General features: G+C 65.1%; 63 protein-coding genes and 1 pseudogene (1 of these 64 cut by a window edge). 26 read left to right on the forward strand and 38 right to left on the reverse strand.

Annotation, left to right across the window (positions count from 1 at the left end):
• Positions 1-875, forward strand: the 3' portion of a protein-coding gene (locus F562_RS0113105; protein WP_018157424.1) for an ArsA family ATPase. 91 nt of this gene lie to the left of the window's left edge; the window shows 875 of its 966 coding nt (coding positions 92-966); its start codon lies beyond the left edge, outside the window; its stop codon occupies positions 873-875.
• A gap of 74 nt (positions 876-949) precedes the next feature.
• On the opposite strand, the gene F562_RS0113110 is transcribed toward F562_RS0113105, so the two are convergent.
• The 3 genes from F562_RS0113110 to F562_RS0113120 form a co-directional block, all read right to left on the reverse strand.
• Positions 950-1,429, reverse strand: coding sequence for a hypothetical protein (locus F562_RS0113110; RefSeq protein WP_018157425.1), 480 nt, complete (start codon positions 1,427-1,429; stop codon positions 950-952).
• A gap of 143 nt (positions 1,430-1,572) precedes the next feature.
• Positions 1,573-2,088, reverse strand: coding sequence for an LURP-one-related/scramblase family protein (locus F562_RS0113115; protein ID WP_018157426.1), 516 nt, complete (start codon positions 2,086-2,088; stop codon positions 1,573-1,575).
• 40 nt (positions 2,089-2,128) lie between these two features.
• Complete coding sequence (locus F562_RS0113120) at positions 2,129-2,383, reverse strand: hypothetical protein (protein WP_018157427.1); 255 nt, start codon at positions 2,381-2,383, stop codon at positions 2,129-2,131.
• A 137-nt stretch (positions 2,384-2,520) separates the two neighbouring features.
• On the opposite strand from F562_RS0113120, the gene F562_RS0113125 reads away from it, so the two are divergent.
• Complete coding sequence (locus F562_RS0113125) at positions 2,521-3,075, forward strand: TetR/AcrR family transcriptional regulator (protein ID WP_018157428.1); 555 nt, start codon at positions 2,521-2,523, stop codon at positions 3,073-3,075.
• Positions 3,072-4,613 (forward strand): MFS transporter, encoded by a 1,542-nt coding sequence (locus F562_RS0113130; protein ID WP_018157429.1) that lies wholly within the window; start codon positions 3,072-3,074, stop codon positions 4,611-4,613. The genes F562_RS0113125 and F562_RS0113130 overlap by 4 nt, the downstream gene beginning before the upstream one ends.
• Positions 4,614-4,623: 10 nt before the next feature.
• Here F562_RS0113130 and F562_RS0113135 read toward each other — a convergent pair whose 3' ends face one another.
• From F562_RS0113135 to F562_RS0113190, 12 genes are all read right to left on the reverse strand, one after another.
• On the reverse strand, positions 4,624-6,285 hold the full coding sequence (locus F562_RS0113135) for a CDP-glycerol glycerophosphotransferase family protein (RefSeq protein WP_018157430.1): 1,662 nt from the start codon (positions 6,283-6,285) through the stop codon (positions 4,624-4,626).
• A 122-nt stretch (positions 6,286-6,407) separates the two neighbouring features.
• Positions 6,408-6,836 (reverse strand): phospholipase A2, encoded by a 429-nt coding sequence (locus tag F562_RS0113140; protein ID WP_156822654.1) that lies wholly within the window; start codon positions 6,834-6,836, stop codon positions 6,408-6,410.
• A gap of 104 nt (positions 6,837-6,940) precedes the next feature.
• The gene (locus tag F562_RS0113145; protein WP_018157432.1) at positions 6,941-7,861 is read right to left on the reverse strand and encodes a transketolase family protein; all 921 of its coding nucleotides are present in this window, start codon (positions 7,859-7,861) and stop codon (positions 6,941-6,943) included.
• A 3-nt stretch (positions 7,862-7,864) separates the two neighbouring features.
• Positions 7,865-8,557, reverse strand: coding sequence for a thiamine pyrophosphate-dependent enzyme (locus tag F562_RS0113150; protein ID WP_026181264.1), 693 nt, complete (start codon positions 8,555-8,557; stop codon positions 7,865-7,867).
• A 144-nt stretch (positions 8,558-8,701) separates the two neighbouring features.
• The gene (locus F562_RS0113155; RefSeq protein ID WP_018157434.1) at positions 8,702-8,896 is read right to left on the reverse strand and encodes a CsbD family protein; all 195 of its coding nucleotides are present in this window, start codon (positions 8,894-8,896) and stop codon (positions 8,702-8,704) included.
• Positions 8,897-8,918: 22 nt separating this feature from the next.
• Positions 8,919-9,500, reverse strand: coding sequence for a hypothetical protein (locus F562_RS20280; protein WP_018157435.1), 582 nt, complete (start codon positions 9,498-9,500; stop codon positions 8,919-8,921).
• The gene (locus F562_RS20285) at positions 9,497-10,054 is read right to left on the reverse strand and encodes a DUF6286 domain-containing protein (RefSeq protein ID WP_018157436.1); all 558 of its coding nucleotides are present in this window, start codon (positions 10,052-10,054) and stop codon (positions 9,497-9,499) included. Before F562_RS20285 ends, F562_RS20280 begins: the two co-directional genes overlap by 4 nt.
• Entirely contained in the window at positions 10,051-10,473 is a 423-nt protein-coding gene (locus tag F562_RS19165; RefSeq protein WP_018157437.1) for an Asp23/Gls24 family envelope stress response protein, read from the reverse strand. Before F562_RS19165 ends, F562_RS20285 begins: the two co-directional genes overlap by 4 nt.
• Complete coding sequence (locus tag F562_RS19170; protein ID WP_083915624.1) at positions 10,457-10,633, reverse strand: DUF2273 domain-containing protein; 177 nt, start codon at positions 10,631-10,633, stop codon at positions 10,457-10,459. The genes F562_RS19165 and F562_RS19170 overlap by 17 nt, the downstream gene beginning before the upstream one ends.
• Before the next feature lie 47 nt (positions 10,634-10,680).
• Positions 10,681-10,971 carry a hypothetical protein gene (locus F562_RS0113180; RefSeq protein WP_018157439.1) on the reverse strand — a complete coding sequence of 97 codons (291 nt, stop codon included), beginning with the start codon at positions 10,969-10,971 and terminating at the stop codon, positions 10,681-10,683.
• Positions 10,955-11,263 carry a hypothetical protein gene (locus tag F562_RS0113185; RefSeq protein ID WP_018157440.1) on the reverse strand — a complete coding sequence of 103 codons (309 nt, stop codon included), beginning with the start codon at positions 11,261-11,263 and terminating at the stop codon, positions 10,955-10,957. The genes F562_RS0113180 and F562_RS0113185 overlap by 17 nt, the downstream gene beginning before the upstream one ends.
• Positions 11,253-11,732: an Asp23/Gls24 family envelope stress response protein gene (locus F562_RS0113190; protein ID WP_018157441.1), complete on the reverse strand. Its 480-nt coding sequence runs from the start codon at positions 11,730-11,732 to the stop codon at positions 11,253-11,255. Before F562_RS0113190 ends, F562_RS0113185 begins: the two co-directional genes overlap by 11 nt.
• A gap of 151 nt (positions 11,733-11,883) precedes the next feature.
• Between F562_RS0113190 and F562_RS0113195 the strand changes: the two genes are divergently transcribed.
• The 12 genes from F562_RS0113195 to F562_RS19185 all read left to right on the forward strand — a co-directional run bounded on the left by F562_RS0113195 (position 11,884) and on the right by F562_RS19185 (position 23,959).
• Positions 11,884-12,447, forward strand: a complete 564-nt coding sequence (locus F562_RS0113195; protein WP_018157442.1) for an RNA polymerase sigma factor — start codon at positions 11,884-11,886, stop codon at positions 12,445-12,447.
• Positions 12,444-12,902 carry an Asp23/Gls24 family envelope stress response protein gene (locus F562_RS0113200; RefSeq protein WP_018157443.1) on the forward strand — a complete coding sequence of 153 codons (459 nt, stop codon included), beginning with the start codon at positions 12,444-12,446 and terminating at the stop codon, positions 12,900-12,902. The genes F562_RS0113195 and F562_RS0113200 overlap by 4 nt, the downstream gene beginning before the upstream one ends.
• A complete protein-coding gene (locus tag F562_RS0113205) occupies positions 12,899-13,336 on the forward strand; it encodes an SDR family NAD(P)-dependent oxidoreductase (RefSeq protein WP_018157444.1) in 438 nt (145 codons plus the stop codon). The genes F562_RS0113200 and F562_RS0113205 overlap by 4 nt, the downstream gene beginning before the upstream one ends.
• Before the next feature lie 60 nt (positions 13,337-13,396).
• The gene (locus F562_RS0113210) at positions 13,397-13,678 is read left to right on the forward strand and encodes an SDR family NAD(P)-dependent oxidoreductase (RefSeq protein WP_018157445.1); all 282 of its coding nucleotides are present in this window, start codon (positions 13,397-13,399) and stop codon (positions 13,676-13,678) included.
• Between the two features lie 155 nt (positions 13,679-13,833).
• On the forward strand, positions 13,834-15,669 hold the full coding sequence (locus F562_RS0113215; RefSeq protein ID WP_026181265.1) for a calcineurin-like phosphoesterase C-terminal domain-containing protein: 1,836 nt from the start codon (positions 13,834-13,836) through the stop codon (positions 15,667-15,669).
• A gap of 146 nt (positions 15,670-15,815) precedes the next feature.
• Positions 15,816-17,705, forward strand: a complete 1,890-nt coding sequence (locus F562_RS0113220) for an alkyl/aryl-sulfatase (protein ID WP_026181266.1) — start codon at positions 15,816-15,818, stop codon at positions 17,703-17,705.
• Between the two features lie 145 nt (positions 17,706-17,850).
• Positions 17,851-18,438 (forward strand): putative immunity protein, encoded by a 588-nt coding sequence (locus tag F562_RS19175; RefSeq protein ID WP_156822656.1) that lies wholly within the window; start codon positions 17,851-17,853, stop codon positions 18,436-18,438.
• Between the two features lie 89 nt (positions 18,439-18,527).
• Complete coding sequence (locus F562_RS0113230; protein ID WP_018157449.1) at positions 18,528-18,737, forward strand: TOBE domain-containing protein; 210 nt, start codon at positions 18,528-18,530, stop codon at positions 18,735-18,737.
• 100 nt (positions 18,738-18,837) lie between these two features.
• Positions 18,838-19,386, forward strand: coding sequence for an AAA family ATPase (locus F562_RS19180; RefSeq protein ID WP_051080244.1), 549 nt, complete (start codon positions 18,838-18,840; stop codon positions 19,384-19,386).
• Between the two features lie 486 nt (positions 19,387-19,872).
• A complete protein-coding gene (locus tag F562_RS0113250) occupies positions 19,873-21,981 on the forward strand; it encodes a DUF6624 domain-containing protein (RefSeq protein ID WP_018157453.1) in 2,109 nt (702 codons plus the stop codon).
• The gene (locus tag F562_RS0113255; protein ID WP_018157454.1) at positions 21,978-22,994 is read left to right on the forward strand and encodes a hypothetical protein; all 1,017 of its coding nucleotides are present in this window, start codon (positions 21,978-21,980) and stop codon (positions 22,992-22,994) included. The genes F562_RS0113250 and F562_RS0113255 overlap by 4 nt, the downstream gene beginning before the upstream one ends.
• The gene (locus F562_RS19185; protein WP_018157455.1) at positions 22,991-23,959 is read left to right on the forward strand and encodes a JmjC domain-containing protein; all 969 of its coding nucleotides are present in this window, start codon (positions 22,991-22,993) and stop codon (positions 23,957-23,959) included. Before F562_RS0113255 ends, F562_RS19185 begins: the two co-directional genes overlap by 4 nt.
• Before the next feature lie 101 nt (positions 23,960-24,060).
• On the opposite strand, the gene F562_RS0113265 is transcribed toward F562_RS19185, so the two are convergent.
• From F562_RS0113265 to F562_RS0113275, 3 genes are read right to left on the reverse strand one after another with little or no spacing between them, the layout of a single operon-like run.
• On the reverse strand, positions 24,061-24,999 hold the full coding sequence (locus F562_RS0113265; RefSeq protein ID WP_211206459.1) for a glycoside hydrolase family protein: 939 nt from the start codon (positions 24,997-24,999) through the stop codon (positions 24,061-24,063).
• Entirely contained in the window at positions 24,996-25,835 is an 840-nt protein-coding gene (locus F562_RS20290; protein ID WP_018157457.1) for an LGFP repeat-containing protein, read from the reverse strand. The genes F562_RS0113265 and F562_RS20290 overlap by 4 nt, the downstream gene beginning before the upstream one ends.
• Before the next feature lie 46 nt (positions 25,836-25,881).
• A complete protein-coding gene (locus F562_RS0113275) occupies positions 25,882-26,940 on the reverse strand; it encodes an LGFP repeat-containing protein (RefSeq protein WP_018157458.1) in 1,059 nt (352 codons plus the stop codon).
• A gap of 156 nt (positions 26,941-27,096) precedes the next feature.
• Here F562_RS0113275 and F562_RS19195 point away from each other — a divergent pair, with 156 nt between their 5' ends.
• Positions 27,097-28,365 carry a helix-turn-helix domain-containing protein gene (locus F562_RS19195; RefSeq protein WP_156822657.1) on the forward strand — a complete coding sequence of 423 codons (1,269 nt, stop codon included), beginning with the start codon at positions 27,097-27,099 and terminating at the stop codon, positions 28,363-28,365.
• 21 nt (positions 28,366-28,386) lie between these two features.
• Here the strand turns inward: F562_RS19195 and F562_RS20635 are convergent.
• From F562_RS20635 to F562_RS0113300, 3 genes and pseudogenes are all read right to left on the reverse strand, one after another.
• A pseudogene (locus tag F562_RS20635) lies at positions 28,387-28,789 on the reverse strand (transposase); the annotation flags it as partial.
• A 33-nt stretch (positions 28,790-28,822) separates the two neighbouring features.
• Entirely contained in the window at positions 28,823-29,086 is a 264-nt protein-coding gene (locus F562_RS0113290) for a hypothetical protein (protein ID WP_018157461.1), read from the reverse strand.
• 618 nt (positions 29,087-29,704) lie between these two features.
• On the reverse strand, positions 29,705-30,919 hold the full coding sequence (locus tag F562_RS0113300; protein WP_018157463.1) for an ATP-binding protein: 1,215 nt from the start codon (positions 30,917-30,919) through the stop codon (positions 29,705-29,707).
• Between the two features lie 73 nt (positions 30,920-30,992).
• Here F562_RS0113300 and F562_RS19200 point away from each other — a divergent pair, with 73 nt between their 5' ends.
• A complete protein-coding gene (locus F562_RS19200; RefSeq protein WP_018157464.1) occupies positions 30,993-31,496 on the forward strand; it encodes an MOSC domain-containing protein in 504 nt (167 codons plus the stop codon).
• 14 nt (positions 31,497-31,510) lie between these two features.
• On the opposite strand, the gene F562_RS0113310 is transcribed toward F562_RS19200, so the two are convergent.
• On the reverse strand, positions 31,511-32,464 hold the full coding sequence (locus F562_RS0113310; RefSeq protein WP_156822660.1) for a helix-turn-helix domain-containing protein: 954 nt from the start codon (positions 32,462-32,464) through the stop codon (positions 31,511-31,513).
• 311 nt (positions 32,465-32,775) lie between these two features.
• Between F562_RS0113310 and F562_RS0113320 the strand changes: the two genes are divergently transcribed.
• The 5 genes from F562_RS0113320 to F562_RS0113340 all read left to right on the forward strand — a co-directional run bounded on the left by F562_RS0113320 (position 32,776) and on the right by F562_RS0113340 (position 37,631).
• Positions 32,776-33,666 carry a peptidoglycan DD-metalloendopeptidase family protein gene (locus F562_RS0113320; RefSeq protein ID WP_018157466.1) on the forward strand — a complete coding sequence of 297 codons (891 nt, stop codon included), beginning with the start codon at positions 32,776-32,778 and terminating at the stop codon, positions 33,664-33,666.
• Positions 33,667-33,733: 67 nt separating this feature from the next.
• A complete protein-coding gene (locus F562_RS0113325; protein ID WP_018157467.1) occupies positions 33,734-34,642 on the forward strand; it encodes a peptidoglycan-binding protein in 909 nt (302 codons plus the stop codon).
• Positions 34,643-34,739: 97 nt separating this feature from the next.
• Positions 34,740-35,534 carry a hypothetical protein gene (locus tag F562_RS0113330; RefSeq protein ID WP_018157468.1) on the forward strand — a complete coding sequence of 265 codons (795 nt, stop codon included), beginning with the start codon at positions 34,740-34,742 and terminating at the stop codon, positions 35,532-35,534.
• Positions 35,535-35,748: 214 nt separating this feature from the next.
• Entirely contained in the window at positions 35,749-36,672 is a 924-nt protein-coding gene (locus tag F562_RS20295) for a peptidase inhibitor family I36 protein (protein ID WP_018157469.1), read from the forward strand.
• On the forward strand, positions 36,672-37,631 hold the full coding sequence (locus F562_RS0113340) for a peptidoglycan-binding protein (protein ID WP_018157470.1): 960 nt from the start codon (positions 36,672-36,674) through the stop codon (positions 37,629-37,631). The genes F562_RS20295 and F562_RS0113340 overlap by 1 nt, the downstream gene beginning before the upstream one ends.
• 51 nt (positions 37,632-37,682) lie before the next feature.
• Here F562_RS0113340 and pdxY read toward each other — a convergent pair whose 3' ends face one another.
• Positions 37,683-38,531 (reverse strand): pyridoxal kinase PdxY, encoded by an 849-nt coding sequence (gene pdxY, locus F562_RS0113345; RefSeq protein ID WP_018157471.1) that lies wholly within the window; start codon positions 38,529-38,531, stop codon positions 37,683-37,685.
• 33 nt (positions 38,532-38,564) lie between these two features.
• Here pdxY and F562_RS0113350 point away from each other — a divergent pair, with 33 nt between their 5' ends.
• Positions 38,565-38,894, forward strand: a complete 330-nt coding sequence (locus tag F562_RS0113350) for a rhodanese-like domain-containing protein (protein ID WP_018157472.1) — start codon at positions 38,565-38,567, stop codon at positions 38,892-38,894.
• Positions 38,895-38,975: 81 nt separating this feature from the next.
• On the opposite strand, the gene F562_RS0113355 is transcribed toward F562_RS0113350, so the two are convergent.
• The 7 genes from F562_RS0113355 to F562_RS0113385 all read right to left on the reverse strand — a co-directional run bounded on the left by F562_RS0113355 (position 38,976) and on the right by F562_RS0113385 (position 44,636).
• Entirely contained in the window at positions 38,976-39,803 is an 828-nt protein-coding gene (locus F562_RS0113355; RefSeq protein ID WP_018157473.1) for a thioesterase family protein, read from the reverse strand.
• A gap of 182 nt (positions 39,804-39,985) precedes the next feature.
• Complete coding sequence (locus F562_RS0113360; RefSeq protein WP_018157474.1) at positions 39,986-40,846, reverse strand: Fpg/Nei family DNA glycosylase; 861 nt, start codon at positions 40,844-40,846, stop codon at positions 39,986-39,988.
• Positions 40,839-41,867, reverse strand: coding sequence for an App1 family protein phosphatidate phosphatase (locus F562_RS0113365; RefSeq protein ID WP_018157475.1), 1,029 nt, complete (start codon positions 41,865-41,867; stop codon positions 40,839-40,841). Before F562_RS0113365 ends, F562_RS0113360 begins: the two co-directional genes overlap by 8 nt.
• Before the next feature lie 74 nt (positions 41,868-41,941).
• The gene (locus F562_RS0113370; protein ID WP_018157476.1) at positions 41,942-42,361 is read right to left on the reverse strand and encodes a MarR family winged helix-turn-helix transcriptional regulator; all 420 of its coding nucleotides are present in this window, start codon (positions 42,359-42,361) and stop codon (positions 41,942-41,944) included.
• Positions 42,358-42,690 (reverse strand): YrdB family protein, encoded by a 333-nt coding sequence (locus F562_RS19210; protein ID WP_018157477.1) that lies wholly within the window; start codon positions 42,688-42,690, stop codon positions 42,358-42,360. The genes F562_RS0113370 and F562_RS19210 overlap by 4 nt, the downstream gene beginning before the upstream one ends.
• A gap of 130 nt (positions 42,691-42,820) precedes the next feature.
• Complete coding sequence (murQ, locus tag F562_RS0113380; RefSeq protein WP_018157478.1) at positions 42,821-43,741, reverse strand: N-acetylmuramic acid 6-phosphate etherase; 921 nt, start codon at positions 43,739-43,741, stop codon at positions 42,821-42,823.
• Positions 43,731-44,636, reverse strand: a complete 906-nt coding sequence (locus tag F562_RS0113385) for a MurR/RpiR family transcriptional regulator (RefSeq protein WP_018157479.1) — start codon at positions 44,634-44,636, stop codon at positions 43,731-43,733. Before F562_RS0113385 ends, murQ begins: the two co-directional genes overlap by 11 nt.
• A gap of 94 nt (positions 44,637-44,730) precedes the next feature.
• On the opposite strand from F562_RS0113385, the gene F562_RS19215 reads away from it, so the two are divergent.
• Positions 44,731-45,639 carry an N-acetylglucosamine kinase gene (locus tag F562_RS19215; RefSeq protein WP_169333389.1) on the forward strand — a complete coding sequence of 303 codons (909 nt, stop codon included), beginning with the start codon at positions 44,731-44,733 and terminating at the stop codon, positions 45,637-45,639.
• Positions 45,636-46,805 (forward strand): anhydro-N-acetylmuramic acid kinase, encoded by a 1,170-nt coding sequence (locus tag F562_RS19220; protein ID WP_245553650.1) that lies wholly within the window; start codon positions 45,636-45,638, stop codon positions 46,803-46,805. Before F562_RS19215 ends, F562_RS19220 begins: the two co-directional genes overlap by 4 nt.
• On the opposite strand, the gene F562_RS0113400 is transcribed toward F562_RS19220, so the two are convergent.
• The 5 genes from F562_RS0113400 to soxR all read right to left on the reverse strand — a co-directional run bounded on the left by F562_RS0113400 (position 46,802) and on the right by soxR (position 52,053).
• The gene (locus tag F562_RS0113400; protein WP_018157482.1) at positions 46,802-48,388 is read right to left on the reverse strand and encodes a glycoside hydrolase family 10-like protein; all 1,587 of its coding nucleotides are present in this window, start codon (positions 48,386-48,388) and stop codon (positions 46,802-46,804) included. The two genes, F562_RS19220 and F562_RS0113400, sit on opposite strands and share 4 nt — an antisense overlap.
• Positions 48,389-48,453: 65 nt before the next feature.
• Complete coding sequence (locus F562_RS0113405; protein ID WP_018157483.1) at positions 48,454-49,233, reverse strand: CPBP family intramembrane glutamic endopeptidase; 780 nt, start codon at positions 49,231-49,233, stop codon at positions 48,454-48,456.
• Positions 49,234-49,256: 23 nt separating this feature from the next.
• Positions 49,257-50,720, reverse strand: coding sequence for an amidase (locus F562_RS0113410; protein ID WP_018157484.1), 1,464 nt, complete (start codon positions 50,718-50,720; stop codon positions 49,257-49,259).
• Positions 50,721-50,769: 49 nt separating this feature from the next.
• Positions 50,770-51,552, reverse strand: a complete 783-nt coding sequence (locus F562_RS0113415) for a tyrosine-protein phosphatase (RefSeq protein WP_156822661.1) — start codon at positions 51,550-51,552, stop codon at positions 50,770-50,772.
• Positions 51,553-51,576: 24 nt separating this feature from the next.
• Positions 51,577-52,053 (reverse strand): redox-sensitive transcriptional activator SoxR, encoded by a 477-nt coding sequence (soxR, locus tag F562_RS0113420; protein WP_018157486.1) that lies wholly within the window; start codon positions 52,051-52,053, stop codon positions 51,577-51,579.
• Positions 52,054-52,104: 51 nt separating this feature from the next.
• Between soxR and F562_RS0113425 the strand changes: the two genes are divergently transcribed.
• Complete coding sequence (locus F562_RS0113425) at positions 52,105-52,284, forward strand: SDR family NAD(P)-dependent oxidoreductase (RefSeq protein ID WP_026181269.1); 180 nt, start codon at positions 52,105-52,107, stop codon at positions 52,282-52,284.
• 103 nt (positions 52,285-52,387) lie between these two features.
• Here F562_RS0113425 and F562_RS0113430 read toward each other — a convergent pair whose 3' ends face one another.
• The 3 genes from F562_RS0113430 to F562_RS21305 form a co-directional block, all read right to left on the reverse strand.
• Positions 52,388-53,092 (reverse strand): trimeric intracellular cation channel family protein, encoded by a 705-nt coding sequence (locus tag F562_RS0113430; protein ID WP_018157488.1) that lies wholly within the window; start codon positions 53,090-53,092, stop codon positions 52,388-52,390.
• A 37-nt stretch (positions 53,093-53,129) separates the two neighbouring features.
• A complete protein-coding gene (locus F562_RS0113435; RefSeq protein ID WP_018157489.1) occupies positions 53,130-54,044 on the reverse strand; it encodes an exodeoxyribonuclease III in 915 nt (304 codons plus the stop codon).
• Between the two features lie 186 nt (positions 54,045-54,230).
• The gene (locus tag F562_RS21305) at positions 54,231-54,971 is read right to left on the reverse strand and encodes a LysM peptidoglycan-binding domain-containing protein (RefSeq protein ID WP_281164109.1); all 741 of its coding nucleotides are present in this window, start codon (positions 54,969-54,971) and stop codon (positions 54,231-54,233) included.
• Positions 54,972-55,405 lie beyond the last annotated feature (434 nt).

Raw genomic sequence — 55,405 nt, forward strand, 5'->3', positions numbered from 1 at the left:
TGGCCCGAGCCCGGGAAGGCGCGCGGGTCTTGGTGGTCTCGACCGACCCGGCGCACAACCTGGGTCATCTATGGGATCGCACGATTGGCGACACCATCGCCCAGTTGGCCGCGCCGGACGGCGTCGTTGATGGACTCGAGGTCGATCCGGAGCGCACGGTCGAGCGCCACCTCGCCGCCGTCCGCCGAACTATGGACCGATTGCTGCCTGAGCGGCTGCACCGCCAGGCCGCGCGACATCTTGAGTTGGCACGCTCTGCACCTGGCACGCACGAGTCTGCGGTGTTGGACCGCATCGCTGAGGTCGTCGAGGACTTGGCCGGTGCGTACGACCTCATCGTTTTTGATACGGCGCCGACTGGAAGCACAGTGCGCCTGCTCGCGCTCCCCGACCAACTGGGCGCATGGACCGACGCGCTGTTGTCCAACCGGGACCGTGCCGACCGATTCGGCGCGGCGCTGCGTGGCCTGGGCGGCGAGGACGACCGCCCGCCCGCCAAGGATGAACTCCGTGCGGTGCTCGAGGCCCGGAGACGACGATTCGTCGGGTTGCGCGAGCAGATCACCGATCCGACGCGTACGTCATTCGTCATCGTCTTGCTCGCCGAAAGAATGCCCATCGCGGAATCGGTCGAACTGCACCGATCACTGGCCGCGCTCGGCGTCGATATCGGCGCCCTTGTCGCTAATCGTCGCTCGCCGCTCGACGCGGGCTCCTTGCTGGCAGGTCAGAGCCTCCTGGAGGCCGAACATCTGGTGAGCCTACGACGCCAACTCCCTGACGTGCCGCTCTTCGAACTGCCCCTCGTGCCAGGGCTTTCCAGCGGCGAAGCCGGGGTGTCGGCGATCGCGGACACGCTCGCCTCAGCGATCTGATCAACTCCCGGACTTCGGTCAGACCATCCGTGCGCTCCTACTCACGGATGGTCTGACCGAATCCTCGCGAGTGGTCAGGTGGACGGTGAATCAGTCGACCCCGAGTCGCCCTTCGCCGGACCGCAGTCCCCACCGCCGCCTCCGGGGCCGCCACCGTGGCCTCCGCCGGGACGGTGCATACCGGCTGGACGATCACGTACCTCAACCGTTGTGAGGTCCTTGCTCACCTGCACCATGACGCGCTCGTCACCCTTCGTCGCCCTGACGTGATAGCGCCCCTCGGAGTCCTGTCGGACATCCTTAACGGTCACGGCGGAGTCCTTCTTCTTGACCGCGGCAACGACCTTTGCCTTCTCGGCCCCGGTCACCGCAGAACCCAGTTCAGGACGCGCGGGCCGCTCTTTGTCAGCTCCGGCCTGAGCGCTGCTCGCACTGGGAACCGAGACGGACGGGGCCGGGTGTGAGGTCTCTGCATAGGCAGTCGCCGTCCCAGCCAGGGTTCCTACCGACAGCAGCAGACCCGCCGTAGCGAGGCCAATCTTCTTGGTCTTCATCGTGATTCGCTCCTTGGGTGTCACCACAACGGGAGTTCCGGGGTGGTGACTACACCGTCGTGGGCGAAGTCATGAAGGTCCTGTCGTGGGCTTATGTGCCGACTAAGGATCGGGGCCGCTTGGCTCGTTCCCCTCCGACGGCGCTAGTCCTCGTCGCTGACCAGACCGATAGCGACGACGATGGCCAACATGAGGGCCTCGTCCTCGCCGGCACGCACCTGGACGCCGTAGGTGTTGCGGATGCGGAACCACTTTTGGGACACCTCGGCCACGACGTCGCCATCGCGCTCGATCTCATACTCCCGATCGATGAAGTCACCGCGCGCCTTGAGTTCGGCGCCACCCTTGACGTCGATGCTGAATCTGTCCCGGAAGCCGATCAGCGCCTTGCGCACGGTGGCGACCGATTCACCGTCCCGTTCGATCGCAATCTTGTCGCGCACACTCAGTTTGCGTTCTTGGATCTTCGCGACTTCGCGGCCACCAGAGTCTTCCAGGATGAAGGTTTCCCGGATTCTCATGGCCTTGCCGTCCACCTTGTATGCGCGCTCGCCGTCCTGGTCCTCAATCCAGAAGTCGTCGCCGATCGAGGCCAGCTTGGTCCGCATCCGAAAGCGACGGACACCGTCGTGGTCGTTGTTCCTGCCAAAGATGCCCATGGCGCCTACTTCCTGATGGGGTGACCGGTCGTGGTCCAACCTATGCGCTGGCTCCCCGGTCCAGCCCCACTGCGGTGAATTCGCGGTTCACGTAGGCCAACACCGGCTCAGCCGACTTGCTCCCCAAGGCGTGGTACGTGCCGTCGTCATCACGGCGTACCGCCCGAATCACGATCTCGGCATCGGCTCGTTGGACGGCTTCCACGACGTGTGCGCGTTCGTCCGGTGTCACTGAGGCCGGACCACCCAGAACCAACAGGCCGGCGACCGCGGCTCCAATTGCCTTGACTGCCATGGGGTCTCGCTCCTTTGCGTCGACTAACCCAGGACCACCACTCTTGACCCCGAACCTGTCCTGAGCCTGTGAACTGGCTCTGGGTTCGCCTCGCAGCGGGTGAGACACGCATGTCTCAAATGTGTTATCTTTGCCTTATGGCCCGCGATGATCTCATCGACTCAGCGTTGGCGACTCTCAACCAGTCGCCGTCCTCCTCCATGGCCGACATCGCCGAGGCCGCTGGGATCAGTCGCGCGACCCTGAATCGACACTTCGCCAGCCGGGATGCGCTGATTGGCGAGCTTGGCCGCCGCGCCCTGGACCGCTGGGAGGGATCACTCGATGACTCCGGAGACCGCGCTGCCATCAAGAGCGGCGATCCGAGCGTGCTCCGCGAAGCGATCACCACACTCCTTCGGCACTACGTCGCCGACGCTGAGATCTTTGGCTTCACGCTGACCGAGACTCGCCTGGATCACATCCCTGATCTCGCCGACCGGGCCCGGGCCTTGGAGCGCCGCGAGCAGGCCCTCATCTCCGCAGCACAGCGTGCCGGCGTCTTGCGCTCCGATGTCACCCCGCAATGGATCTCGTGGTCGGTATTCGGGGCTCTTGTGGGCACGCGCGACGGACTCCGCTTCGGCGACCTTGCCCGACGCGGACTCGAAGACACCCTCGTCACCACCTTTCTCGAAGGCTTCTCCGCATGATTCCCACCACCTCCCCGAACACTGCGCCCACGCAGAGTCCACCGCGCCGTTGGGCGGGACTCGCCGTCCTCGCCAGCAGCCTGCTCGTCGTCGTCATGGACATGACGATCCTCAACGTCGCGATTCCGGCGCTGTCGGCAGACCTGCGGCCGTCCTCCCTTGAGTTGCTGTGGATCGTGGACATCTACTCGCTCATCATTGCCGGGCTGCTGGTCACCGTGGCCTCACTCGGTGACCGTTGGGGCCGTCACCGCATGTTGATCGCGGGGTACTCCGTCTTCGGACTCGCCTCGACGCTCGTCCTTTTCGTCGACTCCGCCACCGGACTCATCGCCGTACGCGCGTTGCTCGGCCTTGGCGGTGCGGCCATCATGCCCTCCACGCTGTCGATGATCCGCGGCCTGTTTCCCAACCCCCGCGAGCGCGCAACCGCACTCGGCATCTGGGGCGGTACGGCAGCAGTCGGATCGGCGCTCGGGCCCATCGTGGGCGGCGTCCTGCTCGAGCACTTCAGTTGGCATTCCGCGTTCCTGGTCAACGTGCCGATCATGATGGCCGCCGTGGTGGGCGCCGTGATCCTGTTGCCACCAAGTCGCTCGTCACGCCCCGCGCCACTCGACCCCGTTGCCACCGTGCTCTCGATGGTCGGGATGGTCGCGCTCGTCTACGCCATCAAAGAACTCGGCAAGGACGGGCTGGCGACCGCTCCCGCACTGCTTCTGAGCGTGGGTCTCGTGGCGCTCGCCGCGTTCGTCCGCCGCTGCCTCACCCGACCCGAGCCGATGTTGGAGATCCGGTTGTTCAAGGGTCGCGGTTTTACCGCAGGCGTCACGGCAGCCTTTGTCACCTCGCTCGCCATGGCAGCGGTGCTGTTGCTCGGCGCCCAATGGCTGCTACTGGTCCGCGGTTTCTCACCCGTCGAAGCGGGCCTGGCCATGCTTCCTGCGGCGATCGGCGGGGCCATCGGGTCCCCGATCGCCCCGACCGTCGCGTCCCGCATCGGTGCGCGGGCCGTCCTCAGTGGCGGACTCGCGCTGGGCGGAATCGGCTTCCTGATGCTCTTCATCGCGCCCGAGCCGCTGACCTACAGCTGGGTCGCCGCAGCCTTCGTATTCGTCGGAGTCGCCATGTCCTCCTTGGCCGTAGGTTCCGCCGTCATCATGGCTGGCGCCCCAGCGGACAAGGCCGGCAGTGCTGCGGCGATCGAGGAGACGTCCTATGAGGTCGGTGCGGCACTCGGTGTCGCTATCCTGGGCAGCCTTGGCGCCGCGCTCTACCGTGGCCATCTCGATCCGGCGGCACTCGCCGGACTGCCTGCAGGCACGGTGTCCGATATCCGTGAGTCACTTGGCGGAGCGCTGGAAGTTGCCGGCGGTCTCGGCAACGCTGGGGACGCCGTGACGGTGACAGCCCAGTCGGCGTTTACCTCGTCGCTGACAGGTGTCGGCCTCGCGGGCGGCGTGGTGATGCTCGTTGCAGCCGTGGGGGTCTGGATCCTTACACCGCGCGATCTCGATCTATCGGGTGCGCACGACTGACATCGGCGGACTAGCCGTTCACGACCCTCCGAGCAGCGTGGACGAAGGCGTCGGCGTAGCCCTCGTCTGGGAAAGAACCCAGATAGTGCTCGCGCGCCCGAAGCCGGGTTTCGCGCATCGGGTCGTTGCCGAGGAGGTCGCTCAGCGGGCCCTCCCAGGTGGCCGGGTCGGGATCCATGATGTATCCGACCGCGGCGAGGGGGAACTCCGCCAAGAACTCCTCTCGACCGCGTCCGCCATTGGTGATGGCAAACGGCTTGCGGGAGTAGAGGAAGTCGGCCACCACACCCGAGATGTCCGCGATCATGGCGTCACTGGCGTTGAAGCAGTCGACCACGTTCATCTCACGCTCGGCCGTGAGCCCGTAGATGTGCCCGATATTGCGCGCTTGATCATCGGCCGCGAGCAGCGCATGCGCCTGCTGAATGATCGCGGTGTACTCCGGATCCTTGTAACTCAGCGGGTGCGGACGGAAGACGACCCGGCAGCCACGGGCAATCAATGACTCAAAGAGTGCGACCACGCCAGGGATCGAGCTGTACGAGGCCACCTCGGAATGCCCCCGCCACGTGGGGGCATAGAGCACCGTGGTCGGTCCGGTGCGTACGCCGTGGTCGACCTCAATGTCTTCGACTTGGGGGCGGCCCACGATCTCGAACTTGTCCGCGGGAATGGAGACACCGTTGTTGGCGTACCGGTCGACGCCGGCCTGTCCCGCAACGAAAATCTTGTCGAACATGGCGGTCACCGGGTTGAAGCTCGCTGGCTTATCGCTCTCGCCGTGCAGTAGTTGCACATGAGTTAGCGGTATGTAGCGCACCAGGTGGCTGTTCTTGGCCCCATTGTTGACATAGAACGCGGCCCGCAGACTCGGGATGACCAGCCGCTCTACGTCCTTCAGCGTCCGGGCCATCACGACCGGCACGTCCTCCGCCAGGCGCCGCGCCTCGGCGAATCCCGATGGACTTCGCACCATGATGAAGAACGGCTCGTCAACCCGCCGGAGATAGGGCATCCACATCGCTAATTCGTAGCCAGAGTTGCGGGGCGCATCCCAGTAGATAACGAACTTCGGGTCGAGCTCGGCCAAGACCTCGGGGAGCGCCTCATAGCGCGCGTTCGAGGCGACCCGACGGTTGAGGCGGTCACGCACAATCCAGCCCACCATGCCGACGACGCCCGCGGCCGGAATCAACCACAAAATCGTCGGGGCACCCGTCAACGCGGCCACCATGAACAGGGGTGGAATCACCAGGTTGAGCCCGACATATCCCACGATCGGGCGGGTGCGCGCCAGCCGCGTCTCCAGACCGGGGACGCCATGCACCCGCGTACCGACATATCGCGCAGCGCGTCCGATCGTCGGCTCGGTGCGGATCATGAGCACGACGAGCAACACCGCGATCACAGCGACCCAGACATGGTGACGGCCGTCAGCGCGCAGGAGCGGCGCGAGCGTTCCAATCATCAGGATGAGTCGGACCGACAGGTACCGGCCGATCTGCCGTGTCCACCGCCGTTTCAGCGCCGAACGCAGGGTCTGCCAGGCGACATACAGCCAGGTCAGCCCCCAGAGCACGCGCCCGGCCGTCGATACATCGACAAGCATCAGGAGGGTTCCGAGTGTTCCTACCCCGGCGATGACAAGGGCCTTCAGTTCAGCGTTTCGCACGAGCGAGAGTTGTCCTGGTTCTGGGTGGGGGATGGTCCCCCAACGTTGGGGTCAGCGTGACGGACATCGTACGTGAGGCCCGAGCAGGGAGCATTCCCACTCAGGCCCCACGCGATGATCGGTCAGTTGTTGGCGCCGCTGCCCTCATAGAAGGTCCATCCGACACCGCGCACGGCACCGTAGTAGACGTTCGCAACGCCCTTGCAGAGGGAGCCTTTGCCCGCGCACGCGGAATACATGGCGTCGCGGAACCTCTGGTCACAGACCTTGCGGTCGACGCTGCTTCCCTGGTCATAGCACCGGTCGTGCGCGACGCACGCGTTGTGGAAGTTCGCGCCGCCCGGCGGGTTTTCGGGTACGAGTTTGCCGACCCAGTTATTCGGCCCGCACTCAAATTCACCAGCGGCAAAGAAGGCCGCGTTCTGGATCTGTCCAGTCGAGACCTCAGTCGTTGTCGGCGCGGCCTCGGCGCCTCCAGCGGTGCCAAGGGCGACCCCACTGAGCATGGCGGCGCCGAAGAAGCCTGTCATTGCACGGTGTGCGAGTTTCATCGTGTCCTCCGTGTCTACTGGTGCGATTGCCACCTTCAACACAAGCAGAATCCGCTCGGACCATGTGACCTACGTCATACTTAAATTTCAACCAGGGCGACGGGCTACCTCATGAAGTCGCTGACGCTGGTACGAATCCCGTGGGCATCGAGGCCGTGCAGCCGGTCGTGATCCTCCGGTTCGCCGTACCGGTGCGGGTCGGGGTCGCCGACCCCGAGTCCCAACTGTCGATGGTCGAGATCACCCAGCGCCTCGGCCACGAACCTGCTGGACGTGCCCGACAGATATGGCTCGACGAAGACCACGCGTGGACCATCGAGCGTGGCCCGCAGGGTGGCGGCATCGAACGGTCGCACCGTGCTGGCATACAGCAGCGTGACGTCCAGGTCGCGGACGGCCTCCTCCGTGGCGCGCAACATCGGGCCGACGGCCACCACGGTGCCCCGCGCTCCCCGACGAAGAACGCTCCACCGGCCGTCCGCGGACACGTGTGGCTCGGGGTTGGCCTCGCCGCCGACCCGAATGTAAGTCCGGTCGTCGCGGGCTGCCGCTGCGCGGAGTTGGGCGTCGAGTTCGGCGGGATGGCCCGGTGTGTGAATCGTCCAGTCCCGCAACGTGTCCAGCAGGGCGACGTCGCCGGGCGATTGGTGCGTACGCCCCCCGGCCGGCCAGTCATACGAGCCGTAGGACCCGACGAGGATCGCGCCGACGTCTTGATGGCTGAGGTCGAGTTTGACCTGCTCCCAGGCGCGCTCGATCAGAAAGGCGCCGAAGGTGTGAGCGATCGGGCGCAATCCGGCCAGCGCGAGCCCGGCGGTGGCGCTGACCAGGAGCTGCTCTCGAATACCGACGTTGACCACGCGGCCCGGGTGTTGATCGATGGCTCGCTCGAACTGCGACACGGAGATGTCGGCCATCACCAGCGCAAGGCGCGAATCCTCTTGCAGGAGAGCCTGAGTCGTCAGGACGAACTGGCCCCGCAAGTCGAGTGCTGCCGTGGGGTCGGGGTGTGCGATGACGGTCATGGGTTAGCCCTTCTTCGGCTCGACGTGAGCGATGACGGCGGTGGGACGGCCGGGATGGGTGGTGGTGAATGCGTCGAGCAGCGCGGAGTGGTCACGCCCGTTCACGTCGTGGGTCAGCCAGCCTTCGGTGTCGAAGCGAGCACCTATCCCACCCCGCCAGCCGTGCGACGCGGACTGGTTATCGATGACCACAGCGGTGAGGTTGTCCAAGCCGACAGCACCGGCATAGGCAACGGCTTCGCTGTTGGAGCCCTCGTCGTATTCGGCGTCCCCGAGGAGGACAACGACCCGGGCAGGCGACTCCTGGATTTGTAAACCGTGCGCTAGCCCGACGGCCGCGCCCAGGCCATGGCCAAGTGATCCGCTGGAGAACTCGACGCCCGGCACCAGCAACCGATCGGGGTGGTGGCCCAGGGGCGAATCGCGCGTCCCGAAGGGCGCAAGCCACTCTTGAGGGATGAAGCCGTTGGCGGCCAGGACGGCGTAGAACGCCATCGGCCCATGCCCCTTGGACAGCACGAAACGGTCTCGGTCGGGGTGGTCGATCGTCTCCGGCGTGACATTCAGGACCTGGTCATAGAGGACCCACAACACATCAAGGGTGGACGTGGCGCTGGGCTCGTGCTTCTCAGCGCCAGTCATCAGCGCCATCAGGCGCGGGACATCATCGAGGGCGCTCGCAGTATCAACAGTCATGGCATGAGCATCCGACTTCATGTGGACTTGAAGTCAAGCCCCGGCACGGTGGAATGCCAAAAGGGGGCGAGCGTGACCGCTCGCCCCCTCATCGTGCATGGGGAATCTTGCTACCCGGACGGACCAGGACTCCCCGTTCTGAAGTCAGCTAGTCAAGCCGTCCTTCAGGTTCTTAGCGGAGTCCTTGACGTTCTCCCCGGCCTTCTTGGCCGATGCTTCGGTCTGGTCGGCCTTGCCCTCGGCCTCCAGGCCCGGGTCGTTCTTGGCGTCGCCCACGGCTTCCTTGGCCTTGCCGACCAGGTCTTCCGCAGCGTTGCTGATCTTGTCGCCGATACCCATGGTTGAACTCCCTTTGTTCGATTCACTGCACCCGAGCGGGTGCAGCAGCGCGACCGCGGCGCGGCCGTGGCTTGTCCATCAGCAGTCGAGCGCCCAACTGGCCGTCGAAGCCTTCGCGGACGCTGTGCTGGTAGGCGCGGGCACTCTCGAGGAGCCGTGCACCGTCGGTGCGCGCATCGATGGTCGCCCGAGCCAACACCATCTGTCCTCGTGAACGTCCATCAACGACGCTGGCCCGGCAGGACTCGATGCCTTCGGAATCCTCCAGTCCGCTCGCGACCATCGTGCCCAGTGACCGAGCGTCGACCGCCAGCCTTCCGTGGGCATCGCTGTTGCTCAGTCGAATCCGGCTGAGGGTCGCGCGGCGCAAGTGCGCGAGCAGGAGCCAGAGCCCCAGGACCACCAAGATCAGACCGACAAGGCCCACCACCCAGGGCATCCAGGATTCTTTGAGGGTGTCGCGCACGGCGGTGAGGTCGGCGCGCTGACTCCAGTTGCGCACCCAGTTCAGTTGGTGGTCGGCTAAGACCAGCCCACCGGCGAGGAGACCTAGGCCGACAATCAGGGACAGGGCACGGTCGGCCACTGCGGGGATTCGATTCATCGGCTCGCCTTCGTCGGTCGTACGTCCACGGTCCGCGTCGTCAATTCCGCCACTCGAGAGGAAACCTCCGCGCGCACCTGTTCGATCACGGACTCCGGTTGCACATCAGGCTCGGTCGCCACACGGACGGTCAGGGCGGTCTTGCGCCGCAGCGAGCCAGTGGCCTGCAGGACTCCGGGAACATCTTCGGCCGCGGTCTCGGCGAGCGCACACAGAGCACCCGGGGTCAGCCAGGCATCCAGGTCGTCGCTGATGCGCTCATGGGTACGTCGCCGCGGCTTCAGCGCAACGAACAGCAACCACAGACCGATCAGCGCCATCGGGATTCCAGCCAGCAGACCCCAATCGGCCACTCGGCTTCCATCGATCGCGTCGACCAGGCGATCGAGCACCGCTGGTCCGGATGCCCAGTCCTGCCGCACCACCATCCACTGAATGGCTGCGGCACCCAGGGCCAACAACATCAACCCGACCAACACTGCGCCGAACACCGCAGCGGGTGCCGCTTGAGGGTGCTTCGGTGCTTTGCCGTGCGCTGGTGCTTTGCCGTTCACTCGACCCTCCTCACGTTGCTGACGCCCGTCGCGTCGACGAGGTGGACAGTCACATCGACGCTGTTGACGCGCGTACCCGACAGCCGAGACGTCTCGGACCGCACGCGATCACGCACCGTGCGCGACAGCGCGTTGACATTGCACGGCCAGACCGCAGCGATGTCGAGTTCGATTCGGCTGGTCTGTCCTGCCACGGTCGCGGTCGCCGACGGATAACCGCGGCCGGCCAGCCGACCCAGACCAGATGAATGCTGCACGGCACCGGGAACGAGCGTCGCGGTGTGCTCGGCAATCCTGGTCAACACTCGCTGGCGTACTTCGAGGCCGCCGCGTGCGCCCGGCTCGTCGTGGGCCGCATCCGGGCCAGATTCGCCCGGTGAGTCGGCCCCGACCTGCTGGTCATCAACCACGGTTGCCACGCCGCAACTGGTCCAGGTCCACGTCACCGTCGAGATACATCCCGGCGGCCAATCCGGCGCCGCCCAGGACCAGGGCGAGCAAGAAGCCCAAGAATCCACCGGTGGTGATGGCGATCGTCAACAGCAAGCCGACGATCAGTCCGGCCAATGCCTTGCTCATGGTGCTCTCCTCGTCTGCGGCAACCGGCCGCCGTGCATCGGTCTTGGTCACAACTGTCCGTACTTTCGTGCTCCTGGCCATCCGGATGGGACGGCGGCGCGCGCGCCTCGTGCCGTACGCCGCGCGGCGCGGCGAATCCGGGCCACGTGACGTGACCGCACGAAACCCTCAGCCGTCACTACGGGCTCGCCGCCTGCCGAGTCGCCGAACTGCTGCGCGATGCGCTTCATCTCCGCGACGTACTGGTCGGCGTCGCCACCCACATCGGGGTGTAGGCGACGGGCCGCGGCGCGTTCGGCGGCGCGGCGCTGAGCGGCCAGGTCACTCTCGGTCGTCATCGCTTCCCAGGTCCTCGATGACCACATCGATCGGCACTCCGGGAACGTGCGCCGACGCTGCGTCTCGCACCTGTCGGCTCACCTCGGCCAGCGGGTAGCCCAAGCGCGCGGTGACGTGAATCTCCCAGCGGTCGTCGTACTCCCGAATCCCGCTGATCCGCCGACCGGGCAGATAGGTGCCGACCTCGCCCATGACCCCGCCGTGCAGGTCAAGGACCGACGGGACGTCGCGGACCGACTCAGCGAGCCGATCTGCGAGCGTCACGTCGGGGTCGAAAGACTCATTCGACACGCGAGGGGCCCTCGTCCTCCGAGCCGTCGTCCAGGAAAACGTCGTGCACGGTGATGTTGACCTCGGTGACCTCAAGCCCGGTCATCCGCTCCACGGAAGAAATCACGTTGCGGCGCACGCCGGTCGCCAAGTCCGCGATGGCCACGCCGTAGTCAGCCACCAGGTCAATGTCGACCGCGGCCTGGCGCTCGCCAACCTCGACGGCGACACCCTGGCTGTGGTTGGTGCGTGAGCCCGGGATGCGCTCACGGATGGCGCCGACCGCACGCGCCGCTCCGCCACCGAGACTGTGCACACCCTGGACCTCGCCCGCCGCGATACCGGCGATCTTCGACACCACCGTGTCGGCGATGGAGGTACGCCCCTGGGAGGTCACCAGCGCACCGTCGTTGCGGGCAGCCACAGACTTCTCGCCCTGCTTGTCCTGCGAGTTGCTTTCCTGCTGGCTGGCGGTTTTGGAATCAGTCATGTGTACCTCCGGTGGCTCATGGCCGCTGAATGCGTGCCGTCACTAGTGAGTCGCGACGTAGTGCCAGATCGTCACGCAAAAATTGTGTGACCTGCATCACGTTCAGGCGCCCGCGCCCGGCCTGGCTTCGACCGTGGGTGAGGATGGGGCGGTGACCCGACGTCCCGACTCAGGCGTGGCTCCTGAGTCTGCGGCGGTTCGCGCTGCCCGCCTCGGAGACCCGGCCGCCTTCGCCCAACTCGTCCAGGAACACGGTCCCGCCATGCACCGCTTCGCGGTGCGCTTGCTCGGAAACCACACCGATGCCTCCGATGCCGTGCAGGAAGCATTCATCTCAGCCTGGAAATCGCTGCCGGAACTGCGCGAAGACACCTCCGTGCGTACCTGGTTGTTCACCATCACCGCACGGCGTGCGGCCGACATCGCACGGCGCAACCGGGACCAGCCGATCGACACCGAGACCATGACCGAGCACCCCCTTGATCCGGCACCACCACCAGACGCACAGGGCCAGAACACGGTCCTGGTCAACGACCTGCGACGAGCACTGGCCACGTTGCCATGGCAGCAACGGGCAGCCTGGCTACTCCGAGAGGTCGACGGGTTGTCCTATGCCGAGATCGCGGGAATCCTCGCGGTCACTCAATCCACCGCGCGCGGGTTACTCGCGCGAAGCCGACGTACCGTGGCAGATGCAATGGAGTCTTGGCGATGAATGAGCCCACCCGCGCCGAACAGGCGACGGCGGCTCTGCGCCGCACCGATGAGCCCGGCTGGGACCAGTTATCCGAGCGCCTGAGCGACACCCTGCGCTCGACGGTGCTGCCCGCCGCCACCGTGCGCGCCGATCACGGGCACCACAGCGAGCACGCCGAGCGACCTGCTCAAGACCTGGTCTCGACGCGGGTGCTGAAAGCTCTTCTGCGAACGGGGCTGGTCACCGATTTCTACTGTCCGCAAGCGATTTCGCTGGAAAACGACGGTGACCAACTCACCGCAGTCGATATCGAGCTCGCCGTGGTTTACGGCGTGATCCTTCCCGAGGTTCTCAGTGCGGCACTGACCAGGACAACCGAGATCCTGGTCGACGCCGTCGGCGCCGCGAGCGCGGCAGTTGAGGTGCACGTTCGCGGTGTCGAAGTGCTCCGGGAGCCGGACTGGCTTTCATGAAATCCACCGCGGCACCCCCGGTATCCCTGCCATCTCAGGCGAATCGGCATTGGGTCATCACCGGAGGCACCAACGGGATCGGCCTCGAAGCCGCCCGCGCTGCGGCTGATGCTGGCGCTGACATCACGCTGACCGCGCGCACCATGGCACGCGGTGCGCAGGTGGCAACGGAGTTGGGTGAACGGGGCGCGACGGTGTCAGTCATCCAACTCGACCTGACCGATCTGGACGCGGTCCGCCGGGGCGCCGAACAGATCGTGGCGGCAGACCGCCCGGTCGACGTGCTAGTCAACAACGCGGGCGCGGTGTCTGCGCGACGCACCGAAACTCCCTCAGGCGCTGAACTGATCCTGGCCACGAACGTCCTCGGTCCCTTCGCCTTCACCAACCACATCGCCCCGTTGCTGACAGGGCGGATCGTCATCACGGGCTAACGCAGGCTCCGCGACACCGGCGCAGCACGTCAGGTGTACCTCGCCCATCCTGGCTGGGCGATGACAAACATTCAGAACGTCACCGGCAATACGGTGCTGGATCGCCTGATCACCACCACAACTTCTCCCTTTGCGCAGTCCGCCGCCGACGGCGCCCAGCCGCTCCTTGCCGCGGCCATCTGGGAAATGCCCCCGCTGTCGTTCCTTGGACCGGACGGCTTCCGCGCCTGGCGCGGAGCACCGGTACTGGAGCAACCCGGTGTCCGCGCTCTCGACGATCACAGCGCCGAACTCGTCTGGGACATGTGCGTCCGAGAAACCGGCACCGATCTTCTGGTCTGACCCACCTGCTTGACCCGCGCCATACCGCCAGGTCTTCAGGTCTTCAATCGACGGAATGCCGACCTTAGGCCAATGGTCGAGACGCGTTCATCGGCTGCCACTGCGATGGGGTCGTTGGCGTGGTGCCAACGTCCCGTACTCACGAAGGAACACCCATGTCTTGGCATTCCTTATCCCGGCCGGCTGCGCGTATGAGCGTGGCAACCGTGGCGCTCGCTCTCACCGCTGGCGGGCTCACCGTCCCGGCGTACTCGTCCTCACTCCCCTCCTCACCCGCGCAGAACGGAGATTCCTCGTGGGCGGACACCGCCTATCGCGGCGCCCCCGAAGTCGTCGGATCAGCCGCTGGCGCGAAGACCATCGACGGCCGGGTCTTTATTGACCGCGACCGCGATTCCCAGGCCGACTCGGATGAGCTCGGTCGACCCGGCGTCGTGGTTTCTAACGGCCGCGACACCACGCGTACGGACGCCGACGGCCGCTATGAGCTGCCGGTCTATAAGAACATGACTGTGACCGTCACTCAGCCGAGCGGATACACCGTTCCGGTGGATGCGGACAACATCCCCCAGTTCCACTACCACCACCTTCCTCAGGGTTCACCGACGTTGAAGTACGGCGGCATCGAACCGACCGGCCCGCTGCCCGACCAGATCAACTTCGGCTTGGTCAAAGCTCCGGCCCAGGGCAAAAACAAGCAGTCCTGTGTCATCGGTGGAGACATTCAGCCCTACGACAAGCAGGAGATGGAGTACGCCCTGAAGGGCGCCTTCGCCGACCTCGCGAAGCGCACGGACTACTCCAGCTGCGGCTCGCTGTTCATTGGCGACATCGTGGGTGACGACCTGTCGCTGTATCCCGACGTACGCAAGGCGGCTCGTACGCTCAACGGCCCCGCGCGCTTCCTCCCGGGCAACCACGACATGGACCTGGATGCGAAGGACAGCGCCCACTCCATGGACACCTTCCGGGCCAGCCTCAGCCCGGAGTACTACTCCTACGACGTGGGCAAGGCGCACGTCGTAGCGCTCAACTCTGTGGAATACCCGGCCGGCAAGTCGTACACCGGATCGATCGACGAGCGGCAAATGCAATGGCTGCGCAACGACCTCGCCACCGTGCCGAAGAACAAGGTGGTCGTGCTCGCCATGCACATTCCGCTGCTTGACTTCGCCGACCACGACCTCCCCCAGCACCAGGTAGCGCAGGTCAAGGAGATCTACCGCTTGATCGGCAACCGAGAGGCGATCGCTCTCGGCGGGCACACGCACTCACTGGAAAACCTGCGCAAGGGCGACTCGGTCGCGGGTTGGAAGTCGGTGATGGGCGTGGACAAGCTCCCGTTCAACCACATCACCGCTGGCGCGATCTCCGGCGACTGGTTCTCCGGACAGATGGACCCCAAGGGCTATCCCAAGGCCGTCCAGCGCGATGGCGCCCGTCCCGGCGTACTCACGCTCGACCTCCAGGGCACCAAAGTCAAAGAACGATTCACGATCCGCGGTGAGAAAGACTCCGAGCAGATGAGCCTCGGGATGAACTCTCCGCGCTACCGAGAGTGGTTCGCCAAGCACTACACGGGAACCAAGTCCAAGGGCGGCGCGGAGCCGTTTGCTGACTCCACCACGGTGAGCAAGGCAGATCTGGATGCGGGCACCTGGCTGACCACCAACTTCCACCTCGGATCGACCGGCTCAACGGTCAAGGTATCGATCGACGGCGGGAAGCCGGTCACCGCGAAACGCACGCAGAGCATGACCGGAGAAGCGTCTCGTGTGGGCGCCAAGTGGTCAGACCCGGCCGCCACTCAGGAGCAACTGGTCCACGGCGGCAGTGTCGCCGACCGATCGATGCACTTGTGGCGGACGAACCTCCCCAAGGGCCTCAAGGCTGGCAAGCACACAGCCGAGGTGGAGGCCACTGACGTCCATGGCCGGACGTTTAACAAGACGATTGACTTCACCATTGGCAAGGCGAAAGCCGTTCAGTAACAACTGAATTCAGGAAGCGGGCGCCACGCCGTGGCGCCCGCTTTCCGGTCGTCTGCTCGATGCAGCAGACGTCAGGATGTATGTGCCGTAGGTTGAGAGACCTGCACAACCCGAGTCCGCCTGACCTCGTCGAAGGGACCCCAACCGTGTCTACTCCCCGTGAAGCAAGCCCCACAATCCGCGCCCACCAGCAGCGCATGCGCGAGGCGCTTCCCTTTTCAGACGAACAGGATTTCGAGGACGCCAACCGCGGCTTCATTGCCAAGCGGTCCCCAAACGCGATCACCGACGATGCGGGCAAGGTCGTGTGGGACAACGACACTTACGACTTTCTGCAGGGTGAAGCACCCGACACGGTTAACCCGAGCCTGTGGCGCCAGTCGCGCCTCAACGCGATTCAGGGGCTGTTCGAGGTCGTACCCGGCATCTATCAGGTACGCGGCTTCGACCTGGCAAACGTGACCTTCATCGAGGGCGACGAAGGCGTCCTCGTTCTCGACCCCTTGGTCACCGAGGAGACGGCCGCCGCAGCCTTGGCGCTGTATCGCGAGAACCGTGGCGATAAGGCGGTCACGGGCGTGCTCTTTACGCACCCGCACGTCGACCACTTCGGTGGTGTGCGCGGGGTTGTGTCTCAAGAGGACGTCGACTCAGGCAAGGTGCCGGTCATCGCGCCCGCAGAGTTCAGCGAGCACGCCGCCTCGGAGAATGTCTACGCCGGGACCGCCATGGCCCGCAGGTCGGCCTACCAGTTCGGTGCCGCGCTCGCCCGTGGACCGCAGGGAGCCGTCGGCGCCGGTCTCGCACAGACCGTCTCGACGGGCAACATCACCTTGATCTCCCCCACGCTCGACATCACCAAGACCGGGCAAGAGGAAACGGTCGATGGGGTGCATATGGTCTTCCAGATGGCGCCAGGTTCGGAGGCGCCAGCCGAGTTCCTCGTCTACTTCCCCGACCACAAAGCGCTGTGCACCGCGGAGGATGCGACGCATACGTTGCACAACATCCTGACCTTGCGCGGGGCATTGGTACGCGACCCACACGCCTGGGCTGGCTATCTCACCGAGACGATCGACCTGTGGGGCGGCGAAGCAGAGATTGTCTTTGCCTCGCACCACTGGCCGATGTGGGGCAAGGACCGGGTCGTGACGTTCTTGACCGAGCAGCGCGACCTCTACGCCTACCTCCACGATCAGACCCTGCGGTTGATCAACAAGGGATGGACCGGCTCAGAGATCGCCGAACACCTCCCGCTGCCACCGGCGCTGGACCAGGCCTGGCACGCGCGCGGCTACTACGGTTCAGTCAGTCACAACCTCAAAGCGATCTATCAGCGCTACATGGGGTGGTACGACGGAAACCCGGCCCACCTGTGGCTGCACCCGCCGGTCGAGCAGGGCAAGCGCTACATCATGCTCGCCGGGGGCGCTGACGCGATCGTCACCAATGCCCAGGAAGCCTTCGATGCGGGCGACTACCGTTGGGCCGCAGAGATTCTCAGCCATGTCGTCTTCGCCGAGCCCAAGTACCAAGCGGCGCGCGACCTGCTCGCGGACACCTTCGAGCAACTCGGATACGGCGCCGAGAACGGCATCTGGCGCAACGCGTATCTCTCCGGCGCGACCGAGTTGCGGGACGGCGGCTTCGGCACCCCGACCGTGGCGGCGTCAGCCGATGTCATCTCAGCGCTCACGCCGGAGATGCTCTTCGACGCGATCGCAATTCAGGTCGATGGCCCGAAGGCGTGGGACCTCGTACTCACGATCGGAGTCGTGCTCACTGACACGGACACCCGCTATCGGCTCACGCTACGCAATGGGGTTCTCACCTATACCTCAGCGGCGCAGCCGGACGAGGCGGACGTGACGTTGACGACGACCGCGCGGGCGTTGCCTGCCATCGCCATGGGCGGGCTATCGGCCGAGGGTATGAAGCAGGCCGGGATCGAGGTCACCGGCGATGCCTCGGTACTGGCCCAGCTCGCTGGCGTACTCGACCCCGGCGACCCAGACTTCGCGATCGTGACGCCCTAAACCGGTCTTTCGGGGCGCTCAGCGGCGTCGCGGTGGCCACCGACTAGCGGCAGATGCTGGGTTCGTGCGAGCGAACACCCATCATTTGCCGCTAGTCGATGGGTATTTCTGCTTCTACCGTCGAAGCGTCGCTAGCGTGTTCCGTATGCCATGCGAGAGCCACACTCCTCGCGTCACCCTGACTCTGGATGAACTCCGGGCTGTGAGCGCGTTCAATCTTGCGTGCGCACTTCAGGTCATCGATCTCTTCGAGACTGCCGTGCCGCTCGACACTCGTCCGCGTGAGGCGCTGGCCGCAGCCGAGGCATTCGTACGCGGCGGGCAACGATCACAAGCACAACGAACCTGCGCGACGGCGGCTCATCGTGCGGCCAAGGAGGCGTCTTCGCCGGCTGCCCGGCACGCGGCCATGGCGGCCGGGGATGCTGCCGCGTCGGCGTACCTTCATCCGCTGGCCGACGCCGCTCAGGTCGGCCACATTCTGCGTGGACCTGCCCACACCGTGCTCGCTTTGCAGTGCCGACCTCACGATCCGTTGGCGCGCGCGGACGCTGAGAGTGCCGCGCTGCTGGGCGTGCCCACGACCGTCGCGGACGTTCTCGGCCGTTATCCGCGGGTCGATGCGGCGAAGGGAGAGGTCACGGAGGTCATGCGAAGTTTGGACGAGCGCCTCCGTGAGCCTGCGCGACAAGCGCCTCTTTCACCCGAGTCTGACATAGCAAACCAACGGTGAAAACCTCTCAGATGCAACGGCATTCGACCCTCAGGAACGCATTCGCGGGGACACTCGCGTTGCCTGCTATTTCGTGCCAGGATCCGGCCATGAGACTCAGCGCACGCAACCAAATTCAGGGCACCGTCACCGAGGTCAACACCGGCGCCGTGACCACCACCGTCAAGGTCGAACTTGCCGGCGGAGATGTCGTGACCTCCTCCATCACCAAGGAAGCAGCCGACGAACTCGGTGTCGCCCTTGGCGGCAAGGTCACCATCGTGGTGAAGGCGAGCGACGTACTGCTCGCGACCGACTGACCGACCGCCTGCACCTCAGACCGCTCCGCGACCATCGCGGAGCGGTCTTTTGCTAGCCCGCAACCTGCAACTCGCCGATGCCCTGGCTAGCCTGACGGCCATGGCAGAGCCTCAGCATCTTGTCGTGATTCGAGGGAACTCAGCGTCGGGGAAGTCCAGCCTGGCGCGAGAGTTGCAGTTGGCGATGGGCCGAGGTACGGCGAACGTCGGTCAGGACCACCTCCGCCGGATCGTGCTGCGGGAACACGACGTACCCAATGGGGACAACATCACGCTGATTTCAGAGACGGTTCGCTTCTGTCTGCGGATCGGCTACCACGTCATCGTGGAAGGGATTCTGTTCTCCGAGCACTACGGCGACATGCTTCGAAACCTGATCGCCGAGCACGACGGCCAGCGCCACGTTTTCTATCTGGATGTCTCCCTGAGCGAAACGTTGCGTCGGCACGCCAGTCGACCGCTCGCGTCCGAGGTCACGGCGGACACGCTTTGCCAGTGGTATGTCCCGGACGACGTTCTCGGTATTCCTGGCGAGGTCGTGCTGGACGGCGACCAGACCCCTCATCTGCAGGGACTGGTGGACATGGTCTCCGAACACATCGGTCCAGTCCTGCCTCGCGACCCTGGGATGGGCGCACGATTCGGTTAACCGATCAGCTGACAGTCGAGCACTACGAGCGAGCGTTCTGCAGGTGACAGGGGGTCGAGGGTAACCGTGCGTTATGTCTTCAAAGACTCGGTCAAGTTCGCTGTGCGGGGGCCAAAGCGACATTACATTCGAAGGACGAGCGTCAGACCGACCTCGGACGGGCACATCAGCCCGGGGAGATGAGGAGATTTCATGGATAACACCACCGAAGAACTCGACCTAGTCATCGGCGACCTGGAGGTCGAGGCCTCCACCAGCGTCAACGGCCCCTGGCCGACCTGCAGCGGCGTGTATTGCGTACTCGCACCCTGACCTGTCCGCTTCGAACTGAACCATCACCTCGAAAGGAGCCACGATGGACAACACCACCGAAGAGCTCGACCTGATCATCGGCGAGTTGGAGATCGACACCCAGAGCGACCCAGGCGGCGGGCCCTGGAAGACCTGCGTCAACATCTACTGTTCGCCTTACTGAGTAGCCTCGAGATGGGCGGACCAAGTGGTCCGCCCATCTCGTTGCGTGATGACGCGATGCAGCGAATTCCATTGCCGTTCCTCAGAGTCGGAGATGACAGTCTTGCCACCGAGGCGGTGGTGAGTGGCCCTTCCGATTCGATCTGGGCTACATACGAGCAGGCCTTCGGCGCCGACCTGAACCTCCTCGCGCACGACCTCGGCGAAACGTTGTGCCCCGGTGCGCTGCGGCTTGCCGACGTCGCATACGCCGAGAGCGCGATGGCGCTGGGGCTCATCCAGCGCGGCAGGCACGATCTCGCGGACTGGCGCCGGACGCAGGTTCTGCGCTCGGTGCGCGCCGCCCTGGAGTGCTACGCCCGCGATCGAATGACCGCTGGTGGACGCGTCACCGGGCTGACGGTGCTCCCGACCGAGTCCCACCACGGCGCTCGTCGACCGATCCTGATCCGAACTGAGCGAGACGGCGCGTGGATGCTCAAAGAGCGACCCGCCGCGGGTGAGCAGGAAATTCTTGGGCCAGACGGCGCATTCGCCCTTCTGAATGTGCTCAGCCAGGGCACGATTCGCTTGCCCTTACTGGAAATCGAACGCTCCAGCGAACTGCCTGACCTGAGTTGGCAGCGCTATGTCGCTGCCCCCGAGTCGACGACCACGATCGACGGCGTCGTGGCAGCACAGATAGGGCCGGACGCCGCCCGCGCGACGTGGCTGGCGGCTGGGTGGCTGGCCGGGGCGTGCGCGGCGCTCGGTGTCACTGACCTCGGCGAAGACAATGTGCTCACCCGTGAGCATGCCGGCATGCTCGAACTCCTCCCCATCGACACAGAATTGCTCTTGCACCCTGGCATGGGGCTGCACCGCACGATGTTGACCCGCGACGGCCGCGCCTCCTCAAACCATCACACCGGTATCGAGACCTCGCCCCGGGCGTGCACCGGCGGTGGGCCCATCGTGCACGTCAACCAATCCGGAGCCGTGGTGCGCAGAGACCGGTCGTGCCGGCGCACCTCCAGTCGGTCGCTCATCGCGAACTCCGACGGCAGTGTCGGATATGCACGCTCGCTGACGGACTTCGTGCGCGGCATCGTCGATGCGTGGGTAGTGACCGCTCAGCATCGCGACGCAGTCGCATCGACCCTGCACGAAAAATTGCCTCGAACCCGCTACCTCACACGGCCGACAGCGATCTACACCGACGCCCTCGCCGCCTGGCTCGCGGGCGAAGTCGAGGACCCCTGCCATGCCCTGATGGGTGACCCTCCCAACCCGCAGGAGGCCGCGCAGCTGCGCGACGGTGACGTGCCGTACCTGGTGCGGGATGTCGACTCGGCTGAGATCGACCGCTGGCGCGATGGCCTGACCCTCAGTTCTCTCGGGCCGGTGGTGCGGGACGCCGTGGAGTACGTCCGCGATGCTCTCCCAGCGCTGAGCGTCGACGTCGGCACCGGTGTGCACATACTGCTGACGCCGCACTCGCGACAGGGCCGGGCGAGCGTGACCCTCCCCGGCAGCGATCGCATCATCGTCTTCACGTGGGACGACAGCCGTGTCCGCCTCGAGCTGCCCGAGCCCAGGGCCGCGTTGCCAGATGAGTTCACGGACCGACTGCTGCGCATACAACGCACCGACGGTCATCTTCGAAACCTCTGGACCGCAACAGAATTCACTGACGACGACCTGCGAGTAAAGCTCGACCGACTCACCGCGTCAGCTCTTACCTGGCTGGAAGACGTGATCCGCCACTACGGTTGGCCCGGGGCCGATCTGGTCGGTGAAGACGCCGCGCGCGCCGCCGCCCAGCTCGTGCAGCACGCCACCGACGCCGACCGCCAAGGCCATCTCGTCGACTCGATGCTCGATGCCGCATTGCTGGGCCGAGTCGCATGGGCAGATATGGCGGGCGCGCTGGACAGCCTGGCCGTCCTACGCAAGCAACCCCAGTTCTTCGGGACCAAGTTCGAGAAGGGACCGGACGGGTCGTTGCGGCCGTACCAGTTGGCCGATCCCGCCCGGATCGAGGACATCCGCTCCGCGGCCGGACTCGAACCGCTCGATGACTACCGCGCACGCCTCAATCACTATCTGACGCAGCAATCGACAGAAGGGGTAAACAGATGATCGCGTTGCCCGGAGACCTTTTCGCACGGATCGCTGACATCTGCCAGCCGTTCAAGGCTGGCGACAGGTTCCGAGCGCTGCCCGGCATGCAGTTGTGGGTGCCCGGCGGAAAGGTCAACGCGCCCGCTCAACTCCTGCCCGATGTCGGCGAGCCAGAAACTGACCATGCCGCGCGTCTGGCTGCAAGCGGCGTCGAATCCTTCGCCCTGCGCATCGTCGAGCCTTGGGCCGATGATCCGATGTGGTGGCAGTGGATGCGCGACCTGGTCCAGCCGATCTGGCATGAGCGTGGAACTCCCGTCTTGCCCGTCGATGTCGAACTGGTCTACTCCCACGGATTGGCCCCCCAAGTCATCCACGCGCCTGACCAAGAGTCCTACGTGTGGCTCCTGTCCGGCACGACCACGCCGCCGTCGGCCACAGAGACCACTCATCTGGCCCCCGGTGAGGACCCGATGTGGACCGGGACGCCCTCGGCCACCTGGCTGCGGATGCTCGTCGGAACCGACAGCCGACGCGTCGTCGCCGAAGCAGCCGAGACGGTGGCCGCCGAGTTGGACGGCGTCTTCGGGACGTCGGCGACGCCGTACGTGCCGTGGAGCGAAAACGGTCGGGAGGTCGCGGCATATCGGGAGGTCGCCACTCACGTCGCGGAGTCGGTCGGCGACCCCGATCACCCACGACGTCTTATGGCGCACTGGCTCAAACGATGCAGCGCCAGCGGTCTGGAACCCGTGCCCGCTCCCCGCCGCAGCCGCGCCTCGTGGGGTGCAGATGATCGCCTGCACCGCACGACCACGATCCTGCACGCCACCGTCGGGGCCGAGTTGCTGTGCGCCGCCAACGGACACCTCTTCGCGGTGAAAGATCCATCACTGAGCGAGCTCATCCGGCGCATCAATGACGCCCCGGACATCACCGTCGCTGCGCTCGCGCAGCACACACCCGAGCGGGTCGTGCACGCCATACTCGACCGGCTCTACCGCATTCACGCCATGGAGGTTAAGTCATGACCGTGCCCATCGCTGTGGAGAACGGCTTGGACTGGGACCTCTTCGTCGAGCGCTACTGGGACCGTGAGCCCGTGCTGATCAAGCAGCCACACCCCGCGCCGTTTGATCTCGACACCGCCTTTGCCGCGGCTCAGGCCGCCAGTGCCACCCTCAACTCCAGCATCTTGCTTACGGTCGACGGCGTCAGTCGCACCTTGACCAAAGATCTCCTGCCCCGCGCTGACGACGCAGGCTTCGCCGAGTACGCGGCTCGCATGCGTCGCGAGCGTCCCGAGTTGACCTACTCGCTGCTCGTGGCTGCGTTCCATTCCTACAGTTCAGCCTTGTGGTCGCAGGAGAGAGATTTTCTGATGCCGTTGTGGGATCGCGTCGGGCTACCACTCACCGGCGCGATCACCACCCTCTTCCACGGGCCGTATGCCGCGACACCCGTCGGCGTCCACCTAGACCGCTTCGCGACCTTCATGTTCCTGGTCCAGGGCCGCAAACGGATGCGCTTCTGGCGGGAGCAACCGTGGACCGAGCAGGTGAGTTCGATGCAGGACTATGCCCACCTGCTCGAGAGTTCTTTCGTCGTGGAGCCTGACATCGGAGACTTGCTCTATTGGCCTGCAAACTTTTATCACGTCGGCGAGGGCGCGGACGCTGACGCAGCCACGAGCGTCAATATCGGGCTGCCCCGGACCGAGCACCGGTTGCGCTATGACATCGAGCGTCTCGTCGCGGACCTGACGACTGACTCACTGATGAATCGCGGTCCCACGTCCCAAGTCGGCATGCCGGCGGTGGCGGAGCCTTTACACGTTGCGCTCCCCCAGGCCGATGGAGCAATCTCCGGGGTGCCGACGGCGATCACCGCTGCGTACGAGCAATTCGCCGAGAGCCTGCGGGAGAGCCGCGTCCGGGAAGCCTCCGACCTGTACTGGACGTCCGCCGGACTTCAGCCCATGCCCGACGCCGACTAACGCTGATCGGCCTGGCATTGAGCAATCTGGACGACATGACACCGCCCCGCCACCGCCTCCCACTCGGAGGCGATGACGGGGCGTTGGTGCCGGACTGAGCACTAACTCCAGGACAGCGGTGCGAGGCTGACCCCGCCCTGTCCCCATCCGGAATGCGAAGCCCACCAACTATTTCCGTCGTTGATGATCTCCGCGGCGTGGCTCGCTAGATGCCCACACAACCCTGCGGTGGTGAAGGCAAACGGGTCATCGCTCACGAAGACGTCCGTCCCGACGTAGCCACCGCGTGGACCGATGAACAGATACCACCTGCCGTCGCGCTGGACGACGTACGGCGACTCGGTTTCACCACCCCACGTGCCCGACTTCGCGTCGGTGAAGACCGCCTGAGACTCGCTCCAATTGATCAGGTCCGAACTGGTCCTGGCCATGACGGTGTGGTTACCACCTCCCGAATAGGACGTCGCGGTGTAGTACATGACCCATTGATCGGCGTGCCGCATGACGAAGGGGTCCCGGGCGTCGTAGCCATCGCGGAAGAGCGTTCCACCCGCGTGGCGTTGCCAGGTCCACAGGTCAGTCGAGGTCGCGAGGTTGATCGCGAACCGCGAGTGGTCGTACCCACCGCCGCAGTAGAACATGTAGTACGTGTCGGCGTGCTTGATCACGTGCGGTGCCCACAGGACGGTTTCGCCGTAGCCCGGGTCATAGGTCAACGCTGGGTCTTGACGGGTCCACGGTCCCTCAAGGGTTGGAGCCGTCGCGTGCGCGAACTGGCGCTCGTCCTCCGCGTTTGCCGGCTCGGGGTGGGTGATCCCGAACAGGTGCCATCCGTCGTCACCCCGAACGAAGGTGTGATCGTTGATGTACCACTGCTGGGTGCCGACGCTGGGATCGTAGATCCGCTTGAACGTCCCGGCGCTCACCGTCGGCCCGTCCGCACGGGCTGACGATGACGTACCGATCCCGGCGGCAGCCAGGCCCGCTCCAGCGGTCAAACCCGCTCCGGCGGTCAACACCTGCCGTCGAGAGAGACTCACGTCCGCCACACTCCCCGCTCGGGGGCCCAGTGCAAGACACCGTGCTCAAAGCGCTGCATACGACCGGCGCCCTCGACCTGCTCGTCGCCAAGCGGGAAACCAAAGTTGGTCTCTGAGCCATTCTCGCGGTAGTGCGCGAAGATCGCACCGTGCACCATGACGGCACTCGGCGCACCTTGCTTCCAAATGATCATGCCGCGCTCGAAGTCGCGGAACCGGCCGGAGCCCTGCGGGTTGGTGCTGAACTCATCGTTCGTCGGTTCGCCCACGATCCTGCGGTTATCACCCTCGCCCCATTTAACGGCGATGAGCCCGTACGGCTTCCTGATGTCAACGTTGCCGTGACGTACGGCGAAATAGGTGCCCTGCAAGGCGCCGCGGGAGTGGTTCTTCACTCGCGGCGCACCGCCGCCAGCGTGCTCCAGCCCGACGAATCCGTCGCGTCGACCGTCGAGCCAACGCTCGAACATGATGACGTGACCGAGGTCGCCGGGGTTGGGGTTGTTGACTGCATCGCCCGGCTGCAGGTCGTCCCAGTTGATGCGGAAACCGCCATCGGACGATCCGATCGCGGGAGTGGCAGCTCCAGGGGCGGCTGATGCCCAGGCATAGGCCACGAATCCTGAGCAGTCGGTGCGGTATCCCTCGGACAAGCTGCTGTTGCTGGAGACATACGGCGGGGCCATCGCGATGCGATGCCGCGCACGGTTGAGGACATCCTCACGTCCCAGAGACTCTGCGGCGTTGGCGGTCGAGGACGTTGCGACGGCCGCGGCCCCGAGCGGGATCGCCGTCGCCCCGATGATCAATGACCGTCGTGAGAGGTGGATTGCCATGACGTTTCCTTTCAGAGATTTGAGCGGGCCGGTGAGATCCGGACCGTTACTTCTTGGTGACGATGGCGCCGCCGCCGGGGGTCCATCGGATCGTGGCGTTCTGGAAGTTCTGCACCCGCGCGTTGCCTTCGGCGACTTCGCCGCCGGTCGGATAGCCGAGCGCCTTCTCGCGCCCGTTGTTTTCGAACGCCTTCAAGATTTCGCCGTGGATGATCTGCGGACCGGTCCTCTCGCTCCACATAAACAGGGCGTTCTGGAAGTACTGGTAGCGCCCTGTGGTTCCGTCCGGCGCAGCGTGTGCGGCCATCTCATCCATGGTCGGGAAGCCCCAGGCCGCTTCGGAATCGGTCTTCCAGTAGGTCTCCAGGATCTGGCCGTGAATCCAGTACGCGCCGGTGGCAGGCGACCACGAGATGATGCCGTTGGCGAACAACTGGAAGCGCCCACCGTTCCGGGCAGCCTCTTCGCCGCGGACCAATGGCCCAACCTCGCCGGATGCTCCGCCCATGCTGGCGTACTTCTCGCCGATCTTGCCGTGGGGCTGGCGGGCCTGATCCATCAGTTGAAGGGCCTTGCCCTCGGATTCCTGATAGCGGTAGCGCAGGTCTTCACGCGGGCGCTCGACGTTGGCCGCGAGGACACCAGCAGTGGGCGACGACGCCTCCAAGGGGAGCGCAGTGTTGATGAACCAGTTGGTCGCCCACACCACGTCGCGCACCTGCGCGGGGCTGCCGTGCATGGGTGTCTGGATTTGGAAGACCCCCTGCGACGTCTCCTGGCCGCAGTCGAGGTTGTTCATGTGCGACTCCACCCAGCCCGCCTCGAACATCGCCAGCATGACCTTCTGCGAGACATTGCGTTGCTGGCCGATCGAATGCACCGTGCGGATGACAGCCGGGTCGGCCTCGGCCGGGATCGCGCACGGTACACGCATGGCGGCGGGGCTCAGCGCAGTGAGCGGAACGCGCGTTGAGCGCTTAGTGTCCTCGGTGCTTCCGGGGCCAGGGGCCGCGAGCGCTGGCGCAGCAACAGCTGTGCTGAGCAACGCGGCCGCCAGGGCGGTGACGATTCGGGTACGGCTGCGGTGCGGACTATTCGTACTCACAAATTCTCCTCGATACGGGTGGGCTCTGATCCTCACCCGACCGATCTGGCCGTACGCGCAATCCTGGAAATCCTGGAAGACGACGTCTTCGTGAACTCAACAAGTCCACCCGCAGAGTTATCCCCACGCCGCGCCAGGGCACGGCATCCTAACCCGGTGAACGTTTCGCTGAACGCAACATCCGACAGGCTCCCCGAGCTGAACTCGGTGGCGCCTCAGACACCCGCTGAGTTGGGTCGGGCACTCAAACGCAGGCTGCGGGCCGGCACAGGACGCCGGTTCAGCGTCGCGGGATTGGCTCGCCAGATCGGCGTCGCACAGAGCTCGATGTACGCCTACCTCTCGGGTACGACGCTGCCACCGAGCGACGTCCTGGACGATTTGCTGATCGCCATGCGCGTGCCCCCGGCAGAGCATCGCTGGTTTGCCACGGCACGAGACCACATTGCCGCCACTCGGCGGCATCAGCACACCCCGGCTCCCGACAAGCTCATCCCGCGTGAATTGCCTCCTGATCTGGCAGGATTCGTCGGCCGGCAGGACGACCTTCGCCGATTGGATGACATCTATCTCGACGCACGGGCCGGTTCGCCTGGCGTCGCGGTTATCACTGGCCCGGTCGGCGTCGGGAAGACGTCGGTGGCGGTGAAGTGGGCACATGACCATCGCGACGCATTCCCGGATGGGCAGCTCTTCCTCGATCTGCACGGCTTCTCGGCGATGCCGCCGGTCTCCCCCGAGCACGCCCTCGCGTCACTACTGCGCAGTCTTGGCGTAGAGGAGCAGGCCATACCGCCTGGGGTCGATGAGCGGACTCGACGGCTGCGTACTGCTCTCGCAGACAGACGAGTCTTGCTCGTGCTGGACAACGCCGTCGACGCCACGCAGGTGCGCCCCCTGCTGCCGAGTGGCCCCGGAGTCTTCGTCATCGTGACCAGTCGTCATGAGCTTGCCGCCTTGCAGGTCACGCCCGGCGCCCACCAGATCGAGGTCGCCCCACTCTCTCCAGATGACTGTCGTCGCTTGCTGCACAGTCATGTGCCGACGTGCGCAACCGACCCGCGAACCCAGGAAGTAGTCGAACGTTGCGGCGGACTTCCCCTCGCGCTGCGCATCGCGGCTGCTCGCATGTCCAGCAAGGCACCCGGCTCCTGGTTGAGCCTGGTCCACGAGCTCGATCGCACCCTCGGCCGCTTCGATCCGGAGCAGACGGACGCCTCGGACCGCTCGACGTTGTCCTCGTCGGTCCATCGCCTCACCCCCATGGCGGCTGCCGCCTTCACACGCCTCGGACGGGCCCCGCTCGTCGATGTCGACGTGGCGCACGTGCAGGCGCTATTGGATTGCAGCCGCGGCGAGGCAAAGCACGTTCTCGCCGAACTCGCGATGAGTCACCTGCTTGAGCCGTGCACGGACGACCGTTGAGAGATCCGGCTCTTAAGGCAGGGTGGCGTAGTTGTCCGTCACCAGGTGTAGCTGGATCGGGTCGCCCCTGCGCATCGACGTCCTCGAGGTAGGAGCGGGCGACCTGTTTGAGGAACGCCAGGAACTCTTGGTGCCGGTGGCGGGGCTTGCATGCGGCGGTGACCTTCCCGGTGGCGATCTCCAGGGCGGCGAGCAGGGTGGTCGTGCCGCGCCGTTTGTAGTCGTGGGTGCTACGGGCCGGCATCCCGGGTTGCATCGGCAGCATCGGCGCGGACCGGTCCAACGCTTGGATCTGGAACTTCTCATCCACGCACAGCACGATCGCGTTCTCTAGTGGGTTCAGGTATAGCCCCACGACATCAGTGACCTTCGCGACCAGCTCGGGGTGGGTAGTGAACTTGAAGGTCTCGACCCGCCAGGGTTGCGACGTATGCAACGCAGCGCGCGCGATGTGCCCCTACCCATGTGACGAAGACGTACCGCGATCGACTCGCGCCGTTGACCGATGCAGGTCCACGAGATGGAAAGGCACTGCAAACAGGGCCACCAGCACCGGAAGTGCCACCACGACCCACGCTTGGTGGATCCAGACCACCAAGACGGCAGCTGCGAGCAACGCCGTAGCACTCGAGAGCACACGATGACGTAGCCGCCGCCACGGTCCCGCCGCAAGCACGAGCAGCACCGCAAACACGGGAAGGATCACGAGGATGGTCAACATCGCCTACTCGCTCCTGCCCTTGCTCAGCGGCCGTGACATCCGGGTCAGGGTTGAACACAGCCCCGGTAGAGCTGTGCTCCCGGGCGATACGGCCCATCCCGTCCCGATCCACCGTCCACCCAACCCAATCATCCCGGGTAGGCGCCCCAGGGGTCCAGGTCGTTTCGCCAGTATCAGGGTCCGTGGTCGCAGTGACCGGCCTGACCTGCCCTCGTAGGAAATCCCGGTTTCTTGGCCCAGAACATTCCGCACACTGCGGGCAGTGAACTTCACGGGCAGGTCTTGGCGGGTCAGGCCACCGGTGCTGTCATATGCCCCGTGAAAACCAGCGGGCTGCCACCAGCGCGCGACACCACCGCCTTCGTCGCTAAACCACGCCGCTCACCTTTGCCATCAGCATCACTGCCGTCATACGTAAACGTGGTCGAACCTTTCGGGTCGCTCAACGCAGCAACCTGCCCGACCGCGTTATACGCCGTGGTCCCGGTCTCTCCATCGGCGTTGGTATAACCCGTCTGACGACCCCACCGGTCGTATGTAGTAGTGATCCGGTTCGACTCGAAGGCGCCGCACCAGGAAAAACCCGACAAACCAAACCAGCCCACGCGTTCTGGGTATTCATCCCTGAGTCCGCAAATACCGCCCAAAATGAGGCACGGTGAAGGCGATTCTCCCTCGTTCACCCGAGTAGATCAGCCCCTTCTTCAACAACGCGTCCCGCGCTGGTGACAGGGACTGCGGTTTGCGGTCAAGGAGATTCGCCACGTCCGACGTTGGCACTGACTCGATCTCGTCGAGCTCTTCGTCGTCTCGGTCGGCGATCGCGAGCGCCGCGTCGGCCATCGCGCGCAGATACTCGCGCTCGCCGGGCGTCGCTCTCTCATACCGGGATCCGAAGAATCCCACGGCCAACTCGGATTCAGCTTCGGGCGCGGCGACGTTCACGTCGTCCACGTCGATCGGAGTGCCGGGCGCCTGGTCCCACACCGCTTTGCCATAGGCCTGAATGAAGTACGGGTAGCCGCCCGTGGCGGCGTACATCGCGTCGAGTGCTGCCGGGGTGAAGTCGGCGCCCTCATCCTTAGCCGGCATCTGCAGCGCGCGGTCGGCGAAGTCACGCGGCAACCGGTCGATACGTACGTAGCGAAACAGCCTCTCGCTGTAGGACTTTGACGCCGAGAGTACGGCCGGGAGGTGTGGCAGACCAGCGCCAACCACGATCACCGGAAGCGCGGCCTGGCTGATCTCGTGGCAGGCCGCGCACAGCGCAGACACGTCGTCCGGATGCAGGTCTTGCATCTCATCGATGTAGATCGCCACGCCTTTGCCGACATCACCCGCCAATCCGCCGACGTCAGAAAGCAGTTCGACCAGATCAATCTCGATGTCACCGGAGTCAGCGCGCCCGACGACCGCGGGCGCGTCAATGCCCGGATTCCACCGCTCGCGCAGCTTGGTGCCTGAAGGCGAGTCCCGCTGCGCAAATGACTTGATCACCCCAAGTACATGGTCGACGTCATCGCCCTGTGGGTGCCCGATCTCGCGTACGGCAGTATGCAGCGCCGCCGACAACGGTCGCCGAAGCCGCTGCTCGGGCCTGGCCTCCAACTTGCCGGTGCCCCACTTCGCGCGAACCGCCGCAGATCGAAGAGCGTTGAGCAGCACCGTTTTTCCCACACCGCGCAGCCCGGTCAGCACCACTGACCGCTCGGGTTTGCCTCGGGAGATCCGCTGTAGGACGACGCCGAAAGTCTCCAACTCCGAGTCTCGGCCGGCGAGTTCAGGCGGGCGTTGTCCTGCGCCTGGGGCATACGGGTTCTTGATCGGATCCACGATATAACCGTATCTGCCTCTCTAGCGAAACTCTGATATTTGGTTATCGGCGGGTCGACCTAGGATGCCCGTCATGCCCACCGTTGCCAGCATCCACATCGCACCCGGGCGCAGGCTCCCCACCAAGTCCGTCGACCAGGTGGAGGCGCAAGGCGGCGCGGGCCTGGTCGGCGATCGCTATCACGGCTCGCGGCATCGCCATGTCACGATCCAGTCGGCGCCCGATTTGGCGGACGCAAGCCACGACTGGGGACAACCGATCGACCCGGGCCAAACCCGCCGCAACATCACCATCACCGACGGCCCGCTACCGACCCGACCGGGCGACCCGATCCGCATCGGCGACGTCCACCTCGAGGTCGTACGCATCGCCGCACCGTGCCGCATCATGGACGACTGCGTCGGCGAGGGAGCCATGCGCGCACTGCACAACAGGGGCGGCGTGGTTGCGCGGCTCCTAACCTCGGGCACGATCCGCGTTGGCGACGCGGTCGACCTCGCGCCGGAGCCGCTCGCCGAGCACCTGCGGATATCGCCTCCTATTGCCGCGTCTAGGCCAGGACCAAGACTGCCTTAGCAAGCACGATCGACCTACTTCACGTGCACGCTGACAAAGATCGGCTGCTGATAGTCAAATGCGTAGGTCCCGTCCGGCTTGATGAACATGAACCGGACGAAGCAGTCGACTCGCTCGGTGGCCGTTTCAAACGGCATGTTCACGCGTACGATCTCTCCCGGCTCAATAGTCTTCACCGGAGTCTCTTCGGGTGTCTTGCAGTCCAGCGTCGGCCCGCGGTATGGCCCAAGACGCTTCATCTTCAGGCCTTTCAGCGGCTGACTCCCCACGTTCTTGAACGTCCAGGCCTTCGTCAGTTTCTTCCCCATGGGAGCTGGCTTGCAGTCGCCCAGAGTGACGTCCGTCATCAGTTTGATCTTGTAGCGCGGGTCCGTCGACGGCGACGGATGCGGCGGTGGGTTCTTCTCGCAACTGCCTGTTCCGGTGCTCAGAATGGCGCTTCGCGCGGCGGTCGGCTTTGAGGCCGCGGCAGCAGGCGTACTCGCCGCAGCCGGAGTGGTCGCTGCGGCTCCCGGATTGGCGTCGCTCCCGTTCATGATCTTGAGCACAAAGAACCCGACGACGATGCCGACGACCAGACCGGCCACGCCGAACATCACCGCCGACTTGGAAGGCCCGCCGGAGTAGTGGTCCTTCCTCGGCGTCGGTGCGGGCGCAGCCTGCGCCGACGCGCTTCCGCCCGCCGACTCTTCAGCTCCGCTTCGGAGCAGCGCGGTGTTGGCGCGCTCCCACTCCGCCCGCAACGTCTCTGGCTCAACGCCACAGGCCTTCGCGAACTCGACCGTGGTCTCCCAAGAAGGCAGCCGGGTTCCCTGGACCGCATCATGCATCGTCGCGTGCGAGATGGCGCCAGACCGTTTCGACATCGCCCGAAAGGACGGCGAACCCGCCTCTTCGCGCAGCTTCAAGAGCCGCCCGACGAACTCTTCAATGATGCGCGCGCGCTCCGGTGCGCCAAACTCGCTCACGATGTCCACCCCTCGTTGGTGAGATCAGCCAGATTCGGACAGTTTGCCTGAGTGACACAGCCGTCAGATGGTCAGAACCCCACGATGACGGGAATTCTTACACATCTGACAGTGCCACGAATCCCTAGACGACGTCTGGTTCTGACGTCGTCTGAGCGTCCGGATACACCGTCGACCCCTGCCAGACGGTTGCCCGATATGGGCATGGTCGTCTCAGTCGCCCAACTTCACCGGGACGGCGAGGACGACCGACAGCGACTCACCACAGACGCCATCGGAACGTTCGGACCACCGAACACGAAGGAAGACCAATGCGCACTATCAAGAACCGCACCGCTACCGCTCTCGGAGTGCTCGCCCTCGGCGCGACCAGCTTCACTGGCGTCGCCCTTGCCGGGTCAGCACAGGCTGCCGACCGCGATGGCAAATGTGACTCTGGCGAGTTCTGCTACAACTTCAACTCCGACCTGAAGGGCTCGTGGTCAGACTTCAAGTCCTCGGTCGGGGACTACGGGACCAACGCCAAGACGTGCTACGAGTTCAAGGGGGCCGGAGCCGGCAAGAGCAAGTGCATCAAGAACGAGGCCGGCGGCTACTGGAACAACACCTCAAAGTCAGTCACGGTGTACTTCAACTCCGGTTACGCGGGCGAGTCCGTCACGCTGAAGCCGGGCGCGAAGGGCAAGTTGCCAGCCGCCGTCTACAACAACAACGCCTCACACAAGATCGGCGGCAGCACCACGCCGCCGTCCAACGGCAAGAAGGCCATGTCGCAGGCGCTGTATGAGGGTGGCGGCGGCACCCTGACCGCGGCCTTCGACGGTTACAAGAACACCCCGGGTCGCCACGAAGGTATCGACTTCGCCAAGGGCTTCGGCAGCAAGGTGAAGTCCCTGGTCGATGGGACCGTCATCAACGCCGACGACGACCCCAATGGTCTGGGCACCCTTGCGATCTACATGCCCAAGGAAGACAAGACCGTGATCTACCTGCACGCCAACACCACGGTCAAAAAGGACGCGAAGGTCAAGCGCGGTGACGTGATCGCGACCGAGGCTAACCGCCAGGGCGGCGCGACCCACACCCACGTCGAGATGCGCCCAGGAAAGCACACGCTGGCATCCAAGAGCGTTAACGACCCGACCCTGGACAACCCGGACCCGACCAGCTTCTGGAACGCCCAGGGCTACGTCGAGAAGTAAGCCACCCGACCACTCTTCGCGGGGCGGGTGGCACCACCACTCGCCCCGCGTAAGGGAAGGAAGCATCATGAGCACCAACACAACACTTGACCGACGGACCCTCCTGAAGATTGCTGGCGCAGGAGCGCTCGGCGCCGCCGCGATCGGCACGGTGGGCCACAGCCCAATTGCCTCCGCAGCCGCCCACAAAATCGTTCCGCGTGCTGACTGGGGCTTCGACGGCTGGCAGGCCGGTGGACCCCCGAGCCTGGACAAGGCCGCGATCACCAACTTCGTCGTGCACTACCACGGGGCCAGCGGCGCCAATGTCAACGGACCTCAGGCACCGCGCAACATCCACGCGATGCACAAGGCCGACGATCCCAACAACTCCGGGATTCTCTACAACTTCATCATCACGCAGAAGGGTGAGATCTTCGGCGCCCGCGGATACGAGTTCCGATCCGGTTCGCAGCAGGACGCCAACGAGTTCTCGATCAGCGCTCAGGTGCACATCCACGGTGGTACGAAGCCCACACCGGAGGCGCTGGCTGCGTTGACCTGGCTCTACCGGCACTCCCACGGAAAGCTCGGAACAGACAAGGCGCTGAAGATCACCGGGCACAGCGATCACGTCGCCACGACCTGCCCGGGCGGCCCACTCGGCACGTGGATCGACGGGCCGGGCCAGAAGCTCTACCAGGAGATGAAGAAAAAGCTCGGTGGCGCCAAGGATGATGACCCCAGCGCGCCAGAGTTCCCAGGTGCGGACGCCTTTCAGCTCGGAAAATCCCATCCAGCGGTCAAGACGCTGGACGAGGGGCTGATCCGCAAGGGCTTCGACAAGCACCACGACGGGGACGGCTACCAGGCCGGGACCACGTTCTCCAAATACACCCGAAGCAACGTGCAGGACTTCCAGAAGGCACAGGGGTGGAGCGGATCTGGTGCCGACGGATACCCAGGTGCCCAGACCTGGAAGCTCCTCACCTCCTGACGACGGTCCGGGCCCGGCTGTAGTCACGGGTTAGTCGAACTACAGCCAGGCCCGCCACCGTGGTCGTGAATTCGCCATCACTATGAAAGGACGAGTCATGCGTACGCGCACACTTTCCGCCATCACCGTTGCTGGCCTCGCCACGGCTGGCTTTGCAACCTCCGCACCGGCCGAAGCCGCCACCTCAATCAACATGGGCAAGGTCGTCTTGGCCGCCCAGTGGGACCCCGCCAAGGCTGGGTCGAGCATCGTCGACGGAGCCGGACCCAGCGTCAAGGCCGTCGAGCAGAAGTTGGCAGCCAAGAAGTTGCTCGACAGCAAGTACGTCGACGGCCACTTCGGCACCACCACTATCACGGCCTATGCGAAGTGGCAGAAGTCGCTTGGCTACTCAGGCTTGGCCGCCAGCGGCCTTCCGGGCAAGACCTCCCTGGAGAAGCTCGGCCTGACGGTGACCAACACCATCTCGGTAGGTGCTAAAACCACCGTCGACGGCAAGACCGTCAACACCCGGACCAAGAACATGTTGGCCGCTGCCGAAAAGAAGGCCGGCAACCTTCCGCTGACCCAGGGTTCGTACAACCCCGGCGGCGTTGGTGCCTCCGCTGGCACCCACGACGGTGGTGGCGCGCTCGACATCTCCGTCCGCAATATCTCCGACAAGACGGCGGCGGTGAAGGCGCTGCGTCAGGTCGGCTTCGCCGCATGGCTGCGTACGACCGCGCAAGGCTTCGACCCCCACATCCACGCGATCGCGGTCAACGACACCGACATGTCTCCTTCGGCGCAGGACCAGGTCGGTGACTACTACGAGGGTCGCAACGGCTTGGCCAGCGGCGCCGCCGATGACGGACCGAAGGTGACCAAAGTGATCTGGGAGGACGTCAAGTAGCCCCCACCCCCGCTAGCCGCTGGTCGAGATAACCACCTCGACCAGCGGCTTTGCTGTCTTGGCAATGTTGTAGCCGCTCCTTCTCGAAACCTTTCTCTGGTCGATGGAACCAAAGGGCTCGGGCGATTCGTCCTATCCCCGCTTCGGCAGTACGCCGAGGGGGGCGTCCCTGACGACACGACAGGGACAGAACTGAAATCGAGGGAGCATTAATATGCGCAGCATCAAGAACCGCACCGCAGTGATCATGGGCACCATTGCGCTCGCTGGCGCTGGGGTCACAGGCGTATCACTATCCGATTCAGCGCAGGCAACAGACCGCGACGGAAACTGCGACGCCGGGGAGTTTTGCTACAACTACAATTCAGACCTTGGTGGGGCATGGTCAGATTTCAGCAGCTCGGTTGCTAACTACGGGACCGACCAGCCGGGGTGTTACGAGTTCAAAGGAAACGGCAAGGGCGAGAGCGACTGCATCAAGAACGATGCGGGTGGATTCTGGAATCGCTCGGGCAAGCCGGTGACAATTTACTACCACAGTTATTTCGGTGGCCACTTTGCCACAGTCGAAAACGGCGACCGGGGGCGTTTGCCGCAGGGGGTGTATAACGAGAATGCCTCACACCGAATCGGCGCTTCGCCCGCAGAGCAAAAACCGGACCAGTCACCAACTCCGAGCGGAACGTCGGTCGGCGAAGCCAGCGCTCCAAGGAGCAACCCGCATCCACCACAAACCAGTTCCGCGCCGGACCTGACTGAGCGTTCAAAATTCATACGGTACGAGGTCTCGCGGGGGTACGGGGGAGCGATCCAGTGCGATGCGAGCGCATACCGAAGCCACGAGGGAAGCACCAGCAACCACAATACGGGTAACGCGCTCGACTGCACCGTTGGGAACAAGATAGGAAGTTACCCAAATAGCCTTCAGAAAGCAAATGGTTGGGTCATCGCAAAGTGGATGAAGAAATATTCTCATGACCTTAAAATTCACTACGTGATCTGGGACGGAAAGATTTGGAGCGTCGCTCGCAGTAATGAAGGATGGCGACCATACAAGGCAGCAACCGACGTCACAGGTGGACACTACGACCACATCCACGTGTCTGTACAGAACCCGCACGGAGATGGCGATCTGTAATGCGGACAAATTCCTCAGCTGACATCAACCGACGCGACATGCTGCGTTTTGTCGGGATCGCGGCTACGACCCTTGCGGCAACCGGGGGCGGAATCGTACTGGCAGCGAATGCCTCTGCCGAGCCACGCATCGTATCCCGTTCAGAATGGGGATTCGATGGATGGGCCGAGCCCATTGAATCAGTGCCGGGCCACCTGCGCACCCACTTTGTCGTGCACTACCAAGGCGGGCTCTCCATGCTTCCGCGTTTTGCTCCGAAGGACGGTAATCGACTGCCGCTCCACATGCACAAGGAAGCCAAGAAGGACGGCCCGGGTATCGAATATAATTTCGTCATTAGTCAAAAGGGCGAGATTTTCGAAGGCCGTGGCTGGGATCAGCGGGCGGGCGCGGTCACCGGCTTCAATACTGCTGCCTTGTCAGTGCAGGTCCATCTTCGCGGTGGCCAGACACCCACCCCGGAGGCGCTGCACTCGCTGCGCTGGCTGTACCTCGCGACAAACCGGGAACTTGGCAACCCGACTGCCCCCCAGGCTCAGGGCATCGTCCAGGCCCTGCAGATCGCTGGGCACGGTGAGTTCGAAGACACCAAGTGCCCGGGACCACACCTCAGGACCTGGGTAGCCGACCACGGCAGCCAATTACGAGGCGAAGCCAACCGTGAACTCGGTGACGCCAACCGAAAGGGACCCGCGCCGAAGGCTCAGCCGCAGAACGAATTCCCTGGTCGCGCCGCGTTTCAGGTCGGCCAGTCACACCCCGCCGTCGTGGACTTAGATCACGGTCTCATTCGGACGGGTTACGTGCACCACCATGACGGCAACGGCTACCAGCCGGGTGAGATGTTCACCGAGGCGACGAGGCTCAATGTCGCTGACTTCCAACGCGCTCAAGGCTGGTCTGGGTCTGGAGCTGATGGATTTCCTGGTCCGCAAACGTGGGATCGCCTCGTGAACTAGCGGGATCGTCCGGTTGCGGTGTCTGGCCAACCCGCAACCGGCGTTGGTGGGTCAGTCGAGTGCGCTGATGTCAAAGTGCCCCGAGTTGCCCGCGATCGCGTCCTGGCCACGGACCAACTGGAGTTCACGGTGGCCAGAGTCCTGGGTGGCCTGCACTACGCCAAACATCGCGCTGGCGGTACGCGCGAGCGCGACCTGCGGTCCGTCGGTGAGGTAGTGCGCAAGGAAGATCGCCGCCGTAGCGTCCCCGCCGCCGGTCACATAGATCGGCAACAGCGGGGTCGTGACGATCCAGGCGCCGTCGTCGGTCACCGCCGCCATCTGCACTGAGTCTGCGGGGGTCTCGTCGGTCTGCACCGAGGTGACCAGAACTGTGCTCGGCCCTTTGGCGCGCAGCTGATTCGCTGCGTCGAGCAGGTCGCGGACCGTACTCACCTCGGACCCAGTCAGGTAGTCCAGCTCGAATTGGTTGGGGGTGAGGATGTCTGCCTCGGACGCGATCTTGTCGCGCATCATTTCTGGGATCCCCGGCTGCACGAAGAAGCCGCGGCCCACGTCGCCCATCACCGGGTCGGCGCAATAGATCGCCTTCGGGTTGGCCGCCTTGACGCGGGCGACGGCATCGAGGATCACCTCGGAGATCGCGTCCGCGCCCATATATCCGGACAGCACCGCGTCGCACTCGGCGAAGACGCCGCGCTCCTCAATTCCGGTGATGACATCGGCGACGACCTGCGGCTCAAACACCTGGCCGCGCCATTCGCCGTAGCCGGTGTGATTGGAGAAGTGGACGGTGTCGACGGGCCAGACCTCGTGGCCGAGTCGCTGCAGCGGGAAGACCGCCGAAGAGTTACCGGCATGGCCGTACGCGACTTTGGACTGGATCGACAAGATCTTCACCCGCGCGATCGTACCGACTTCGAATCGAGGAGGATGGGCACCATGACTGCAGAGACCACGCCCCAGCAACTTTCGGACGATGCCGTGCTTCTTGACGTGCGCGAGCAGGACGAGTGGGACGCGGGTCACGCACCGAATGCGGTGCACATCCCGATGGGCGAGGTGCCGGCGCGACTCGGCGAGTTGCCCCAGGTCGAGGGCAGCCTTCCGGTCATTTGCAAGGCAGGCGGGCGGTCGGGGCGAGTCGTCGCCTGGCTTGAAGCCCAGGGGTATGACGTCATCAACGTCGACGGCGGTATGGGCGACTGGGCCAGGGCAGGCAAGCCACTCACCAACGACAGCGGCAACCCGCAGGTCATCTGAGCAGTCCTCGGCCCTGACCTGGCCGTTGACCCGGCGTGTCGTGCTAGTTGCATACGCCGTGGACTAGCACGACACGCCGACTCAGGGCGTACGCGGCAGTCGAGCCAACTGGCGCGACTGTGCCACCAAGGTGTCCGTTGAGTCCCATACCTCGCAGTCCTCCACGAAGTGGCCAGCGGCAGTGTGCTCGGAGTAGTGCTTCACCCGCAGCCAGCCAGGCGCGGGCCGCGCCACGACGTGCACGGTGAACTCGATCGTCGGTGCCCACCCGGGCAGACCCATGTCGAAACTCACGGGCGGGAGCGCGTCACAGGCGAACAGCAGGACGAACGGGTCTGGTTCGTGCCCGTCGGCCAGCCGCAGGTATGCCTGGATCAGGCCCCGCCCCGACGGCTTTCCCATGGCCCAGCCCACCGACTCCGGGTCGAAGCGCACGTCGGTGCGCTCCAGTAGTGGAGCGTTCGGCATCGCATCAGGCGCCATCTCGTGCCCGACACAATCCTCAAGCGGCGGCAGGTTGGGCGGCGACAACCGCGACGTCGCTTCGTGCGGGAGTTTGTCGTGATCGGTGAAGCTTCCGGTCACCCGGATGCGTTCCTCACGGCGGCCCACCTCGTCGTACTGCACCAGCGCGGCGGACCCGATCGAGGTCGTCCCACCCTCGCGCGCAATGTCGGTCTCCACCATCGCCGGCCCAGGTCGCGTGGGTGTCAGGTAGTAGGCCGACAACGCCAGCGGTGCCGAGTGGCCGCTCGCGCCCACGGCCTGCGACAACGCCTTGGCCATCACGGCCAGCAGCAGGCCGCCATTGATCCCACCCCCGATCGTCCAACCCTCAGAGATGTCAACGGCATACGACCCGGGGAACTCGCCGTCGCGCAGGGCTAGGGCTTCATCGAACTCACTCATCTTGGGACAATTTACCGGCCGGTCACCACGACGCGCGGGAAGTCGATCCCTTCTCCCGCGGCGGCGACGCATGACAGGCTGGTAGCCCGAACTGATCGGGAGGAGGACTTCACTCATGAAATTCGGCAAACTGATGAAACGCTTCGCCGCCTGGATGGGCTTGAAGTAAGCCGCCCGTACGACTACTTCAACAACCGCGACATCCGCCGATCGGCCAACGGTTTTCCACCGGTCTGACAGGTCGCGCAATATTGCAAGGAGCGGTCCGCGAAGGACACCTCCCGGACCACGTCCCCACACTCGGGGCACGCCTCGCCTGTTCGCCCGTGCACTCGCATGCCGGCTCGCTTGGCGTCCTTGAGTTCTTTGGCCGGTTTGCCCGAGGCGGTCTCGACCGCCACCCGCAACGTGTGTTGGAGCGCGGCGTAGAGCCGCTCCACCTCCTCCTCCGACAGCGAAGCGGCCATCGCGAAGGGCGACAGTTTGGCGACGTGAAGCACCTCGTCGGAGTAGGCGTTGCCGACACCCGACAGCGTCGACTGATTGCGCAGCAACCCCTTGATCTGGGTGCGTTGCCCGGCCAGCAGGACCGCAAAGGCGGCCAGGTCGAATGAGTCATCGAGTGGGTCCGGTCCCAGGCTCGCGATTCCGGGGACGGCTTCGGGGTCATGGACGACGTACGCCGCCAGCCCCTTCTTGGTGCCCGCCTCGGTCAGATCAAAACCGCTGCCATCGGAGAAGCGAACCCGCAGCGCAATCGGGTGCTTGCCGGGGCGCAGCATCGCCTTGGGCGCTTGATCCGACCAGCGCAGCCAACCCGCCCGCGCCAGGTGCACGATCAAATGCACCCCATCGACGTCAAGGTCGATGAACTTGCCGTGCCGACGCGCGCCGCTGACCATCAGACCCGCGAGCGCCTCCGGCGGCGGATCGTAGGTCTTCAGCACGCTAAACGAGCCCAGCTCAACGCCGGTGACGGCGAGTCCATCAGTGCGGTCAGCGAGGAAGTCGACCAATGCTTGGACCTCGGGCAACTCAGGCATGTTCGAGCCTCCGCAGGGCCTTGGTCACTAACCGGTGCAAGACATAGCCGTCGGGACCTTCCAGGACCGGCACCTGGTGGTTGCCGTCGCCTTCGTCGGCCGGGATCGGCGTACCGCTTGAGAGCAACTGCTGGGCGGGCGTGAGTTGCCGAATAGCGATGGCTGCCACCGAATCTGGCTTGGCGGACGCGACCTCGTCATAGAGCCCGGGGTCGTGCTGGCCGTCGTCTCCCACTAACAACCACCTGGTGTTGGGGAACTCATTGGTGAGGCGCTCTAACGTGGTGCGCTTGTGTTGTTGGCCGCTGCGGAACCAGGAATCCTCGGTCGGGCCCCAGTCCGTCAGCAACAGAGCGCCCGCCGGGTAGCCGTGGCGGCGCAGGAAGCGTTCTAACGTGCCATGCGAGTTCCACGCACCGGTCGAGAGATAGATGATCGGCGTACCGGGATGGTGGGCCTGCAAGGAGCGATACATCGCCGGCATCCCCGGGACCACCCGCCGCGCAGTCTCTTGCAGGACGAACGAGTTGTATGCCGCCAACATGGGTCGCGGCAGCATCGTCACCAAGCAGGTGTCGTCGATGTCGCTCACGATCCCCAGCGGGGTATCGGCGGCAATGATCTGGACCTGCTCGGTCGCGATCTCGCCGTCGAGTTCTAACTCGGCGTCATGCCAGCCCGACTTCAGTCCATGCCCACGCAGGCTCGCCTCGATGTAGCCCCCACGGTCGGACACCACCTCAACGCGCGCCGCGCCCAACCGAACCGTCACGGTCACCGCGGGCAGCGGCGCTGAGAAGAAGGCTCGCCACCCTCGGCGTACGGGCGGCTCGGCAGGTTCGTCGCCGCCGCTGGAGCGACGCTGACTCATGATCACGCGTGCGTAGACGTTCGCGAAGTCTTCACCGCCGTAGCCAGCGAAGGGCAGGATCCGGCGCACCCAACCGCGGCTGTCCAACCGGCCAGCAAGTTGGGCGTTGAATGCGTCTTCGACCCGGGACGCTGGATGCGCCTTGTCCATGACCAAACTCTATGGGTCGGCTGCGACAGATTGGTCCGCCCCGCGAGATCCGGCCCGCTAAGGCCGGCCGCCGATCAGGGGTCGTCGATCATCCGCTGCATGATCGCGATGGCTTCATCGAGGACTCGCTCATCATCAGGAGAGAGCCGATCCATCATGGGCGCCAACGCTTTCGACCGCGCTTCGCGCAGCCGCGCGATGACCTGACGTCCCTCATCCGTTGCCTCCACCAGCGAGGCCCGGGCGTCGCTGGGATCCGGCTTGCGCACCACCAACCCGTACGCCTCGACCCGCTGCACCTGGATGGTCATCGTGGGCTGACTGCAGTGGTCGGCCTGGGCGAGGTCCCCGATCCTGGCTGGACCTATTTCGAGCACGAGGGCCAGGAGGCGGGCTTGGGCGGGCGGCAGTTCGAGGTCCGCGCGCCGGGTGGCCCATCGGCTCAACCGGGCAGCAGTCGACAAAAGACGGTCTCCGCGGTCGGGCTCAGTCATCGCCCCACGACGCGTAGCCGGTAGACCATGAGGCCGATGACGACGACGGCGAGTAGCGCGCCAATCCACCAGAGCCCGGACAGCACGAGCGCCAGAACAGCGGCGCCGAACCAGGCAAGTTCCACGACGATGCGCGGTGTCCCATAGATCGGGTACGGCGCCTGAGGGGCGCAAAACAACCCCCACACCAGGCCCATGACAGCAATCGCGGCCAAGGCAAACAGCGCACCCGTAAGGGTGGAATCGCCTAACTGAAATGCCCACCAAGCAACCGCGAAATACGCCGCGAGTTCCAAGACGAACATCAGTGCCTCACCGGGCCGAATCATGGGTGTCCTCTCGCTCTCCCAACCGTGGTCCGCCGTGCGGGTCGCGACCACGGTATTGCAACCGCCGCAGCGCGGCGACTTCGGTGCGGTGCCTTTGCTTCACCGCACCCCCTTCTCGGTACGCCACCGGTTAGTTCTCCACCGCGCGCGCAACCTGACCGCCAGCCTCGCCGAGGCGCCGTCGCGCTGCACTCGTTGACGTGCCGGTCAGTAGTGCGACGATGGCCACCTTGGGCTCGCCGTCAGCGTCGGTGAGCGCCGCCGATGCCGTCGCCTTATCGACCTTGGCGGCCTCCGCCACGATGCGACGCGCGCGGTCCTGCAACTTGCCGTTGGTGGCCGACATATCGACCATCAGATTCTCGAAGACCTTGCCTCGCCGGACCATCGCCGCGGTCGTCAGCATGTTGCAGACCATCTTCTGCGCCGTACCCGCCTTCAGCCGGGTCGATCCGGTGAGAATCTCCGCGCCTGTGGGGAGTTCGATTGCCACGTCGGCATGTTCGCTCGCTTCCGCATCGGCGTTGCAACTCACGGAGACGGTGTGCGCGCCCCGCGCGCGAGCATGGTCCAACGCGGCGATCACGTACGGCGTCCGCCCGCTCGCGCTCAGCCCGACGACGGTGTCCTCCGGGGCAAGCGCAGCGCCATCAAGATCGCGCGAGGGCTGCTCCGTATCGTCTTCGGCGCCCTCGACGGCACGCGTGAAGGCCACCTGACCACCCGCGAGCAGAGCGATCACCTGGCTGGGATCGGTACTGAAGGTGGGCGGGCACTCCGCCGCGTCCAGGAGCGCTAGCCGCCCGCTGGTGCCGGCGCCGACATAAATCAGTCGCCCACCACGTTCGAGCGACGCGGCCACGAGCTCCACGGCGCGCGCGATCTCCGGCAGCGCCCCCCGCACCACGGTGGGCACGGTCGCGTCGGCCTCGTTCATCAACGCCAAGACGTCGGGCACCGACAACTCATCGAGGTGGGTGCTTTCCGGATGGCGCGCCTCAGTGCCCAAGTGGGCGACCCGCAGCGAGTCAGTCAGCGGTTCAGTCGACACGGTGAGATCCCTTCGTCCGCCGCGGGTTCAGCGCGTCGTAGGTCTTGGACAGGGCGGTCGTCGAGCCCGGGACATCGGTGCGCGCGACCGCGACAAACAAGATGTCGACGACGGTGAGTTGGGCAATCCGGCTAGCCGTCGCACCCGAACGAAAAGTCGTCTCGCGCGCTGCCGTGGTCAGCAGCAGACCCGAAGCCCGCGCCAACGGTGAGTTAACGAAGTTCGTGATGCCGATGGTGAAAGCACCCGCGGCAGCAGCATGCTCGACTGGTTCTACGGTGTCCGTTGTCGCCCCGCTGTGCGAGATCCCGATCGCGACGCACTCTTCGTCCAGTAGCGCCGCGGCGGTAAGCGCCGAGTGAACATCACTCCAGGCAAAGGCAACTCGCCCAATTCGAAGAAGCTTGTTGGCCAGGTCGGCAGCAACCTGAGCGCTGGCCCCGATGCCGAAGATATCGACTCGCTTCGCCGCGGCGATGACGTCGACGGCCCGCTGCACGCTTGCCAGGTCGAGGTGTTCAGCAGTCTCCTGCAGCGCTCGAGATTCGTGGTGGACGATCGTGCGTACGACGTCTTCGAGCGACGCGCTCTCATCGAGTTCTGCTGGCGGGTTGCGATCGCCAACGCCCAGGGCATTCTCCCGGGCCGCCGCGCCGGCGAGCGCAATCCGCAGACTGGGATAGCCTGGGAATCCGGCTTTGCGGGCAAACCGTGCCACCGTCGCGACGGAGGTGGAGGCTTGATCGGCCAAGCCGGTAATGGATAGGTGGGCGGACTTGGCCGGATCGGCCAGGACCACGCCAGCAACGCGTTGTTCTGCAGGCTGGAGTTGTGGCAGTACCGAGCGCAACCGCACGAGGACATCGTCCGCGGCGAACTCACCGTCCGGCTCCATACGGCCTCCTTCGATGCTGACAATAGCGACCGCTCAGACCGTAGTGTACGAAAATCATTGACATACACCCCCGACCCCAACGGACGTGACCGACGTGACCGACGTGACCATCGATCTCGGCAAGACGAACTGCCGCGCACGTACGGTGGGCGGCTCGCCACGCGAGGCCGAGGGCGACGGCGCTCCTGGCCTCGCCGCGAGCAATGGAACCAGCCGCGCGGCGGCAGCCATCTTCGCCATTTTGCGTCGGGTTGACCTCGCCCCAGACGATCAGTGGGACACGGTGTCAATCGGCGCCGCGGGTGCCCTTGCCGCACCCGATTCCGCAGCTGAGTGCGCTCAGCTGCTGCTTCGGGAATCCGGGGCGCGTCAAGTCATCATCACCTCCGATGCCATCACCGCCCACCTGGGGACTTTCCTGGGCGGACCGGGCGTCACCTTGGTGGCCGGTACGGGCACGGCGGCGATCGCGGTCAACGAAGCCGGCGCCTTAGCGCGAGGTGACGGGAGCGGACCTGAGACTGGCGACCGGGGCAGCGGCGCGTGGATCGGTCGAGTTGCCTTGCAGCGCGCCAACGATGGGTCGACTCCGCTCGCCCAGCGCGCACATCAGCGCTACGGCGCCGACTGGCGCGACCTTCTCGACGATGCGCGTGCCTACGAGTTATCCCATCGCAGAGCCGAATTCGTGGCCGACGTGAAAGCACTGGCCCGGATGGGAGACCTGACCGCCGTGTCCGTCATCCGCCAAGCGGCCGAGGAGCTCGCCTCGACGACACTCACCGCAATTGATCAGCTCACCTGGACAACGCAGCCGGTGGCTGTCGCACTCACCGGCGGGCTCACGGGACTAGGACCGGTCCTCACCGAGCCCCTCACAGACGCCGTCAAGCCAGCCGTCCTCGTGGCGCCCCGCGGGGACGCGCATGACGGTGCCAGGCTGCTCATCGAGCGAACTGACCTGCCCCACGAGGCGCTGACCTACCGTGCGGTCGCCACGTGAGAGTTCTCGGTGTGATCTCGGGGACGTCGATGGATGGCCTGGACGTCGCGGTCGCCGACCTGACTGGCGCCGAGTCCGGTGAGTTGGTGATGCGTCCCGTAGGCGCCAGGTCGTGGCCATGGCCGGCGGCGCTACGGAGCCGATTGCTCGCGCTCTTACCGCCGGCGTCGACAACCATCGGCGAGGTCGCGATGTTGGACACCCTGGTCGGCGAGGAAATCGCACGGGCGGCCGAGTCAATTAATCACGAAGTCGCCTCCGGCGCAACAGAACTCGTGGTTTCACACGGGCAGACGGTGTTCCACTGGGTCGAGGGTCAAGCTGCTCGCGGAACGCTCCAACTCGGCCAGCCCGCCCCCATCGTGGAGGCCATGGGCGTGCCTGTGGTGAGCGATGTTCGCGCCCGGGATATCGCCGCGGGAGGTCACGGGGCACCTCTGGCGAGCACCCTCGACGCGCTCGCCCTGCGCACCCGACCAGGCGTCAACGCCGCCCTCAACTTGGGTGGCATTGCGAACGTCACCGTCGTGCCACCCACCGGCGCCATCACCGCGTTCGACACCGGCCCGGCCAGTTGCCTGATCGACGCGACGGTGCAGGAAGCCTCAGGTGGCGCCGAGATGTTCGACCAGGATGGTGCTCGCGCACGCCGCGGCTCGATTAACCAAGCCCTGCTGAACCGCCTCTTGGACGAGCCGTTCTATGCCCTTGCGCCACCCAAGTCGACAGGTCGTGAACTGTTCACTGGCGCATACGTGCGGACGGCTCTCGCGTCGATCGGCCTGACGCTCCACCCGGATGATCTCGTCGCCACGCTGACCGAACTCACCGCGCGGACCATCGCGAACGCCCTTGCGCCATATGACATTCAGACCGTGTATGCCTCCGGCGGCGGGACCCACAATCCGGTCTTGATGGAGGCTCTGCGACGCCACCTCGGAGCGACACAACTGACCACGTCTGATGAGCTTGGGCTACCCGTCGATGACAAAGAGGCCTACCTCATGACACTGCTCGGCTATCTCTCCTGGCATGGCCTGCCGGGGGTCCTGCCCGGCGCCACAGGCTCGTCTCAGGGGCACGTTCTGGGGCGGGTGTCACCCGTCACCGCTGAGCGGTCCGTCCCGACGTCGCTGGCCATCCGCTCCGAGCCACACCAGCGCTAACGGGCGATCGTGCCAACGCCCTCGCGTCGAACCCGGTCAACAGGTGTCACCACATAGGTGACCCGTCCGCCTGGCTTGTTGGAGTCGATCCAGCTCTGCCGGCGACCTTCGCGCGGAACGATATCCGCGATGTATCGCGCATCGGCCAGGTCGCTCGGGCGCACTGACCTACCCGGAATGCGATAGATCACGAACGACGTGGCGTCCGTGCGACTGTTGTTCCACTGCAGCGTCGGATGGTGCGGCTCTCGCGCGGTCCATACGCTTCCTACGCGCCGGGGTGCGCCCCGGGCGTCATCCAGCCACGGTGATACAGGTGTCAGCGCGGGTCGCGAATACCAACCCTCGTTCACGATGGACATCGCTCCGAGCGGATTGGCGCGGACCGTCTTTGCGGAGAAATACATGTTGCCTTCGACCCGTGGGAACTCGCGGTTGAAGTCCAGGTGCGTCGACAGTTCCTCAGGATTATCCCAGGCCACATCGGCATTCTCCCCGACCTTGTAGAGCGCCTGGCCAATGTAAAGGTGGACGTGCGTCCCACGCACTTGGTCGGCCCACCATGTGGTGATCTTCTCGTAGTCGGCTACCTCGAAGCCGCGAGACCAATAGACCTGCGGTGCAACATAATCCAACGTCTCATCGCGCACCCACTTGCGTGTGTCGGCGTACAGATCATCGTAGGTTTCGGCGCCAGCTTGGGTGTCTGAGCCCTCCGGGTCGGTCGATTTGTTCCGCCAGATCGCGAACGGGCTGACACCCATCTGGGTGGTCGGTCGTACGCGCTGAATCTGACGACGCAGCCCCGTCATGAACGAGGTGATGTTGTCTCGGCGCCAGTCCGCAAGGCTCTGGCCGCGCCCGTAGCGCGCGTACGCCTTCTCGTCGTCGAACTCCGGCGCTCCTTCGACGGGGTACGGATAGAAATAGTCGTCGAAGTGCACCGCATCGACGTCGTAGCGCTTCACCGCGTCCATGATGGCGCGCTGGGAAAGCTTGCGGACCTGCGGCAAGCCGGGGTTGTAGTAGAGCTTGCCGCCGTACTCGACCACCCATTCCGGGTGCTGCCGCCCCGGGTGATCTGCCGCGAGCTCTTCACGGTCAGTCCCCTGCGAGACGCGGAACGGGTTGAACCACGCGTGCAGTTCAAGGCCGCGCTGGTGCGCTGCCTTGACCGCGAACCCCAGGGGGTCCCATCCAGGATCGACGCCCTGCGTCCCGGTCAGGTATGCCGACCACGGCTCCACGCTGGACGGCCAGAAGGCATCCGCCGTCGGACGTACCTGAAGAATCACGGCGTTGTGTCGCTGCTCGACCGCGAGGTCGAGGTAGTCCAGCAGCTCTCGGCGCTGCTCGGCTGCGGTCAAACCCTGCGCACTCGGCCAGTCGATGTTTTCCACGGTCGCGATCCACATGGCGCGCAGGTCACGCTTGGGTGTGGTGGACTCCTGACGATCTTTGGGCGGTCTGATGTGCCAGAACCGACTCGCCTCAGCGGGGGGCGATCCGGAGAAGGCTGCGGCGCCAGCGATGGTCGCGGTGGATGTGGCAGTCAAGACCGTACGGCGACTGGGAAGACTCATAGTCAAGATTTACCATTCAGTCGCTCAGCACAGTGGATTATTCACGCAGAAAGGTTGCCGCGACGCTAAAGCCAACTCACCTGGTCCCGCAGCAGCGCGTAGCCCACGAAGGCGACAATGTCGAGCACTGCGTGCGCGACAACCAGGGGCATCACTCGCCTGGTCCGGGCATAGACCGCGCCGAGCAGCAAGCCCATCACCACATTGCCGACGAAGCCACCGAAGCCCTGATAGAGGTGGTACGTCCCGCGCACCAGCGCTGACACCACCACCACGGTCACGAGACTCCACCCCGCCTGCGTCCACCGCGTGAAGAGGTAGCCGATCATGACCACCTCTTCGAGGATGGCGTTCTGACATGCCGCCAGGACCAGGACCGGCAGCGCCCACCAGTACGTCCCAAGGTCAGCCGCGGCGATCTGGGTATTCAGGCCCATGGACCGCGCGACCAGGTAGAGCCCAATCCCGGGGATCCCGATGACCGCGGCCAGCAGCGCCCCCAACGCAAGGTCCGGGCCCGGCTTGCGCAGGTCAAAGCCCAAGAAGTGCGCGGGGCGTTGCATCTCCCGAGCCAGCAAATGCAAAGCCAACGCGACCGTCACCAGGCCCAGGCTGATCTCGACCAGTTGGAACGCCAAGTCGAGCCATGGCTGCTCCGCCTTGCTGGTGTTCATGGCGGTGGTCTGCTGGTTGAGCGGCGTCGTATCGACGGTCTTGCGGATGATCGAGAGCACCGAGTAGATCGCGGAGGCCCCCAGGCCCGCCAGCAGCACCAGCACCGCCTCCTGGTGCAGGACCCGAGGTGAGAGCCGCGTGCGAGGGACCGGTAGGACCAATTGGCTCATGCGGGGCCTCCCTCGTGGCCGTCCTACAGCGGTTGTTCCACTGCGGGCACCGGATCGGTGATCTGCGGGAACCGTACCGCCGCCTCGACCTGCAGCGCGGTCCGAATGAGCAAGGTGTCGTCGCCACGGGCGGCCGACAGCATCGCACCGATCGGCCTTCCATCGGTCGTCTGACCGGTGGGCAACGAGATTGCCGGGGCGCCGGAGGCATTGTGCAGTGGGGTGAACCCGACGTAGTCCAGCACTCTGGCGAAAGACTCCTCAAAGGGAGCCGATGGGTTCAGCCAGCCCAGCCGCGGGGTGGTGTGCACCAAGACCGGCGATAGGAACAGATCCCACCCCTGCATGAGGTCGTCGTAGACCTTCCCCGATGCGCGCAGTCGGCGGATTGCCTGCGGGATTTGCGGCATGCGACGGGACGCGCGAGCCGCCAAACCACGCGTCGTGGGGTCGAGCTTGTCGCGATCGAAGCCCTTTCCAAACATGGCCGGCCCCGCGCGCTGGACCAGGCTCGCCAGCAGCGACCAATAGTCGACGAAATCATCTTTGAACTGGTCTGGGAAGCTCAACTCGAACGGTTCGACGGTGTGCCCGAGGTCGGCGAGCGTGCGCGCGAGCTCCTCAACGACCCTGCGCGTGTCGGTGTCGGTGGGTGGCGCCATCGGTGAATCCACGAGCAGGCCGATCCGCAGCGTACGGTCGATCGGTCGATCAAGCGGCCCCAACTTCGGCAGTTTTGAGGGACTCCACACCTGATCGGCAGCGGTATAGAACGTCGCCACATCGCGAACCGACCGCGTCAGGACGCCATCGCTGACGACCCGTACCGGCATGGCCGCCGCCGCTTCGTTGAGCCGCAACCGACCACGACTGGGCTTATGGCCGATCAATCCGCAGGCAGCCGCCGGGATGCGGATGGACCCGCCACCGTCGTTGCCGTGCGCGATGGGCAGAACCCCTGCCGCGACGTACGCAGCGGAGCCCCCCGATGACCCTCCGGCGGAGTAGTCGGTATGCCAGGGGTTGTGCACCACGGTGCCGTCGGCGCGCTCGGTCGTCGGAGTCCAGCCGAACTCAGGCATCCGGGTCGTTCCGATGGGAATCACGCCAGTCTTCAAGATTTGGTCGACCACGCGCCCGTTCTTGGGCACCGGTCGGCGTGAGGGCGCGGGCGAGCCCTCGGTCATCGGCAGGCCCGCGACCCGGACGTTGTCCTTGAACGCGCTCGGGACTCCGGCCAAGGCCCCACCCTCATCTGGCTTGAGCGCCCGCGCGCGAGTCCGCGCCCGGTCAAAGTCCCGGTGTTCGAGGGCGGTCAGGTGCTCCTCTACGACCTCGCTGCGGGCGATCGCTGCCTCGATCGCCTCGACTGCGCTGATCTCGCCCGACCGGATGCGTGCGGCGATGCCGGTCGCGTCATCGCTGCCAAGCGCATCGTCAGTGAAGGCGTGAACGCGGGCGCTGGCGGGCGTGGGCTGAGAACTCATCCCGCTAAGTTACTCGACAGTATGTCCGCGGCGGGCGCCTTTCGCCCGACTAGGGCTGAGTGAGCCGTCGACGCAACTGCTCGAGGTCTTCATCCGTCCAACCCTGGTCCCGCAGCCAGTCCGCTACCGAACCTGAGGTCTCGCGTACGGCGGCGAGTAGGCGCACCATGGTCTGGGGGTCGGTCTCGTGATCGCTCAGCGGCCGACCCTGCAGGTTTTCGGCATAAGCCGGAACGGCGCTGAGCCGCTCGAGAATGCGGGGCAGGCGCTGGCTCGTCGCGGCGTAATCGGCGGCGATGTCCTCATCGGACACGCCCGCGAGCGAGAGGGCGAGCGCGATCACGGTGCCGGTCCGGTCCTTGCCCGCCGCACAGTGCACCACTGCGGCACCTTCCGCTCCAGCAATCACCCGCAGTGCCTGGCTGATCGAGTCGGGGCGCTCCCTCAGGTAGCCGAGGTAATGATCCATCCAGTGGTCCTCGACCTGCGGCTCCCGCTTGCGCTGGTCGTCCTCGCGCCACGGGAGCACCAGCGCGTCCTCGACCGCAACCTCGCGACTCTTGAACAGCGACAAGTGGTGGTGGGTCAGCGAGGACACCTCCGCCAGCGGCCCTGGCCCAGTGAAATGGACTTCGACGTCGCTGCGCAGGTCGATGATGTCGGTCAGTGCGCGGCGGTCGACCAACTCATCGATATCACCAGGAGTCAGGTCTTGCAGATTGTCTGAGCGAAGCAATCGGCCTGGTTGGATAGCACCGCCACCGGCGACCGGCGTGCCTCCCAGGTCACGCATATTGGCCAGCCCGTCCAGGTCGATCCACGCGATACTCACAAGGTCCACGGTAGGCCGCGCGCCTCACCGCACGCGATGCGGTCGCCGCAACAAAGGCGGCAAGTACGCCGCACCTGGGGGGTCCGCGCTGTCGGCAGCGCGATCCTCGGGATTGGAGAAAGAGCAGCGCTGCAACGACAGGCAGCCGCATCCAATGCACGTGTCGAGACCGTCGCGCAGGCGTTCCAGGGCCTGAATTTGTTCGTCCAGCCGCCCGTGCCAGTCCCGCGAGATCCTGCTCCAATCAGCCTTGGTCGGCGCACGGTCCGTCGGCAGGTAACCCAGCTCGGCGCGAATCTCCTCCAGCGACAGACCGACATTGGCGGCAGCGCGAATGAACGCCAGTCGGCGCAAGACCGTCCGTTTGAACCGGCGCTGCCCGCCACTGGTACGGGTGGCTGAGATCAATTCCTCGGCCTCGTAGAAGCGGATCGCGCTCGTCGAGAATCCACTCCTCGTCGCCACCTCGCCGATGGTCAAGACGTCCTGCTTGCTCAGCATCGCGACAATCCCCTTGACTTCAAGTTCACTTTAAGTCGAATGATCACCTCTATGGACACCAACGTCAACCCCACCGATCCACCCGTTGCGCTCATCACCGGCGGCTCCGCCGGTCTTGGCCTAGAACTCGTTCGCGCACTCCACAGCCGCGGCTGGGAGGTGGTGACCAACGCACGTACGATCAGCGAACTTCGCTCTGCCACATCAGAACTGGCTCGATTGTTGCCTTGATGTTGCTGCCTTCACGTGCGCGTCGTATTAACTGAGTTAGGTGCCTTTGACTGGGAAATTTCCCGGTCAAAGGCACCTAACTCAGTTAGTTCCGGGTACGCCGTCAATCGCGCTTGCGCTTGCGCCGCAACCTTGTGACGGAATGCGCGCGTCGTTCACCGTCCCGCCGCAGAGCGCTCCAGTCAGCCTCCAACGGCAACATCCAGTTGCGCCAGCGGGCCAGCAAAGTCAGGCTCGCGCCAACGACCGTTGCCAGGAGTAGGCCGAGCGAGGCATACCCGAGGCTTTCGGCAATCACCATGACCCCGGCAGCCATGGCCGCGCAGGTGGCATAGAGCGGACTCTTGCCCAGCACCGAGGGCACCTGTCGCATGATGACGTCGCGCACCATGCCACCACCGACAGCAGTGACCGTGCCCAGGATGATCGCTGGGAGCCAATCCAGGCCCGCCTCAAGGGTTTTCAGCGCGCCCGCACCGGCCCAACACCCCAGCGCGAGAGCGTCAATCCAAGGCCAGACGCGGTTCCACGTACGGCCCTCGACGGGTACGTGAAATGCGATCGCGGCGCCGATGAGGGCGGTGACGATGTAGGCGGTGTCCGTCAGGGCGACCGGTGGACCGTCCTGGAGCAGGGTGTCGCGAATGATCCCGCCGCCGAAACCGGAAATGATCGCCAACACCACGAAACCCACGGCGTCCAGGCGGGCCGTGCGCGCAATGACGCCACCCAGGATGGCGTTGCCGAGCACACCGGTGAGGTCAACCCAGCGCAGGGCATCGAGCACTGCGGGATCGGCACCGGTCATCGCGATTCTCCTTGCACGGGACGGGACGAGTCTGCCCCTATGTCCATTGGTAGTCGACGACGAGCGCGGCATGATCACTGCGGCGTTCTTCGCGCGAAGGCTCTCGATCGACCGAAGCGCCGATGACCGACTTGGCCAGTGCGGGCGTCGCCAACTGATAATCGATCCGCCAGCCCACGTCTTTCTCGAAGGCCCGTCCCAGCCACGACCACCAGGTGTAGGGGCCATCGGCGTCCGGGTGCGCGGCGCGCAAGACGTCAACCAGGGTCCGCGGCGACAGTTGTTGATCGAGCCACTCGCGTTCTTCCGGCAAGAACCCCTCGGACTGCTGAGAGCGCCGCCAGTTGGCGACATCGTGGTTCAGGTGGGCGATGTTGAGGTCTCCGGTCAGGACGAATTCGCGGCCCCGCGCCCTCGCCTCCAGTCGCGAGCGCTTGAGCTGCCTCGCAAACGCGTCAAGGAAGCGCATCTTGCGGTCATACTTCGCCCCGCCGTCGGGCGCTTCCCGCATCCGGCCAGGCTTCTGCAGGTGTGCCGGCAGCCCACCCTTAGGCAGGTAGAGACTCGCCACCGTCAGCAGTTGGTCTGCGAGGTCAACCTCGAGATACCGACCCTCGTCGGAAAACTCCCGCATGCCGCGGGCAAGCGTCCCCTGTTCGGCGTCGACCTCGGTCGGGGGCTCGCCCGGCCCCAGCAGCGTGGCCGAGCCCGACCAGGTCCGGACGGCGGCAGGCGGCTGACGCGTCAGGACGGCGACTCCATTGCGACCGGCAATGGATCCAGGGTCATACGCGAGGTGATAGTCGCCGAAGACCCCCTCCGGAAGCGCCTCGACGGGCGCGCGCACCTCTTGCAGGGTGACGACATCAGCTCCGCGCTCGGCCAGCCAGGCATCGAAGCCCCGACGCTGAGCTGCGCGAATTCCGTTGATGTTGAAGGTCGCTATGCGCACCGGGCGAGGGTAGTCGAGACACAACTACTGCAGTTCGCCTGCCTGAGGAGACCCGCTCGCCCGACCCGTGCCCATCGACTGGTGAACTGCAGTCGTTGTGTCCGTTTTGCGGAAGGTGCGGGCATGCAGAAAGGCCCCGGAAGCAAGAACTTCCGGGGCCTTCGACCTGCAATCAGATCATGAAGATCAGGCAGGCAGGTGCAGGGTCTGACCCACGAAGATCAAGTTGGGGTTCTTGATCTCGTCGGCGTTCGCGCCCCAAAGGGTGCGCCAGTCCTTGACGTCGTGCTTCGAGGCGAGCTCAGCGAGGGTGTCGCCCGACTCGACCTTGAAGGTCTCGTTGCCGGCCTTGACCGACGGCGGGGTTCCGAAGTTGACCGGCGGAACCTGCTTGGGCGCAGTCTGCTTGGGCGCCTGCTGGGGTGCCTGCTGCTGCGGGGCGGCCTGACGCTGAGCCGAACGCGAGGAGCGCTGCGGCGCCTGCTGCTGAGGCGCTTCCTGCTGCTGAGGCGCCTGCTGCTGCGGGGCCTGCTGCTGCGGAGCGGCCTGCTGCTTGGGTGCTTCCTGCTGCTGCGGGGCCTGCTCGGGAGCCGAGGAGGTCGAGCCACCGTTGCCACGGGTCAGACCCGCACGAACGGAGCAGACCGGCCATGCGCCGGGGCCCTGACCAGCGAGAACACGCTGGGCAACAGCGATCTGCTGCGACTTGCTGGCCTGGTGCGGCATCCCTGAGCCGCCGAAGGCGCGCCAGGTTGAGGGTGAGAACTGGAGGCCACCGTAGTAACCGTTGCCAGTGTTGGTGCTCCAGTTACCACCGGACTCGCACTGAGCGAGGCGGTCCCAGACGCTGCTGGCCTGGGCGGGAGCGGAGGTGCCGACGAGGCCGGCAGCTGCGGTGGCAGCACCGGTGGCGACCAGAGTGGTCACGCGTGCCTTGCGGTTGTTCAGCAAAGTATTTCCCTTCATTGCGCCGCGACGTAGACGCCCAACGTCTGAATCGGTGCTGATCCGATTCGGACGGGAGTTGCGTCCCGCGCCTCCTCTGGTCCGGGTTCCGGCTGCGGCGTTCACAGGAGGCTCAGCGAGTGAACGCGCCAGATTGTTCTGTCCGGACCGTTGCCCGGCGAACGTGGCCAACAAGGTCGGCCACTGGTGTAACCGTTTCGTGACCATCAGGTGTTACGCAAATCGGCCAAATGTGACTGAGGTCACAACTCTGGGTGAAAATCCCGCAATCTGGGCAAAGTGGACGCTTGTCTGGCGTCGACCTTGTGAGCAAGGTCACCGAGATGGCGCTGCGTCAAGCAGCGTTACAACCCCCACGCTACCGCCGTACTCGAGTCCCTCCGCGCCGGGGTGCC

It is taken from the genome of Demetria terragena DSM 11295 (assembly GCF_000376825.1).
In the GTDB taxonomy this organism is placed as follows: domain Bacteria; phylum Actinomycetota; class Actinomycetes; order Actinomycetales; family Dermatophilaceae; genus Demetria; species Demetria terragena.

Coding starts and splice junctions, on each gene's coding strand:
- F562_RS0113125 (WP_018157428.1), top strand. CDS start 2,521: ATGGCCCGCGATGATCTCATCGACTCAGCGTTGGCGACTCTCAACCAG.
- F562_RS0113430 (WP_018157488.1), bottom strand. CDS start 53,092: ATGACCGGTGCCGATCCCGCAGTGCTCGATGCCCTGCGCTGGGTTGAC.
- F562_RS0113145 (WP_018157432.1), bottom strand. CDS start 7,861: ATGACCGTCATCGCACACCCCGACCCCACGGCAGCACTCGACTTGCGG.
- F562_RS0113130 (WP_018157429.1), top strand. CDS start 3,072: ATGATTCCCACCACCTCCCCGAACACTGCGCCCACGCAGAGTCCACCG.
- F562_RS0113385 (WP_018157479.1), bottom strand. CDS start 44,636: ATGGAGCCGGACGGTGAGTTCGCCGCGGACGATGTCCTCGTGCGGTTG.
- F562_RS0113110 (WP_018157425.1), bottom strand. CDS start 1,429: ATGAAGACCAAGAAGATTGGCCTCGCTACGGCGGGTCTGCTGCTGTCG.
- F562_RS0113320 (WP_018157466.1), top strand. CDS start 32,776: ATGCGCACTATCAAGAACCGCACCGCTACCGCTCTCGGAGTGCTCGCC.
- F562_RS0113115 (WP_018157426.1), bottom strand. CDS start 2,088: ATGGGCATCTTTGGCAGGAACAACGACCACGACGGTGTCCGTCGCTTT.
- F562_RS0113210 (WP_018157445.1), top strand. CDS start 13,397: ATGACAAACATTCAGAACGTCACCGGCAATACGGTGCTGGATCGCCTG.
- F562_RS19175 (WP_156822656.1), top strand. CDS start 17,851: ATGCCATGCGAGAGCCACACTCCTCGCGTCACCCTGACTCTGGATGAA.
- F562_RS0113360 (WP_018157474.1), bottom strand. CDS start 40,846: ATGCCTGAGTTGCCCGAGGTCCAAGCATTGGTCGACTTCCTCGCTGAC.
- F562_RS0113215 (WP_026181265.1), top strand. CDS start 13,834: ATGTCTTGGCATTCCTTATCCCGGCCGGCTGCGCGTATGAGCGTGGCA.
- F562_RS0113205 (WP_018157444.1), top strand. CDS start 12,899: ATGAAATCCACCGCGGCACCCCCGGTATCCCTGCCATCTCAGGCGAAT.
- F562_RS0113410 (WP_018157484.1), bottom strand. CDS start 50,720: ATGAGTTCTCAGCCCACGCCCGCCAGCGCCCGCGTTCACGCCTTCACT.
- F562_RS0113425 (WP_026181269.1), top strand. CDS start 52,105: ATGGACACCAACGTCAACCCCACCGATCCACCCGTTGCGCTCATCACC.
- F562_RS0113150 (WP_026181264.1), bottom strand. CDS start 8,557: ATGACTGTTGATACTGCGAGCGCCCTCGATGATGTCCCGCGCCTGATG.
- F562_RS20290 (WP_018157457.1), bottom strand. CDS start 25,835: ATGGCAATCCACCTCTCACGACGGTCATTGATCATCGGGGCGACGGCG.
- F562_RS0113155 (WP_018157434.1), bottom strand. CDS start 8,896: ATGGGTATCGGCGACAAGATCAGCAACGCTGCGGAAGACCTGGTCGGC.
- F562_RS20280 (WP_018157435.1), bottom strand. CDS start 9,500: ATGAATCGAATCCCCGCAGTGGCCGACCGTGCCCTGTCCCTGATTGTC.
- soxR (WP_018157486.1), bottom strand. CDS start 52,053: ATGCTGAGCAAGCAGGACGTCTTGACCATCGGCGAGGTGGCGACGAGG.
- F562_RS0113255 (WP_018157454.1), top strand. CDS start 21,978: ATGATCGCGTTGCCCGGAGACCTTTTCGCACGGATCGCTGACATCTGC.
- F562_RS0113200 (WP_018157443.1), top strand. CDS start 12,444: ATGAATGAGCCCACCCGCGCCGAACAGGCGACGGCGGCTCTGCGCCGC.
- F562_RS0113180 (WP_018157439.1), bottom strand. CDS start 10,971: ATGACGACCGAGAGTGACCTGGCCGCTCAGCGCCGCGCCGCCGAACGC.
- F562_RS0113370 (WP_018157476.1), bottom strand. CDS start 42,361: ATGACTGAGCCCGACCGCGGAGACCGTCTTTTGTCGACTGCTGCCCGG.
- F562_RS0113140 (WP_156822654.1), bottom strand. CDS start 6,836: ATGAAACTCGCACACCGTGCAATGACAGGCTTCTTCGGCGCCGCCATG.
- F562_RS0113350 (WP_018157472.1), top strand. CDS start 38,565: ATGGGCACCATGACTGCAGAGACCACGCCCCAGCAACTTTCGGACGAT.
- F562_RS0113325 (WP_018157467.1), top strand. CDS start 33,734: ATGAGCACCAACACAACACTTGACCGACGGACCCTCCTGAAGATTGCT.
- F562_RS0113250 (WP_018157453.1), top strand. CDS start 19,873: ATGGGCGGACCAAGTGGTCCGCCCATCTCGTTGCGTGATGACGCGATG.
- F562_RS0113190 (WP_018157441.1), bottom strand. CDS start 11,732: ATGACTGATTCCAAAACCGCCAGCCAGCAGGAAAGCAACTCGCAGGAC.
- F562_RS0113120 (WP_018157427.1), bottom strand. CDS start 2,383: ATGGCAGTCAAGGCAATTGGAGCCGCGGTCGCCGGCCTGTTGGTTCTG.
- F562_RS0113400 (WP_018157482.1), bottom strand. CDS start 48,388: ATGAGTCTTCCCAGTCGCCGTACGGTCTTGACTGCCACATCCACCGCG.
- F562_RS0113290 (WP_018157461.1), bottom strand. CDS start 29,086: ATGTTGACCATCCTCGTGATCCTTCCCGTGTTTGCGGTGCTGCTCGTG.
- F562_RS19180 (WP_051080244.1), top strand. CDS start 18,838: ATGGCAGAGCCTCAGCATCTTGTCGTGATTCGAGGGAACTCAGCGTCG.
- F562_RS20295 (WP_018157469.1), top strand. CDS start 35,749: ATGCGCAGCATCAAGAACCGCACCGCAGTGATCATGGGCACCATTGCG.
- F562_RS0113330 (WP_018157468.1), top strand. CDS start 34,740: ATGCGTACGCGCACACTTTCCGCCATCACCGTTGCTGGCCTCGCCACG.
- F562_RS19210 (WP_018157477.1), bottom strand. CDS start 42,690: ATGATTCGGCCCGGTGAGGCACTGATGTTCGTCTTGGAACTCGCGGCG.
- F562_RS0113405 (WP_018157483.1), bottom strand. CDS start 49,233: ATGAGCCAATTGGTCCTACCGGTCCCTCGCACGCGGCTCTCACCTCGG.
- F562_RS19200 (WP_018157464.1), top strand. CDS start 30,993: ATGCCCACCGTTGCCAGCATCCACATCGCACCCGGGCGCAGGCTCCCC.
- F562_RS0113340 (WP_018157470.1), top strand. CDS start 36,672: ATGCGGACAAATTCCTCAGCTGACATCAACCGACGCGACATGCTGCGT.
- F562_RS0113230 (WP_018157449.1), top strand. CDS start 18,528: ATGAGACTCAGCGCACGCAACCAAATTCAGGGCACCGTCACCGAGGTC.
- F562_RS19170 (WP_083915624.1), bottom strand. CDS start 10,633: ATGAGCAAGGCATTGGCCGGACTGATCGTCGGCTTGCTGTTGACGATC.
- F562_RS0113355 (WP_018157473.1), bottom strand. CDS start 39,803: ATGAGTGAGTTCGATGAAGCCCTAGCCCTGCGCGACGGCGAGTTCCCC.
- F562_RS0113365 (WP_018157475.1), bottom strand. CDS start 41,867: ATGGACAAGGCGCATCCAGCGTCCCGGGTCGAAGACGCATTCAACGCC.
- F562_RS19185 (WP_018157455.1), top strand. CDS start 22,991: ATGACCGTGCCCATCGCTGTGGAGAACGGCTTGGACTGGGACCTCTTC.